Below are 57,671 nucleotides of genomic sequence, written 5' to 3' on the forward strand. Positions count from 1 at the left end.
TGATGTCGATGGTCCGGCTGCGTCCCGGTTCGACCGTCTCCAGCTCCTCCTTGGTGAGGATTACGTAGTCACCGTCGTCGACCTCCGCGCCCTTGGCGATGTCGCGGTACGGGACCTCCTCGCCGGTGCGCTGGTTGACCCGCTGGTAGCGGATCCGGTCGCTGGTGCCCTCCTCGAACTGGTGGAAGTGCACCTGGTGGTCGGAGGTGGCGGAGTAGAGCCCCACCGGGACGTTCACGAGCCCGAAGGAGACGGAGCCGGTCCAGATCGCGCGTGCCATGGGATGCCGGTACCCGCCCAGCTCGGTGGTCGAGCGCACCCCTCGGTGGTCGAGCGCACCCCATCGGTGGTCGAGCCTGTCGAGACCACGCACCCCCTCGGTGGTCGAGCCTGTCGAGACCACGCACCCCATTGGTGGTCGAGCGCACCCCATCGGTGGTCGAGCCTGTCGAGACCACACACCCATCGGTGGTCGAGCGCACCCCATCGGTGGTCGAGCCTGTCGAGACCACCCGTGCCGTACCGTGGAGAGCAACCAGCTGCCGAGCCGGGCTCGCCGAGCCCCCGAGGGCAGTGCGAAGGGTGGACGTCATGACGACGTCACCAAGTCCCGCTTCTCCCGTCCAGGCCCTGGACCCCGCCGAGCGGCCCCCGCTGCGCATCGAGCTGTGGGACCATCCGGGTCGTGACGGCTCCGACGGAGCCTGGTGGCCCCGCTCGCGCGCCCTCCTGGTCGAGGCCCCGGCCCTGGTCGACGAGTTCCCCGTCGCCGCGGGTCGGGTCAACCGCCTGCTGTTCTCCCGCCCCGACTGGGACGACGGGACGCACGACGGCCACGGCGTGCGCCGGGTCCGCGCTGCGCGTGGCCCGGTGAAGGTGGGATCGTTTCCGGGCGACGACACCGGCCACATGGTGGCGAGCATGGCGTCGGGGCAGCGGCTCCGGCTCCTCGTCGTGCCGTGCGACACCGACGAGGCGGAGGCGAGCCGGCTGCTGTCCGGCCGCGGCTGAGCGCGGGCAGCGTCAGCGGCCGAGGACGGTCGCGTCCGGCGCGTACCGCTCGATCGTGCGGGTCACCTCGTCGCCGTCGCGCGTGGGCACCGTGACCTCGAGCGTCCAGGCGGCGGCGCCGGCGTGCTGCGCGGCCTGCGCGTCGGCGTAGCCCTCGTCGGTCAGCATCCGCTGCAGCAGCTCCGCCTCGAGCTGGTCCATCACGTACCGCAGCCGCTGCGTGGTCTCGTCCATGACGAGACTGTGGCACACCGGTCCTTGCCGTCAGGCCGGTGCTGCCTCGACCTCGACCTCCACCTCGGCCTCGAGCCACCGCGCCTCGGCGCCGGCGGCTGCGGGCAGCGTGATGACGAAGGTCGAGCCGCTGCCGACCGGCGCCGGGGCCACGCTGATCCGGCCGCCGTGACGATCCACGATGAGCTTGCAGATGGCCAGCCCCATGCCGGTGCCGACGTACTCCGGCCGGTCGGTGTGGGCGCGGTGGAGCCGGCTGAAGACCGCGGTGCGCTGCTCCTCCGGGATCCCGATGCCGTTGTCGGTCACCTCGACCCGGACGTCCCCGTGGTGGAGCCCGCCGCGGATCCGGATCTGCGGCGTCACCCCCGGCGCGACGTACTTCACCGCGTTCCCGATCAGGTTCGAGAACAGCTGCCGCATCTGCGCCTCGTCGGCATGGACGGGCGGCACCGGTCCGACGACGACCTCGTCGGTGAGCCCGTGCAGGACCGACACGTCCGTCAGCACCGCTCGCAGGTCCAGGTCGGCGAGCTCCAACGCGTCACCCTGGCTCGTGGCATGGCTCAGGAGGTCGGCGATGAGCTCCCGCATCCGCGAGGCGGCGCTGCCGGCGCGCTCGAGCATGCGGGCGAGCGCGGGGTCGCCTGTGGGAGTCGTCTGGACGTGGGAGGTGGCCAGCTCCAGCCACCCGGTGAGCGCCGTCAAGGGCCCGCGCAGGTCGTGGGCGGCCGTGCCGGCGAACGAGGCGAGCTGGTCGGCGCGGTCCCGCTCGTCGGTGACGTCGCGGTAGACCACGACGGCGCCGCGACCCTGGCCGTACGGGGCGACGTCCTCGAGCGCCGTGGCCCCGATCGAGAGGACCGAGCGCGACCCGTCGGGCTTGATCGCGGTGACGTCCTGCGCGGGGACCTTGAGCTCGCGCAACGCGCGCTGGGACGGCAGCTCGTCCCAGGTGAGCGGGGTGCCGTCCGGGTGGCGCAGGCGCGTGGCGCGGGCGTCCAGATCACCCCAGTGCACCGGTGACGCCGGCGCCCGGGCTGCGTCGTTCACGGAGACGACGTCGCCGGCAGCCGTCACCAGCATCACGCCGTCGGTCATCGAGTCGGCGACCGCCTCCCAGAGGTCGGCTCGGGCCCTCGCCTCCCGCTGGGTGGTCCGCAGCTCCTGGAGGACCTCCTCACGCTCGGCGCGGCTGGTCGCCAGGACCATCGCGACGACGAGGACGAGGGCGCCGAAGAGCTGGACCACCGCGGCGTGCGCCTCGGGCGAGCCCGTCGCGCTGAACGGGCCGGCCCCCTGCAGGGTCAGCCCGATGCCGAGGACCCCTGCGGCGACCGAGTGGACGCAGGCCCAGCCGGGGCACAGCCGCAGGCCCGCCCAGACGCTGAAGGCGATGAGGAGGAAGGAGAGCGAGGGATCCGCCCAGCCGAAGACGAGGAGGTACGCCGCCGCCGAGGTGACGACGAGGGCCGCGGCCTCCCACCTACCGGCGACGCCACGGACGGCCGGACCCAGCGGGTCCTCCCGGTGCCGCCAACGGTGTGCCCACAGGTGCCCGAGCGCGGTGACAGCCAGCGACCCGGTGCTGTACCGGCCCCACGTCAGCAGGAGGACCTCGGCCGGGGTCTCGCCGCGCACCACCCACAGGCCCAGGGATCCTGCCGCCGCCCCGACGAGGGAGCCCACCGCGGCCGCGACGACCAGGGCGACGAGGTTCCGCGTCGACGTGAACGCCTCGGTGCCGCCGAAGCCCCAGAGCCGGGGTGCCAGCAGCCGCAGGATCGCGGCCACGGCCGCGGCCTGGGTGAGGTTGCCGACGGCGAAGACCGCACACAGGGCGGGTCCCGTGCCTGTCGAGGCGTTGACCACGACGGTGACGGCCACGAGGAGTCCGCCGTTCAGCAGCGTCCAACGCCGGCCGCGGGTGGTCATGAGCCACAGCACCCCCACCCCGGCCGCGGGCCAGGTGAGGCTGACGTCGGAGCCCTCGAGGACGGTCGTGCGCCCGATGCAGGCGGCGACGGCGTAGAGGATCACGAAGGCGCCTGCATGGATGGTCGGCCACGCTGCGGCGAGGGTCGCCGCGGGTGGTTGGCGGGGCCCGCCCTGAGGCGGGCCGCCGGTGCCTCTGCGTCCCATCACGCTCGGATCCTTGTCGTGCTGCGGTGCCGTCGTCGCGACGGAGCACATCGGCGACGACGACGGTGAGATGACCAGGATGAGCGAATCTCGGGGTGGCCGGTGCGGAACCGGGAAGGTACGGACGTTCGGACCAGCCGGGACGGTCCGGGATGGCCCGGACGGACTACGGCGACGTGGACCGTGGTGCCGCGTCGGGGTCGTGCAGCGCCGGCCCCTGCTCGATCCACCAGGCGGCGGCGCGACGTACCTCGTCGGACTCGTGGTCGGCGAGCTGCTTGAGCTCGGGCGAGCCCTGCATCCCGAGGGCGTAGAGCAAGGCGTGCCGGTCGGCCGGCCGGGCGCGGGTGTCGACCATGGCCGCGATCGCCCGCGCCTCCTCCGGCTCGATCGGGGTCCGGGCCATGCCGGCGTTGATGAGCGCGCGGGTGCGGATGGTGGGTCGCTCCTCGTTCATCACCCGCCGCATCACCTTCTCCTCCCGGTTGCCGTGGCCGATCCGCATCAGGACGGTCCACGCGCGGGCGGCGAGCAGGTCGTTGGGGTGCCCGGTCAGCCGGAGGCACTGGTCGGCCACGGCGGGTGCGTAGGGGCTGGCGCCGATGAGGAGGGCGGCGTGGTGCCGGCGCGGCTTGTGCACGTGGAGGAGGGCCTCGCGCAGCAGCCGGCGGAGCATGGGGTCCGGCTCCTTGGAGTGCTGCGCGGGAGTCTGCGACTGGGCGGTCGCCGCGAGCTCGGCCACGATTGCCACGGTCTGGCTGTGCGGAACGAGCTCGCCGTTGCCGCGGGCCTGGGTGACCAGCCCGAACGCCCGCCGGGTGCGCAGGCCGCCGCTGACCCGTTCCCACGACTGCTCGGGCAGGTGGACCGCCAGGTCGAAGAAGTCCAGTCGGCCGTCGAGCAGCTCGCTGCGCCGCAGGGCGCCGAGCACGGCCTTCTCGAGCTGGGGGAGCGCCTCGGGCGAGAGGTGGCCCCGGGCGACCTTGTACGCCGCGACGGAGGCGCCCGCGCGGCGCAGGTTGTTGTGCTCGCTGGCGAGCATCCGCATGACGAGCTCGCCGGCCGTGTGGTCGGGCAGCTCGGTGAGCAGGCTGACGACCGGGGCGACCACCTGCGTGTCGGGGTGCACCACGAAGCTGCCGACCGCCCGCATCACCGACCGCTGGGCACTGGGGTGGCGCAGCAGCGTGGCGGCGGCCTCGTAGCGGCGTACGTAGGAGGCGTGCACGGCGGTCGCGAGCTCGGCGACGAGCTGGCCGCAGAGCCGGGACCAGTCGTCCTTGCGGAGGAAGATGCGGTCGTGGCCGGTGAGCTCCTCGGCCAGCCGCAGCCACTGGGCGCCGGTGGCGTCGCCGCGCTGGGCGATGTCGAGGGCGTCCTCGAGCTGGCTGTCGGTCAGCTGGCCGTCGTGCAACCGGCCGTCCCGGCCCGCTGCGGCGCCGGTGAAGGTGCGCCGGAGCCCGGCCAGCACGGACACCAGGGCGCCGGACGGGAGGCCGAGCACGTCCTCGTACGTCGCGGCCACCCGCGCCGGCACGGCCTGCAGGCCCGACTCCCACCGGGAGACCCGGGTGCTGTCGACCGCGATGCCGCGGTCCTTCAGCGCCGCGAGGAAGCCGGAGCGCCGCGCCATCTCGGGGTCGGGGCCGAGCAGCCGGTTGGTGCTGAGCAGCCACGCGATGCGCTGGTCGCACCCCACCGTGAGCGCGTTGATCGGCGTGGGGTCGTTCGGCAGGCGCTGCGGCCGCCCGCGTCGGCGCGGGGTGTCGCCGGTGCCAGGCATACGACCTCGTGGGGGTGGGGGAGGGGGAAGGGTTCCCGAACCCGAATCGGTCACCGCGCATACGTTTATTGCAGAAGCAAAAGCGATCTGCAACAAGTTGGGGGTCGTGTCGCCCCGTTCCCTACTGTCACACCTGGCTCAGGAATCCGTGTCCGGGGCCACAGGGGCCTCATCGGTTGCCCCTGCCGGGTGAGCAGCAACGGCTCCCCGAACTCAACATTCCGGAAGGAACACGAATGAACAGCAGCGGCATCAAGCGCGGCCTGGCGGCAACCGCCGTCGGCGCGCTCGCGGTGACGGGCGTCCCCGCCCTCGCCACCTCGGCCTCCGCGGAGGTCGGCGACGTCCTCCAGGTCGTCTCCACCACCAACGCCCGCAACGCCGGTCAGGTCGGCGCCCTCGTCGTCCTCAACACCAGCGGCGTGAACGAGAACAACCTCGAGCTCGCGGCCACGAACCTCGACCCCAACGAGGACAGCGGCACCCAGTCCGTCGAGATCGTCGACGCCGTCCGCATCCTGAGCGGCGCGCCGGGCGACGCCACCCCGAACAACAACCTGGACCAGATCAACGTCCGGGTCACGGTCACCACGCCGAACGCCGGCGACACCGCCGAGTTCGTCATCTTCGAGGACGAGGGCGAGGACACCGACAACGACCCGGCGACGCCCGCCGTCTTCGATGGTCAGGTCGACGCCGCCGAGGCCCGTGCCCAGGCGTCGGTCCAGACCGCCGGCCCGGTGGCGAACCTGACCGTGACGCCGTCGAGCCAGTCCGCCCCGGCCGGCCAGACCAGCGCCCCGTACACGGTGACGCTCCGCGACGCCGGGGGCCGCCAGACGCAGCTCGGCTCGTCGGAGTTCATCGACCTGGCGATCGCCAACGGCACCGTGTCCGACCTCGAGGGTGACAACAACGACACCATCGGTGACCTCGAGGCCATCGACGGCGACGCTCGCTTCGTCGCGACCAGCTCGACCGTGGGTTCGCAGCGGATCACCGTCTCGACCGACGACTCGCCGAGCAACGCCTCGACCACGGCGACCCTCGTCGTGCAGTCCGCGGCGACGCTGGACCTGGCTGACCTCGACGTCGTCACCGGCGCGGACAGCGCCGACGGCGCACCCACCGACCCGACGTTCGTCCGTGTCGACCAGACCTCGGTCCGCCTGAACATCGACTCGGACGACGCCGCTGACGCCAACTCCGTGGTCACCTTCACCGTGGCCGGCAACGGGCTCACCTTCGGTGGCCAGACCTCCACCACGGTGACCACCACCCTCGACGGCAACGGTGTCGGCTCGGTCGTCATCACGCCCGACGCTGGCACGATCCAGGCTGGCGACTCGTTCGACGTCACCGGCAACGGCATCAACGCCCTCACCTTCGAGTTCCAGCGCGCCGAGATCTCGGCCGCCTCGGTCAACGCCCCCGACGTCGTCTACACGCAGGTCGACACCCCGACCAGCGTCACGGTGACCGTCGTCGACCAGTTCGGCAACCCGGTCGAGGGCGCCCAGGTGTCCGCGCGGAGCGCCGGCACCGGTGTCACCGACACCCGCCCGCGCCAGACCACCAACGCCAACGGTCAGGTCACCTTCACCTTCCCGGCGGGTGACACCCAGGCCGGTGACCAGGACACGATCACCTACACGGTGTACCGCGACGCGGCCACCCCGGACGCCAACGGAATCACCGCCAGCGAGACGACCGAGGTCAACTACACGGTCGACGGCCTGGGCCCGGACTACCAGCTCACGCTCGACGGTGAGAACACCGAGGGTGCGACCTACACGGCCGACGACGTCACCATCGAGCCGCTGACGGACGGTGTTGCCAACAACAACAGCGCCGACCAGGGCGACGAGGTCGTCGAGCTCACCATCGTTGGTGGCGACAACGGCCAGCCGGTCGAGGTCACCGTCGACAACGGTGCGATCATCCTCACCGGTGGCGACGTCAACCTCGAGGACGGCGAGTCCTCGGTGACCGGGACGGTCGGTCAGACCCTCCGCATCGCGGGCACCCAGTCGGGCCTCGTCACCGTCACGACGACGGCGGGCGGCCGCACCGAGACCGCGCAGTTCACGGTCGAGGCGCAGGACGACGCGACCACGGCGCGCAACGTCGGCGTCAGCGGTCCCGCGACCGTCGAGGCGGGCGCCTCGCAGGTCCCGTTCATCGCCGTGGTCACCGACGCGTTCGGCAACCCGGTCCCCGGCGTTCCGGTCAGCTCGCTCAACGTCCAGGTGTCCGGCCCCGGCCAGCTCCAGGACAGCGGCGCCGTGACCGACGCCCAGGGCCAGATCCCGCTGAACGTCCGCCTGGACGACGACGCCGAGGGCGCGCTCACCGTCACGGTGACCGGCATCCCTGGTGCGACCAACCAGTTCGGTGACGAGGCGACCGACGAGGGCCTGCCGGCCTCGGCGAACGTCGCCACGGCCACCACCACGGTCGAGGGCACCGACGAGCCGGAGGAGCCGACCGACCCGGTTCAGGAGCCCATCAACCCGGGCATCAAGCTGAAGAACGTGAACCGCAGCCAGCCCGGCATGGACTGGGTCAAGATCGGCGCTCGCAAGGCCGCCGGTGCCAAGGTTCGCCTCTTCGAGGTCCTGGACAACGGCAACCGCAAGCTCGTCGCGCGGGGCAACATCAGCGACAAGGGCCAGAAGATCTTCATCCGTCCCGACCGCAACCGTCGTGCCGAGAAGACCTTCGTCGCCGTCGTGGCGGAGACCGACCGCAACCGCCGCGGCGTGACCCGCCAGGCCTCGATCAACTGATCGAGCTCTACCACGGGTGAGCCCCGGGGCCTTCGGGTCCCGGGGCCACTCCCCGGGGGCACAGCTCCCGCAGCCCCCGTGCTGCACGACCACCGATAGTCGGGACACACAGACGCGGTCCGGGCCATTCTCTGTTTGCCGCTGCGCGAGAATGGTCCGGACCGCCTGTCCCACCCTAGGGCACCGGCACACGGGGACCTCGACAAGGACGCCGCGCGACGCGCGGCGTCTTTGCCATTTCCAGGCCATCCCAGGGGGTGCGCGCCGGTCTAGTCCGGCGCCGTCACCATCCGCGGGTGTGACCGTTGGGACAGCGGTGACGCTGAGCCCAGCTCGCGCCGCCGCACCGGGCGCCGGAGGGTGGCGCCGGTGCGCCCGTCGGGAGGCTCCTGGTGGGAAGCCACCGGAGGTACATCCCCAGATGCGAAGCAGCGGCCTCAAGCGCGGACTCGCCACCACCGCCGTCACCGCCCTGGCCGTCACCGGCGTCCCGACCCTCGCTTCGGCGACCCCCGTCGCCGATCAGGTCGGCTCGGGCACCGTGGTGCTCTACACCCAGTTCAACGCCGGGAACGAGGCCTCCGCCCGCAACGACGGCACCGACGCCACGATCCGCTTGGCCGCCGGCGCCGGCAGCGACGTGGGCGCCGTGACCTTCCAGTACGCCGAGGGCGATGGCCAGTTCCAGACCATCCGCACCGTGACCTCACGGAACGACGACGGCCTCTTCATCCACGAGTGGACCCCGCCGACCGCCCTGCGCGGCGCGACCGTGACGCTCCGGGCCGCCGCCACCGTGGGCGCCACGACCGTCGCCGACGACCAGGCCGGCGTGGAGATCGGCACGGCGACCGCCAGCGACCACGCCGTCAACCTGACCTCGCGCTCCCGCGTCGGGGTCTTCCGGCAGCCCGACTACAGCCCCGAGCAGAGCCGGGACCTCGTCCGGGCGACCGGCACGACGTCGGCCACCTCCGGCACCGTCACCGTCTCGCGCCTCGACGGCGCGGGTGTCTCCCAGGGCTCCGTGCAGGCCCCGGTCACCGTGGCCGACGGGGCGGCCACCGGCACGTTCGAGGGCCTGCTCGACATCACCGGCTATCCCTACGACCCGTCCGACAGCCCGGTCGACCAATTGGTCGTGGGTGCCGAGCGCGACACCGACGACGTCGAGGGCTACACGCTCTACCAGCAGGCCATCTCCACCGTCACGGCGACTGCGGACCGCACCCGCGTGCCGAGCGGTCAGGCCGCCGTCGTGACGGTCACCGTGACCGACGCCGAGGGCACTCCCATCCCTGGTGCCGAGGTCCGGTCGTCGGCAGGCGGGGACCCGCGGTACACCGACGTGCGGGGCGTCGCGACGTTCGAGCAGGCGGCCGGCGCCGCGCGGTACTACTACGCCAACGCGACGGCGTCGGACGCCTACGAGGCCTCGGCCGGTGACAAGCGCTCCTCCGACGTCACCGTGGAGCAGTACTCGCCAGCCCCGACGACGCTGCACGGCACCTCGGCCGACGGCGCGGTCTTCGACCGGGACGAGAGCGGCCTCGGCGACATCACCGTCCAGGTGAGGGACCAGGCTGGCCGCGACCTGGCCGTGCCGCTGCGGGCAGTGAGCTACTACTGGGTGATCACGCCGTTCGACGGCTCGCCCGCGACGGTCCGCGAGCCCTCGTCGGGGACGCGGCCGACCCTCACCAACGGCGACGGTGAGGCCGTCGTCCCGCTGCCCAGCAGCCAGGAGGCCGGCACCTACGAGCTCCACGCCGCCCTCGCCGGTGAGCTGCTCACCGGGAACGGGGCCATCCCGAGCCGCAAGGTGCTGACGCTCAAGACCGGCGAGGCGGTGCTGGGCTCGGAGCTGCTGAGCCCCGTGCAGACTCCGGCCGGGGGCTCGCGGACGATCCCCGCGACGTACACCCTCGAGGACGGCACCGGCCTGCCCGGCCGCCAGATCGCCCTCACCTTCGGGCGCGGCACCGAGTCGGGCGCCGGCGCGGACGACGCGGGCGACGCCGGCTTCGCCACCGGCACCGCCGCCCCCGTGACCACCCACAGCGTCACCACCGGTGCCGACGGGCGCTTCTCAGTCACCGTCACCGACCCCGCGGAGAGCCCCCAGCCGGAGGAGAAGGGGGGCAGCATCGCCGCCGCCCCCGCCGGCAACCGCGACGCCGCCGTGAGCGGCTACCGGGTCGACTTCCTGCGGTCCACCGCCGTCGGCCGGGTCGAGATCGCCGCGGAGACGCCGCTCAGCACGGCCGGGCAGACGCCGGGCCGCCCGGTCAGCTCGCGGGTCACCGTCAGCTCCACCGACGGCACGCCGCTGGCCAACCAGGTCGTCACGCTGCGGACCGGCCACGGCTTCTTCACGCCGTACGCCGAGTCCTTCGCCGACCTGCAGCCGGCCGCCCAGCCGGCCGCCGGCCAGGACGCCGGTGCCTACCGCAACAGCGGGCCGCAGCTCACCGTGACCACGGACGCCGAGGGCGTCGCGCGGTTCACGCTCGCGATCGAGCGCGACCGCGGGTTCGACGACGACGGGTCGGTCGCTGCCACGGTGACCGCCACCGTCGGCAGCCTGTTCGACACCGAGACGGTCGACTGGACGTCGGCCGACCCCTACAACGGCGGCGAGGTCCGGGTGGAGCTGGCCCGGGCGGCCCGGCAGGAGTCCGGCGTGCTGCCGAAGGCGCCGACCTCCGACACGGTGCTGCTCGACGTCTTCACCGAGGACCAGTTCGGCAACCTCGTCGGCGGGGAGACCGTCCGGGTCGGCGAGGCGTCGGAGACCGCCGCGCTCTCCACGGCGGAGGTGACCTCCGACTTCGACACCGACGGGGACGTCGTCCTGAGCGCCACCGGGGCCGGCAACGTCGAGTCGACCGGCACCTGGCAGACCGAGACCAACCGGTACGGCGCGGCCCCCGCGCTGGGCGTCACGCCGGGGACCGAGACGCTCACCGGCAAGCGGCAGGTCGAGTACTACGCCGTCGACCCCGCCCTGTCGACCTACAACCTCGACCACTCGGGCGCCAACACCCAGCGCGTCGGGTCGGCCGTCACCTCGACGTACACGGCCACGGACCAGCTCGGCGAGCCGATCGCCGACCTCTGGGTCCGACTGGATCGCAGCGGTCCCGACCGCAACGACGCGGACTCCGCCAGCGGGCTGCTGGGCCAGGACGGCGCGCTCAGCCACGCCTTCCGAGGCACCCGGGAGGGCGCCGCGACCATCACGGCCGTGGCTCGGGCGGGGAAGGCCGACGGTCCGGTCGTCGACCAGGCGGGGCGCTCCGACCGCGTGACGTTCGTGGCCGACGGGCAGACCAGCAGTCCGGTGCGCATCACCGCCCGGCTCAAGGGCTTCAACACCGGCGCCGGCCGCGACAAGCTCACCGTCACCGCGCCGAGGGCCGCCCAGGGCGCCAAGGCCCGGCTCTTCCGTGTCCAGCGGAGCGGCCGGCGGGTGCTGGTCCGGATCGGCAACCTCAACGCGCGCGGCAAGAAGTCGTGGGTCGTCGCCGACCGCAACGGCAAGCGGAGGACCACCTACGTCGTGGTCGTCGGCAAGACCGCGGCCACGCGCGGCGACCGCAGCAACGTCCGCAGGATCCGCTGATCGGCGAAAGCCGATCCGTCACCGTCGGAGGGAGACGATCCAGCGCCGCCGGGGGTGCTCCGTCACGGTCCACAGCCGGTCCGTGACGGGGGACCAGTCGAGGTCCTCGGGGCCCATCGGCAGGGCGAACCGCCGCTCGCGGAGGTCGCCGGGCCGGCCGCTCCAGAGCGACCCGGGCACCCACGGGCCGTGGGAGGCGGAGAGGTGGTGGTCGCCTGCGGCGACCACGACGCCCTGGGCGCGCACGACGCCGCTCTCGAGCACGGAGGGCCGCGCGACACCCTCGGCGTCGGTCGCGGGCAGCCCGGTCGCCGGGTCGAGCGCGACGTGGGCCAACCGCCGGGTCTGCCGGCGGCTGCCGTACTCGCCCACCACGAGGCGCTGTGGCGTGCTGGTCGAGTCGACGGACAGGAACGAGTAGCGCAGCCGCTCCACCCCGTCGTCGGCGGCGGCGCGGTAGCCGAACCGCACCGGGAGCACGAGGCCCTCCGGCGTGGCGATGATGTCGTCGGTGTGGCAGGTCCAGAAGCCCCGGCCGGTGGCGGCGACGTACACGTGCTTGCCGTGCCACGCGATGCCGCCGGCGTGCACCCGCAGCGGCGTCCAGCCGTCGTGGGTCGGCACTGCGAGGAGGACGTGGGCGTAGCGGCGGGCCGCCAGGTCGAGGAAGGAGAGCCGGGAGCCGCCGGCCTTGGCGTACCAGCTGACCACGAGCAGCCGGTCCCCGGCGCGACCCAGCTCGGCGGTGTCCGCACGGTCGGCGGTGGAGACGCCCTGCGGCCACCAGGCGGGGTCACGGCGGTCGGCTGCGTCCCACGTCCACGCGCGGTGCCGCGACAGGCACGGCGCCCAGGTACGGCGCAGCCGCCGGTCCAGCTGCGACACCACGCCGGCCAGCCCGACGCGACCGCCGTGGCGGCGGGCGAGGGCGTCGATCTGGTCGACGTTCTCGGCTGTCCGCGTCAGGTGCACTCCGGTCACGGCGTCGACCCTACGGTCCGCCTCGTCGGTCGCCGCGAGCATCAGCGGGCATTCGAACAGGAGTGTGGAAACAGTGCGCGACTGTCGGTGGCGGGTGCTTGAGTGGGGTCATGGCCAAGGACCTGCGACCCGGCGGAGACCACCCGGTCTCGCGTGCGGTCGCGCGGCTGCACGCCGAGCTCGACGACCTGAACGAGGCCCCGCTGTTCGCCCTCACGGCTGAGGAGAACGCCGCCACCCTCACCGCGGTCACCGCGCTCGCCGCGCGCGTCGCCGAGCTCGAGCTGCGGCTCGCCGCCCAGGCCGAGGGCAACGACGTCGCAGCCACCACCGGCGCCACCTCCACGGCGAGCTGGTGGGCTCACGCCACGCGGCAGGACCGGCGTGCCGCCGCCGGCCGGGTGCGGCTCGCCGACGCGCTGGGGCGGTTCCCCTCCGTCCGGGCGGCGCTCGCCGCCGGTGGGATGAACGCCGAGCAGGCCCGCGTCATCACCACCGCCCTCGACGCACTTCCGGAGGGGTTGGAGCCCGACCTCTACTCCAAGGCTGAGCGGCACCTCGTGGCCGAAGCGGCCCATCACGACCCGTCCGCGTTGCGGGTGATCGGCAAGCACCTGCTCACCGTCATCGCACCCGAGATCGGCGAGGCCCACGACGCCCGCGCCCTGGAACGCGAAGAGCAAGCGGCTGCGGCGCGTGCGTTCCTCACCATCTGTCCCGACGGCCGCGGGAGCATGGTGGGGAAGTTCAGCGTGCCCGAGGCGCAGGGGCAGATGCTCCACAAGGCCCTGTTGGCGCTGTCTGCGCCCAAGCACGTCACCGCCACCGACGGCGCCGGCGCCTACGAACGCCGCCCCTCACCCGAGCGGCTCGGGTCCGCGTTGGTCGAGCTCATCGAGCGGTTCCCCGTCGACCGGCTCCCCGACCTCGGCGGCACCAACGCCACCGTCGTGGTCACCATGGACCTCGACACCCTCCTCGGCGGCCTGCGCCACGCCTCCCTCGACACCGGCGGCGTCATCTCCGCCGCCCACGCCCGCCGCATCGCCTGCGAAGCAGGCATCATCCCCGCCGTCCTCGGCACCCACGGCGAGGTGCTCGACCTCGGCCGCACCACCCGCCTCTTCACCAAAGCCCAACGCACCGCCCTCAACCAGTCACAACCCACCTGCACCACCGTCGGCTGCGACTGGCCCGCATATCTCTGCCACGCCCACCACGACACCCCCTGGCACTCCGGCGGGCCTACCGACCTCGCCAACGCGCGCAACCTCTGCCCCCACCACCACGCCCGCATCCACGACCCCACCTACGCGACAGAGCGACATCCCGACGGACAGGTCACCTTCCACCGGAGGACGTAGTCCGCCGGCTGCGAACTAGGCTCCGCCCGGTGAAGACCAGGGTCGTCGGAGCCGCCATCGTCCGCGCCGGCCGGGTGCTGGCCGCGCGCCGTACCCGTCCTCCTGAGGCGGCCGGACGCTGGGAGCTGCCCGGCGGCAAGGTGGAGCCGGGGGAGCGGCCGGAGGTCGCGCTCGCGCGCGAGCTCGCGGAGGAGCTGGACATCGAGGTCGAGGTGGTCCGCTGGCTCGACGGGGCGGTCCCAGTCGGGGAGCGGCACGAGCTCACCGCGGCCGTGGTCCGGCTCCTGGGCGAGGCGGACGCGGTCGAGCCCGTCGACGGCACCCACGACCAGCTGCGCTGGCTGGGGCCCGAGGAGCTGGAGGACGTCGACTGGCTCGCAGCCGACCGGCCGTTCCTGGCGCAGGTCGCCGCGGAGCTGCGGTCGGCCGGTCCGACGTGGCGCGCGGTCTTCTTCGAGCAGGACGACGCGCTGCTGGTGGCGGCCCGGCTCCGCGGCGACGGCTACGACGCACAGGTCGAGCGCGAGCGGCTGGCCGGCGAGGACGACGACGAGGATCATCCGTGGGCGGTGGTCACCGACGCGCCGCAGGTCCGCCTCGAGCTGCTCGTCGACGACTTCGACGGGTGGCTGGACGCCGAGTAGCGCGGTCGGCTGGTCTGGACGGCTGGCCCGGCCCGGGCCGCGGCGCGGAGGCTGGAGGGCGCCCCTGCGTGAACGTCACGCATCGAAACCCCGCAATCGGCGGCGCCGCCTCCCCAGGAGGTGTGGAATGAAGCGCTGTCTCATCGCGCCGAACCAAGGACTCCCATGCCATCTCGTGTCTCCCGCTCCCGCATCGCCGGCGTTGCCGCCGCCGCACTCGCGCTCACCGCTGCCGTCGGCGGCGCCTACGCCTCCTCCGATGACTCCGACGAGGTCATCACCGCTTGCTACCGGCTGAAGACCGGCAACCTGCGACTCGAGACCAACGCCGCGCCGTGCTCCACCGGCGCCTCGAAGTGGGCGAAGCGTGAGCGTCGCATCAGCTGGAACCAGGAGGGCATCCCCGGTGCGCAGGGTCTTCCGGGGGTCGACGGCAAGGACGGCGCTGACGGCGCTGACGGCGCTGACGGCGAAAACGGTGCTCGTGGAGCAGTCGGGCCGATGGGACCGGCGGGGCCGGCGGGTCTCCAGGGCATCCCCGGCCTGCCGGGCATCCCCGGCCTCGACGGCGCCGCTGGCGCGAAGGGTGAGAAGGGCGAGCAGGGCGAGGCCGGCCCGCAGGGGCCGATGGGCCCGATGGGCGCCACCGGACTCCCGGGCGCCGCCGGTGAGGACGGCGCACCCGGCGCGACGGGCCCGGTCGGACCCCCAGGTCCCAAGGGCGACACGGGGGCGACGGGCGCACCCGGCCCGAAGGGCGACACCGGGGAGCAGGGGCCACGGGGTGAGGTCGGGCCGCAGGGACCGGCCGGCACCGGTGGCTACAAGGTGCTCGACGCGAACGGTGGACTCATCGGCACGGCGGTCTCCATCGCCGACGCGGGCCTGACGGTCATGACCTCGAGCAACTACCTCCTCAACGTGGGGTGGGACGGATCGCTCTACCCGGCGCAGGCCTACTACACCGGCGCCGGATGCACCGGAACGGCCTACCTGAACTCCGGCTGGTCGGAGGCGGGTCCCATCTACGCCAAGACGCTGGTCTACCTCGGTACGCCCAACACGCTCGCGGTGCCGGACACTGCTGTCGGGGCCATGTCGGCGCCGAACGTCGCCCTCACCGCCGCGACGATCGACAACCCCGAGTGCGGTGCGAGCGCAGGCACCCGGCACGGCTACCAGCTGAAGCACGTCAGCGCCGCCGCGGTGGGCCTTCCTGCGCTCTCGGGCGCCGGCCAGTTCGCGGTTCCGTTGTCGATCTCCTGAGCGACGGTCCAGCCTGGACCACACGAACGGGTGGTCCAGGCTGGACCGCGGTTCCTGCCGGCGGGGCGTGGTCACGCCAGCACGACCACCGCTGGGTCGGGCTCGCCCACCCGGGGACTGTCTCCGCTCGCGGGATGCCTGACGCGCCTGAGCACCGCCTGCTCCTCGTCCACGCCCATCCCGACGACGAGTCGATCGGGCAGGGCGCCACGATGGCGAAGTACGTCGCCGAGGGCCGCGGCGTCACCCTCGTCACCTGCACCGCGGGGGAGATGGGCGAGATCCTCGTCCCCGAGCTCGAGCACCTCGCGGCGGACAAGGAGGACCGCCTCGGCGAGCACCGCCGCGGGGAGATCGCCGAGGCGATGGCCGCGCTCGGGGTCACCGACCACCGCTGGCTCGGCGGCTTCGGCCGCTACCGCGACTCCGGCATGAAGTGGCACGAGGACGGTTACGCCATCCCGGCCGACACCATCCACGACAACGCCTTCTGGCACGCCGACCTGACCCAGGCGGCCGACCACCTCGTCGAGGTCATCCGCGAGGTCCGCCCGCAGGTCCTGGTCACCTACGACCAGTTCGGCGGCTACGGCCACCCCGACCACATCCAGGCGCACCGCGTCGCCATGTACGCCGCCCAGCTGGCCGCCGTGCCGTCGTACCGCCTCGACCTCGGCAAGCCGTGGGACATCGCGAAGATCTACTGGGGCGCGATGTCGGAGAGCCGGATGCGGCAGGGGCTGCGGATGCTGCGCGAGTCCGGTGACACCACGACGTTCGAGGGCATGGACCCCGACGGCCCGCTGCCGCCCATCGTCACCCCCGACGAGAACCTCTCCGCCGAGGTCGACGCCCAGGAGCACGTCGAGCAGAAGATGGCGGCCCTCAAGGCCTACGCCACCCAGATCACCACCGACGGGCCGTTCTTCGCGCTCAGCAACAACGTCGGCTCCACCGCCTGGGGCATCGAGTACTTCCGCATCGCGAAGGGGCGCCGCGGTCCGCTCAACGAGGCCGGCCTCGAGACCGACCTCTTCGCCGGCCTCGACTGAGGTGCGGGCCCTCGCTGCCCTGGGGTGCTTCCTGCTCGGCGCGGCCGTGGCCGTCGCCGCGGTCGCGCTCCACCAGCTGTGGTGGGGCCTCGCGCTGGCCGCCGCCGCGGCGCTCGCCGCGCTCGTGGCCCTGCCTGCAGGATGGTGGCGGGCGCCGTACGCCGCGGGCTTCGTCGGCGTCCTGGCGTGGACTATGCGGGCCCGGCCGGAGGGCGACTACCTGATCTCCGCGGACACCACCGGCTACACCCTGCTGGCGCTCGGGCTCCTCGTACTCCTCGTCGCCCTCGTAACGCTGCCGACCCGCCGGAACCGGTGATACTTTTACCCGGCCTGGTGAGCCGCTCGGGATCACCGCTTCCTGCTGCCGAGGTCCACATGCGCAGAACCCTGATCGGCGCCGCCGGCGCCGTCGTCCTGGCCGTCTCCACGCTCCCCGGCATGGCCTCCGCCGCCACACGCGTGGACGCCGACCAGTTCCAGCAGGCCGGTCTCCGCCTGGTCACCCAGTCGTGCACGGACGCTGCCACCGTGCCGTCGGCGGGTCCGGCGTTCGCCGTCGTCGACTCGCCGAAGCCCCCGCGGGGCGAGCGCGCGATCGGCTGGACGCCCCAGGTGGAGGGCTTCGGAACGGGTCCGGTGGCGCCGCTGCCGAGGCCGACGGCCTCCGCCACCGTCAGCGCCTCGGTCTACTTCCCGGACACCGAAGCCGCGGCCGTGGCCGTCGCCGTCTACAGGGCGCCCAACGACACCGGCACGTGGCGGGGCGTCGCCACCCTGGCACCCGGCAACGACACCGGCTGGCACACGGTCGAGTACACCGACCGGTACTACAGCTGGTACCACTACGCGGCCGACGGCACCTACGACCAGGCTGCGCCGTCCGCGACTCTGGCCGACTTCGCGAACGCTCGGGGCGGCGACGGGCAGGGCGCGTGGCTCGGCGTGCTCTACGGGTGCGACGGCAACCCGTTCGTCCTGGACAGCCTGACGGTCTCGACCGCACGGGGCGCCTCGACCTACGACTTCGGCGGCTACCGCAGCCGCACGACGATCCGTGTGGGTTCGAAGGCGTCGAAGACGGTCCGCATCACCTACGGCGAGCGGGTCAAGCTCGCCACGCGGCTCCAGCGGGTCGCCGACGACTCCGGCTTGCGCGGCCCGGTCAAGATCGACTCGCGCCCGCTGGCACGCAAGAAGTTCACCAAGCTGAAGAACATCCGCACCACCACGGCCGGCCAGCACCGGTTCACCGCGCGACCCGGCAAGTCGATGGCCTACCGCGCCACCTACCGCGGCACGGACCTCGTCGAGGGCAGCCGGTCGACGACGCTCAAGCTCCTCGTCGGCGCGAACGTCTCCGCGAAGCTCGCGAAGCGGACGGTCCGCGCCGACCGGACCTTCACCGTCACCGGCAGGATCTTCCCGCAGCGCGCCCGGACCTACGCCCTCCAGAAGTACGTCGGTGGCAAGTGGCGCACGGTCAAGAAGACCCGCTCGCGCAAGGACGGCCGCTACGCCATCTCGATGAAGGCGCCCCGCCCGGGCAAGAGCTACTGGCGGATCCGCGCTTCCGGAGGCGGCGGCGTCATCGCGGGCAACTCCGTGTGGCTGAAGCTGCGGACCGAGCCCAAGCCCGCTCCGCCGCCGCCGCCCAGCGGCGGTGGAGGGGGCGGCGGCTACACCCCGCCCCCGCCGCCGCCCCCCACGAACCCCACTCCGCCGCCGCCGGCCGAGCCGCCGCCGCCCCCGCCGCCGGGTCCGCTGCGCCCGGCCGTCGGCTGACGGGGGGTTTCGAGACAGGCGCTGCGCGCCTTCCTCAACCAGCGGGGGAGGCGCTGCGCGCCTTCCTCAACCAGCGGGGGAGGCGCTGCGCGCCTTCCTCAACCAGCGGGGACCGGCCGCATCCGCTGACCGTCAGGCTCCGTTCCTAGGATGGGGCGCGTGACTGAGCAGCAGACGGCACCTCCCCGCGACTCCGCCGGTGGACGCGTCGTCCTGATCGTCGTGCTCGCCCTGCTGGTCCTGGTCGGTGGCGCCTGGGTGGCGGCGTACGCCTTCTCCGGCGACCGGATCCCCCGGGGCACCACGGTCTCCGGCGTCGAGATCGGCGGCAAGACGTCCGACCAGGCCGTCCGCGCGCTCCGGGAGGGCCTGGCCGACCGCGACGCGGACCCGATCGTGCTCACGGCCGACGGCGAGGCGTGGGACTTCACGCCGGCGGAGCTGGGCCTCGCCATCGACCACGAGGAGTCGGTCGCCCGCGCGGGCGGTGAGCGCAGCTGGGACCCGCGCCGGCTCTGGGACCACTACACCGACGGCCACGAGCTCGACGCGGTCGTCACCGTCGACGAGGCCGCGGTCGCCGACGCGCTGGAGCAGGTCGAGGCCGAGGCCGGCACGCCGGCCCGCGACGGCGACGTCCGGTTCCGCCAGGGGCGGATCAAGACCATCGAGCCGCGCGTCGGCGAGGGCGTGGACGGCGAGGCCGCCCGGGAGGCCGTCGAGGCGGCGTACCTCTCGGAGGACCGGACGGTCGAGCTGCCGCTCGAGGAGCTCCAGCCGGAGATCGACGAGGCCGACGTGCAGGAGGCGCTCGACGAGTTCGCCAACCCCGCCGTCTCCGGGCCGGTCACCCTGGTCTTCGACGAGACGCCCGTCGAGCTGACGCCGGCCGAGTTCTCGCCGGTGCTGCGGATGCGCGCGGAGGACGGGGAGCTCGTGCCGGACCTCAAGCAGGACGCGCTCGCCGAGCTGGTCGGCGACGCCGTCGGTGACGACGGTGCCCCGGTCGACGCCACGGTCCGCCTGGTCGGCGGGAAGCCCGAGGTGGTGCCGGCGAAGCCCGGCGTCTCCTACGACCCCGAGCAGGTCCGCGACACCTTCCTCGACCTGGTCACCCGCACCGACGGCGAGCGGCGGCTCGAGGTGGAGGCGACCGTCGCACGCCCGGAGTTCACGACCAAGGAGGCGCGGGACCTGGGGATCGTCGAGCAGGTCTCGACGTTCACGACGTACTACCCCCACGCGGAGTACCGCAACGTCAACATCGGTCGCGCCGCGGAGATCATCGACGGCACCGTGCTGAAGCCGGGGGAGACCTTCTCGCTCAACGACACCGTCGGCGAGCGCACACGGGAGAACGGCTTCACCGAGGGCTTCGTCATCAGCGACGGCATCCTCAAGGAGGACCTCGGCGGGGGCGTCTCGCAGATGGCCACGACGCTCTTCAACGCGATGTTCTTCGCCGGGCTCGAGGACGTCGAGCACAAGCCGCACTCCTTCTACATCGACCGCTACCCGGTCGGTCGGGAGGCCACCGTCGCGTGGGGCGCCATCGACCTCCGCTTCCGCAACGACACCGACTACGGCGTGCTCATCGACACCAACGTCACGCCCAGCACCCCCTCCTCGCCCGGCGTGGTGACCGCGACCTTCTACTCCACCAAGGTGTGGGACATCGAGAGCACCACCTCCGACCGGTACGCCTACACGGAGCCGGAGACCCGCACCCTGCGCACCGAGGACTGCTACGCCTACGAGGGCTCGCCGGGCTTCCAGGTCGACGTGACTCGGATCTTCCGCCGCGCCGGCCAGCAGGAGGTGGAGCGGCGGGAGAAGTTCCACACCGTCTACACGCCCTCCGACGGCGTCGTGTGCCGGTGACCGGACGGAGTACTCGAAGGATCTTGCGCTTCTAAGTTAGAACCCTCATGCTGGTGGCGTGGCCGACTCCCTCACCTTCGACCTCCACCTGCTCACGGCGCGGCTGGACCGCGCTGCCGACCGGATCCTCCGCGCCGAGCACGACCTCCCCTACCGCCGCTTCCTCGCCCTCCTGCTGGTCGGCGAGGGGGCGCCCACGCAGCGGGTGCTGGCCGAGCGCCTCGGCATCACCGAGCCGTCGACCAGCCGGATGGTGGGCATCCTCGCCGAGGCGGGCCTGCTCGAGGTCAGCGCCGACCCCGGCGGCGGCAACCGACGCCGGTTGGCGCTCACCCCAGCAGGCCGCCAGAGCGTCGACGCCTGCCGCGAGCTGCTGGAGGAACGCTTCGCCGCCCTGGTCGCCCTCACCGGCGTGCCGTACGCCGACTACGCCGGGCACACCCGGCGCCTGCTCGCAGCCCTGGACGACTCCGAGCAGGCGGAGGGCCAGCCGTGACCGCATCGACGCTCCTCCTCGTGGTCCACGCGGCGACCGCGATGGTCTGCCTCGGGCTCGGTGGCTACGTGCTGCTGCGGCGCCGGAAGGGGGATGCTGCCCACCGTGCGGCCGGGTGGTGCTGGGTGGCGGGCATGGCCTTCGTCGCGGCGAGCTCCTTCGGCCTCCGAGACCTCCGTGACGGTCGGCTCAGCCTCTTGCACGTCCTCTCCGTGGTCACGCTCGTGAGCCTCCTGCTCGGGGTCCGCGCTGCCCGGCGTCACGACGTACCGGCCCACCGCGGGTGCATGTACGGCAGCTACCTGGGGCTGGTCGGTGCCTTCGCGGGCGCCGTCGCGGTCCCGGACCGGGCGATCCCCACCTTCGTCGTGACGGAGCCGCTGGGGGCGCTCGCCGCGGTGGCGGCCACCGCGGCCACCACGGTGGTCCTCATCGTCCTGGCTCACGCGGTCAGCCGGCGACGTCCGCGGCAGCCGCGGCTGGCCGTCTGAGGGGGTGCGGGCCCGGTAACCGCGGCCCGACCGCGTCGTTGGTCCACCATGCGTCGTCGTCTCGTGGTGGCCCTCGCCGGGCTGGCCCTCTCCCTCGTCGCGGCACTGCTGCTGCCCGCGCCGTCCAGCGCCTCGCCGATCCCGCTGCCGGGCGGCCCCGGCGACCCGATCGGCGCCAACGACTGGAGCTGCGAGCCGACGAAGCGGCGCCCCACCCCGGTGATCCTGGTCCACGGCACCATCGGCGACCGCCGCAGCCTGCTCGACCCGCTGTCCGCGGCGGTGAAGGGCGCCGGGTTCTGCGTCTACTCCCTCGACTACGGCAACCGCGCCACCGGTGACATCCCGACCTCCGCGCGTCAGCTGAAGCGGTTCACCAAGCGCGTGCTGCGCGCGACCGGCGCGCGGAAGGTGTCGATGGTCGGCCACTCGCAGGGCGGGATGATGCCGCGGTACCTCATCAAGTTCCTCGGCGGCGCCCGGCTCGTCGACGACCTGGTCGGTCTCGCGCCCTCGAACCACGGCACCGTCCTCTCCGGCGGCACCGCCCTGGCGCTGCTGACCAACCCCCTCCTCGAGACGCTCTGTGTCTCGTGCACCCAGCAGGGCTACGGCTCGGCGTTCCTGCGCCGGCTCAACCGCGGTGACGAGACACCCGGCCGGGTGAGCTACACCCAGGTGGTCACCCGGCTCGACGAGGTGGTCGTGCCCTACCTCTCCGGCTACCTCGAGCCCGGGCCACGCACCACGAACACCACCATCCAGGACAGCTGCCCGGTCGACCTCTCCGAGCACCTGCTCATCCCGATGAGCCCGACCGCCATCGCCTGGACCCTCGAAGCGCTCACCCGCAAGGGACCGGCGCGGAAGGGGTTCCAGCCGTCGTGCTGAGCCGTGCCGCCGGACCTCTCACGGGGGCAGCACTGCTGCTGCCGGCCGGTGCCACGGCCGTCGCCTGCTGAGTCGCGATCAGTCGGTGCTGGGGGCGAGGTAGCGGTAGCGGTGGTGCTCGGAGAAGCCGAGCCGCTCGTAGAGGCCCAGGGCGGCGGTGTTGTCGCCCAGCACCTGGAGGTACGCCGTGGTCGCGCCCTGCTCGGCGCCCCACTCCAGCAGCGCCGCCATCACGCGCAGGGCCAGCCCTTCCCGCCGGTAGGCCGGGTCGACGTGGATGCCGCGGAAGCCCACCCAGTCGCGGTCGTACGCCGCCACGCCGGTCGCCCGGCCCTCGAGGTCGGCCCGCACCACGCCGGGAGCCTCCTCCACCAGCACGACGCCGTCGGTGTCGCGGGTGTTGAGGCCCCGGAGCCTCCGGCGCACCGCCGCGACCCCGGCGACCTGGAAGACGGTGTCGGCGTCCCCGCTCTCCGGGCCCCAGCCGCGGTCGCGGAACAGCCGCTCCTCGTCGCTGTCCGGCAGCACCGCAGCGATCGGCCGGCCGGGACCCCCGGTGGTCGAGTCGGGACCTCCGGTGGTCGAGTCGGGGCCTCCGGTGGTCGAGTCGGGGCCTCCGGTGGTCGAGTCGGGCCCTCCGGTGGTCGAGCCTGTCGAGACCACCCCCGCGCCGGCGTAGAACTCGACCACGCGCTCGTACGCGTCCGGCACGCCCGCCGGGCCGAAGGCGAGGACCGAGTTGGCCCGCCGCGCGGTCGACGTGGCGGAGCGGCGCAACAGCCAGCGACCGACCTGCGCGGTCTCGAGATCGGGCCACAGCGCGAGCGCGCGGGTCTGGGCCTCGAGCGGCTCGACCCTCAGCCGGTGGCTGGGCCGCGGCGGCACCGGCTTGCCGGAGACGATGTCGCCCAGCGCGATCCGCACCGGCTCGGCCGCGGGGTCGTCGGGCTGCAGCAGGCAGGTGCCGCCCCCGGCACCGTCGCCGGGCGTCCAGGACAGGCAGGTGCCGAGCGAGTCGGTGAAGGCGGGGCCGCCACTCGGGCCGACCTCGCCGCGCAGGAGTCGTCGTACGACCACGCGCTGGCCGACGACGTGCGGACCGAGCCGGTGCCGCCCCGGCTCGAGCTCCCCGGCGGTCCCGCCCACATCGTGGGGTTCTGACGGCACGACCACGTCCGGATACTAGGCTGGGCCAGGAACATGCTCTCGTGCTCCACCCCCGTGCTCAGGAGGATCCGGTGACCTACGTCATCTCGCAGCCGTGTGTCGATGTCAAGGACCGCGCCTGCGTCGACGAATGCCCCGTCGACTGCATCTACGAGGGCAAGCGGATGCTCTACATCCACCCCGACGAGTGCGTCGACTGCGGTGCGTGCGAGCCGGTCTGCCCGGTCGAGGCGATCTTCTACGAGGACGACACGCCGGAGCAGTGGAAGGAGTACTACACCGCGAACGTCGGCTTCTTCGACGACCTCGGCTCGCCGGGCGGTGCCGCGAAGATGGGCGAGATCGACAAGGACCACCCGTTCATCGCCGCGCTCCCGCCGCAGAACCAGGACCACTGATCTCGGTGGTTGAGGAGGCGCGCCAGCGCCGTCTCGAAACCGTCTCCTCGCGGCTGCCCGACTTCCCCTGGGACTCGCTGGTCCGGTACGCCGAGCAGGCACGTTCGCACCCCGACGGGGTCGTCGACCTCTCGATCGGCACCCCCGTCGACCCGACCCCGGACGTCGTCCAGCAGGCGCTCCGAGACGCGGCCGACTCGCCGGGGTACCCGCTCACGATCGGCCGCGCCGAGACCCGCCAGGCCTGCCTGGACTGGATGGCCCGGCGCCTCGGGGTGACCGGGCTCGGCCTGGACCAGGTCCTGCCCGTGATCGGCTCCAAGGAGCTGATCGGTGCGATGGCGCTCCACCTCGGCATCGGGGCCGGCGACCTCGTCGGCTATCCGGCGCTCGCGTACCCGACGTACGAGGTCGGCGCCGCCCTCGCCGGGGCCCGGGCGGTCGCCACCGACTCGCTCACCGCGTTCGACCCCGAGGTGCCGAAGCTGCTCTGGCTCAACTCGCCGTCGAACCCCAGCGGCCGGGTGCTGCCGGTCGAGCACCTGCGCAAGGTGGTCGAGTGGTGCCGGGAGCGCGGCACGATCCTGGTCTCCGACGAGTGCTACGTCGAGTGCGCCTGGGACACCGAGCCGGTCTCCGTGCTTCACCCGGACGTCTGCGGCGGCTCCGCCGAGGGCATCCTCACCGTCCACTCGCTCTCCAAGCGGTCCAACCTCGCGGGCTACCGCTGCGCCTTCGTCGCGGGCGACCGGTCGCTGATCGGCGAGCTGCTCGCGGTCCGCAAGAACCTCGGCCTGATCATGCCCGGCCCGCAGCAGCGCGCCATGGCTGCCGCGCTCGACGACGACGACCACGCCGAGGAGCAGCACGCCCGGTACGCCGCGCGACGGCGGGTGCTGCGCGACGCCCTGGAGGGTGCGGGTTTCCGCATCGACCACTCCGAGGCGTCGCTCTACCTGTGGGCGCAGCGCCAGACCCCGGGCGGGCCCGAGGACTGCTGGGAGACCGTCGCGTTCCTCGCCGAGCGCGGCATCCTGGTCGCCCCTGGCTCGTTCTACGGCGCTGCCGGCGCGCAGCACGTGCGGGTGGCGTTCACCGCCACCGACGAGCGGATCGCCGCCGCGGCCGCCCGGCTCTCGGCGTGACCCGGTCGCCGCGGTCGTCGACGCCTCGTCGTTGGCGGCTGTGGACCGGCCTGGTCCTCGTGGCCGCGGGAGCGACGCTGCTCGGGTACGTCGGGTGGCAGCTGTACGGCACCACCTGGGTCTCCGAGCGCAAGCACACCGAGGCGATCCGTGAGCTCGAGCGCGGCTGGAGAGCCGGGCAGGAGCGGGTCGAGGTGGACGAGGGCACTGCGTCGGCGATCCTGCGCATCCCGCGCTTCGGGCGCGACCACGCCGTACCCGTCTTGGCGGGCACCTCCGACGACGTGCTGGCCGCCGGCGTCGGCCACTTCACCGGCTCCGCCGCCCCGGGTGAGCGTGGCAACGTCGCGCTCGCGGGTCACCGGATCACCCACGGCGAGCCGTTCAGCAAGATGCCGGACCTCCGGCCCGGTGACGAGGTCCTTCTCGAGACCGCCGACATGGTCTACACCTACCGGCTCGACACCGGCGGCGACGACCTCGTCGTGCCCTTCACCGAGACGTGGGTCGTCGACCCGCGGCCGGTGAACCCCGATCCCGGCGAGCCGCAGCCGGCCCGGTCGCCGCGCCTGATCACGCTGACCACGTGCGCCGAGCTGTTCCACACCGACGACCGGCTCGTCGCCTTCGGACACCTGGTCTCGGCCGAGCCGCGCGCCTCGGCCTGAGCCGGAGCCTTCGCGAGGCCGGCGACACCCCCACCCGATGGGAATGGCTCAGCCGCCGAGCGCGACCCGGTTGTCGGCCGGGTGCGGGTCCCGGTTCCGCTCGGCACCGATCGTCGCCTCCGCCACCACCGGACCGTCCACGACGACGTCGATGCCGAGCTCGCCGGTCGCCGCACCCACCCGGCACACGATCTCGTCGGGAGCCGCGCCGCCCGCGCAGCCGACGGCCAGGTACCGGCTCTCGTCGTGCACCGAGAAGGAGCGGAGGCCGGGCACCCGCACCACGAGCACCGCACCTGGCACGCCGGAGCGGACGTGGAGCTGCAGGTGGCGGTGAGCGCCGAAGTCGCTGTAGTGGCCGTAGACGACCAGGTCGTCGTCGGTCCAGCCGGGCGGCAGCGGCGGCTCGGCCGGGGGCGCGGGCGGGCTCTTCGGCGGGTTCTTCGGCGGGTTCTTCGGCGGTGCAGCATCCACGGGCGGCTGCGCCGGAGGCTCGGGCTGGTCGGACGGCGGCGCCACGGCCGGTGGAGGGACGGTCGGCGGATCGACGGCCGGTACGGCGGACGGGACCGGGAGCGGCGCCGGCAGCGGGGCCGACGGGGCGTCGGCCGGTGTCGACGGACGAGGCTGCGCAGGGCGTGCCGACGGCTGAGGGGACGGCTCGGTCGAGGGCTCGCCGGATGGCGGGGCCGACGGCTCGACCTCCGCCACCTCCGTGGGCGCCACCAGCACCTGCTGGTCGTCGCGGACGTCGGTGTCGAACAGACCCGACCGCGCTGCGGCCAACGAGCCGACCGTGACCAGCGCGGCCACCGCCGCTGCGATGCCGACCGTGGCGGCGCGGCCGGCCCGAGAGCGCAGGAGGCGGGTGGCGCCACCCTCCTCAGGACTGCCCGACTCGGCGGGAACAACTCCCGACTCGGCGGGAACAACCCCCGACTCGACGTACGCGTCGAGGACACCCGCACCGAGGAGCGCCGGGGCCAGCACCGCGCCGAGGCGCTCGTTGAGGGCGAGCACCTCGCGGTGCCCGCGCGCACACGCCTCGCACGTCTCGAGGTGGCGCTCGGCGGCCTGCCGCTGACGACGCCCCAGCTTCCCGCGGATGAGCGCCGGCAGCTGTTCGCGGGTCGCCCGGCACTCCGGGTCCCTGGCGGCGCCGAGGTGGGCCGCCAGGTAGCCGCGGCGGAGCCCCTCGCGAGCGCGGAAGGCGGTCGCGGCCACGGCGTTCGGCGAGATGCCGAGCAGTCGCCCGACCGTCGCGTGGTCCTCGCCCTCGACCGCGGTGTGCCACAGCACGGTCTGCCAGCGCTCGGGCAGTGACCGGTACGCCGTGGCGAGGAGCTGTGACTCGATCATCTCCTCCGGCGTCGTCCCTGCGTGCGGCCGGTCGAGCTGGTCGTGGTCGTCGACCCAGACGATCCGGCGCTCGCCGCGGACCCGGTCGACATAGGCGTTGCGGATGGCGCTGAAGAGGTAGGGCCGCAGGGCGCCGGCCGGCCCGCGCCCCTTCCGGAGGGCGGCGAACACCTTCGTGAACGCCTCCGCCACGACGTCCTCGGCGGTCGTCTCGTCGGTCATCGTCCGGGCGAAGCGCCAGGCTGCGGCCCGGTGCCGGTCGTAGAGCTCCGCGATCGCCGAGGGAGCACCGGCCCGGGCGCTCGACAGGAGCTCGGCGTCGCTCGCCGCTGCCTCCGGCCCGAGCGCATCGCCGGCGCTGGTCTGGTCGTCCACGGCACCAGGATGCCTCAGATCCGCGACGTTCCGCCAAGAATGAGAGTGTCGTTCAACGTCCGTCTCAGAAAGTCGGAGATGAGGCGTAAGGGGTGGTCCACCCCGTGCGTCCCCTCCTTGGGGGCTGCCCCTGCGCCGCCGGTCAACCACCGCCCGGCGCAGGGGCAGAGCGACATGTCGAGCACGCCGACCCGGCGGGCCCGCATCCCAGGACCGGCGAACGACGCCGGGCAGGACCAGGAAGAGGAAGCAGTGCGCGCAGCAGATCGTCGGGACGTCCACCCCGGTCCGTGGGGGAGCGGCCGACGCTTGACACCCACGTTCCCCCGAGCGCGCACGAGGCCTCGCGGCCGGTTGCAGGCCCTCCTCGCCCTCCTGATCGGCCTCGCCGTCCTGGTCGTCGTGCCGGTCGCGCCGGCGTACGCCGCGGAGAGCATGGTCGTGACGAAGACGGCCGATGACGACGTGCTCGTCGGCGGCGGCGGCGAGGTCCGGATCGAGGCGCGCAACAACGGCGACGTGCCGCTCTACAACCTCTCCTTCCGCGACCAGCTGCCCGCCGGCGTGACCTACGTCCCTGGCTCCACGCGCCCGGCTTCCCTCGGTGAGCCGCGGACCGTGACCGGCGGTGGTCGCCAGACCGTGATCTGGGAGAACGTCAGCGACCTGCCGCTCAACGCGGTCCAGGAGCTGACCTTCGAGGTGACGACCGATCCGGCCGTCCTCCCGGTGGGCTCCACCTTCGCCAACGAGGCGTCGGCGTACGCCAACGCCGAGGCCCGGACCGTGCCGGACTTCAACCCGGACGGCACCTACCAGAAGGATGCCTCGGTCCAGGGCTCGTCGGCCGCTGCCGCGACCACCGTCTCCGCGATCGAGGTCGAGAAGCTCGAGCCGAGCCCGGAGCACGAGCTGCTCCGGGGCATCCACCGACACGCCACCACCTACACCCTGCGGGTCACCAACAACAGCGCGCACGCGGACGACGACGTGGTGCTCGTCGACCACCTGCCGGCGCAGCTGGAGTTCCTGGGCTGCGGCACCGTCGACCACAGCAGCAGCGTCGAGTACGACGGTGCGCCCCGGCTCGACGTCTCCACGCCCGACATTGCGGCCTGCCGGGCGCCCGTCTCCGTGGACACCGTGACGGACCCGGCCGGCGTCCCCGCCGGGGTCTACACCCGCGTGGAGTGGAACCTGGGGAACCTGGCACCCGGTGACGTCGTGGAGGTCACCTACGCCGCCGGGATCCCGCAGCGCGCCAACGCCGACGCCTTCCCCGGCACCGAGCCGACCCCGGCGTCCCTCGAGCAGGCCGCGAACCTCGACAACAACACCGGCGCCCCCACCCGCGAGACCACCACCGAGCAGGGGCTGACCAACCGCGCCCGGGTGAGCGCGGACTACACCGGCCCGGTGGCAGCGGGCACGTCGACGCGGGTGAGCGACACCGACGAGCTGACGGTCACCGCCGAGGACGTCGCCATCCAGAAGTCGGTCTCCCCGGGCACCTTCGACCAGGGCGAGATCGCGACGTACACCCTCGAGCTCCAGGCCGGTGAGTACGCCGACGCCAGCGACGTCGTCATCACCGACGTCATCCCCAACGGGCTCTGCCCGCTCGGTGCAGCGGGCACCAACTACGCGGACGGCACGCCGGCCGAGTGCGCGGGCTCCGCGGGCACGGCGCCGAGCCTGGCGTTCGCGTCGGTCGTCGAGAACGGCGACGGCAGCTTCACCGTGCGCTTCGACCCCGTCGCGCTCGCGGCCAGCGGTGACCTGGCCGTCACCTACCGGGCCCGGATGCGCGAGAACTACCGGGCAGACCTCGCCGACACCGTCCCGACCGTCACCGGGGACGCCTATCTCAACACGGTCGGCCTGACCGCCACGACCACGACCCTGGCCGCTGTCGACGCGCCCGGCGGCGTGAGCACCGCGACCGTCCGCGACGCCTCGGAGGCTTGGATCGAGAGCGACACGGTCGTCCTCGACAAGCGGATCCAGGCCAACACCACCACGCCGTACGAGTGCGCGACCGACCCTGCCTCGTACGCGAACGCCTCGACGCTGACGGACGGCCAGACCACCTTCGCCGAGGGCTCGCGCGTCTGCTTCCTGCTGTCGATCGACTTCCCCGGCGGCAGTGAGACGAAGAACGCGATCCTCACCGACTTCCTGCCCGACGGCCTGGCCCTCGAGACCGTGGAGGCACTGCCCGCCAATGACGTGGCGGCCGTCGCCGACGGCACCGGCCTCCGGTTCGAGCTCGGCACGGTCGACGGCGACAACCGCTTCGTCCAGCCGGGCGGCCGGTTCCGGTACCGCCTCTCCGCGACCATCAAGACCTCCGCGGTCGCCACCGCCCCCGACGTCACCGGCAACCTCGCCAAGCTGCGGTGGACCAACACCGACGGCACGGTGAGCTTCCTGCGCGACCGCGAGGACTTCACCATCGCGCCCCCGCCGCCGGTCGTGGTCGACAAGACCGATGACGACAGCGACAACGTGGTGCGCGCCGGCGACGTCGTGACCTACACGGTCACCCTGCGGAACGCCGGCGACCGCGACGTCGTCGGGCCCGACACCTGGGACCGGCTGCCCGTCGGCGTCGAGTGCGCCGACGTGGTCGGCGGCTCGGTCACCGGCGGCGGGGTCTGCACAGACCCGGGCGACGCGAGCCACCCCACCTTCGCCGGCAACGGCAGCCGCTCCGCCATCCGGTGGGACCTGCCCGACACCGAGCGCATCGCGCCGGGCGCCACCGTCACGTTCAGCTACCGGGTGCGCTTCCCGTCGACCGTGGCCGCGGACCAGCCGTACCGCAACGACGTCGACGTCGCGTCGTACGCCTCCGAGAACAACCTCGGCACGCTGATGACCCACTACCCGGCCCAGAACGTCGACACCACGGTGACCAGCGGCCAGGTGGACGCCCCGCGCGCCCACGACGACCTCACCCTGCGGACGCCCCAGGTGCAGGTCGCCAAGAGCAACGTGACCGCGGTCGACGACGCCGACCAGGGCGCCGACCCCGCTGGGCGGAACTACGTCGCGGTCGGCGAGGGCATCACCTACACCGTCACGGCCACCCTCCCGGCGAACACCACCGTCTACGACGGAGTGGTCCGCGACGCTGCGCCGAGCGGCGTGCGCTTCGACTCGGTGTCCTACGAGTTCAGCCTCGACAACGGCGCGACGTGGGCGGGCACCGCGCCCGCCGGCTGGACGGCGAGCTCGTCGTCGGCGCGCGTGGAGACCGGGGGCATCCACGTCGTCGACGCCACCTCCGACCTGGTGCGGATGACGATCGAGGCCACCGCCATCGGCACGTCGACCGACCCCGCGCACGGCGCCCTGCTCACCAACATCGCGCACGCGAGCAGCAGCAGCGAGGCCGGCACCACCCCCACCGACCGCCGGGCGACCTCCTCGGTCACCGCGGTGCACCCGAACCCCACGCTGACCAAGACGGTCAGCGACGAGAACCCGGTCGCCGGGCAGACGGTCACCTACACGCTGACCGCCAGCAACCCCGCCACGCGGCCGACCCTCTTCGACGCCGCGGTGGTCGACTGCGTCCCTGGTGAGCTCACCGTGGTGCCCGGCTCCCTGCCGGCCGGGGTGACGATCACGACGCCGGCCACGTCCTGCGCCGCCGGGCAGACGCAGCTGGACTGGGCGGTCGGCGACCTGACCGACGACGAGCCGTGGCCCAGCATCGCCTACGACGCCACGGTGAGCCCGCGGGCCGCGGGAGGCGCGTCCTACACCAACACCGCCACGCTGGCCGGCACGTCGATGGACGGTGTGGACGCCGACGAGGCCGAGTACGACGACGGCGCCGACGCGACCGTCACCGTGCCCGGCAGCACGCTGACCAAGTCGGTGACCCCGGACCGCGCCCCCGTCGGCGCCGAGGCGACGTACGACGTGGACGTCGTGCTCCCCGCCGACGTCAACTTCTACGACGCGACCCTGGTCGACGAGCTGCCGGTCGGCATCGACCTCGCTTCCGTCGACCGGACCGGCTTCACGTGCACCTACGTCGGCTCCGCGGACGCCTGCGCCTCGCCCGGCTCGGTCACGGACCTCGCCCCCGTCGGCCGGCTGCACGGCTGGTTCCTCGGTGACGTGGTGGCCGACTCCCGCGAACGGCTGGTGACGATCACCTACACCGCCGACGTCGAGGACGTTCCGACCAGCACGGCCGGCACCCCCCTGACGAACACGGCCCGGCTCCGGTGGAACACGGTGGACGGCGCCGGCACGCCCGCGGTCGACGCGAGCTTCGGGCAGAGCACCTCCCCGGGCGCCGCCACGGTCACGGTGGTCGAGCCGTCGCTGAGCATCGCCAAGTCGGTCAGCGAGGGCAGGCCCGTGCCCGGCGAGACCTTCACCTACACCGTCGAGGTGACCAACGCGTCCGGCGCGATCGCCTCGACCGCCCACGACGTCGACGTCGTCGACACGCTGCCCGAGGGCGTCCAGGCCGTCGGCAGCCCGAGCGCCGGCGGGGTCGTCGGCACGGGCGACCCGGCCACGATCACCTGGTCCGACCTCGGCCCGATCGCGCCCGGCGCCTCGGTCCGGCTGACCTACACCGCGCGGCTCGCCACGCCGGCGCCGACCGCACCGCAGGTCAACACCGCCGACGTCACGGCGTACACCTCGCTCGACGGCGGAGGTCGCACCTACGACGGCCCGAGCGACACGGCCAGCGTCACGGCCGGCCTGCCGGACATCGAGGTCGTCAAGACGACCGCCGACCCCGTGTCGTACGTCGGTGAGCCCACGCGCTGGGAGATCGCCGTCACCAACACCGGGCCGGCGACGGCCTACGACGTCGACGCCGAGGACGTGCTCCCCGAGCACTGGACCTACGACGCCGGCACCGCCCGGGTGTCGGTCGCCGGGGCGCCCGCCACCGCGGTCGAGCCCACGGTCGACGGCGCGACGCGCACCCTCGGCTGGGCCGACCTCGGCGACCTCGCCCAGGGCGAGTCGCTGACGATCGCGTTCACCGCGACACCCGGCGCAGGCGTGGTGCCCGGCACCATCGGCAGCGCGGTCCCGCACGTCAACGGGGCCAGCGCCACCGCCCGTGACCTCGAGGAGGGCGGGTCGGTCGTGACCGACGACGCCGACGACGCGACGACCCGGATCGACCGGGCGGACCTGACGCTCGACAAGGCCGCCGTCGGGACGCCCGTCGCCGGCACCGACCACTCGTGGACGCTCACCGTCGGCAACGACGGGCCGGACACCGCGGTGGGACCGTTCGAGGTCACCGACACGCTGCCCACGCAGGTCACCGGCGCCACCGCGACCGGTGCCGGGTGGTCCTGCTCGCCGGCGGCCGGCACGGTCACCTGCGAGCGCACCGACGCGACCGACACCCTCGCGGCCGGCGCGACGTTCCCGCCGATCACCGTGACCGCGACGGTCCCAGCCGACATCGCGGCCGCCGTCGACCTGGTGAACTCCGCGCGCGTCGAGGCCGCCACCCACGAGGACGACCCCAGCGACAACGAGGACGACGCGACCTCCACGGTCACGGTCCGGTCGGACATGGGCATCGCCAAGGACCTGGTCGGCGAGCTCGTGCCGGGCGGCCAGGCGACGTACACCCTCGCCGTCCGCAACGACGGGCCGTCGCAGGCCCGCGGCGCCGTCGTCGTGACCGACACCCTGCCCACGGGGCTGACCTACGCGTCGCACACGGGCGCGGGCTGGACCCTCGACCGGACCGGGCAGGACCTGGCCTTCACCTGGTCCGGCGCCACCCCGGTGCCGCTGGGCGCGATGCCGGTCATCACCGTGCGCGTCGACGTGGCCAGCGACCTGACGGCCGCGGTCACGAACACCGGGTCCGTGACGGAGCCCACCGACCCGACGACGGGCCCGGAGGCGCCCGACTCCGACCCGGCCAGCGCCGCGCCGGTGCCCAGCGCGGACCTCGGGGTCACCAAGTCCAGCGTCGGAGCGTTCCGCGCCGGGACCCAGGGTGAGTACTCCTTCGAGGTCGTCAACAACGGCCCGTCGGACGCCGCCGGGCCGATCACGGTGACCGACACGCTGCCGGACGAGCTGACCTACGACTCGGCCGCGTCGACCGACGGGTGGACCTGCTCGGCCACCGGGCAGGACGTCACCTGCTCGCTGGCCGGAGGCTTGGCGAACGGCGGCACCAGCTCCTTCACGCTCACCGTCGACATCGCGGAGACGCTCGCCACCGACGTCGTCAACACCGCGACGGTCGACGGCCCGACCGCCGACCCCCACGCGCCGAACAACACCGACAAGGACGACACCGGCATCGACGTCGAGGCCGACCTCGGCATCGTCAAGACGTTGGTGACGACCCCGGTGGTCGCCGGTGAACGGGTGACCTACGAGCTCGCCGTGACCAACCACGGGCCGGCGACCTCGCCCGCCGCCATCGTCGTCTCCGACACGCTGCCGACCGGGCTGACGTTCGTCAGCGCCGCCGGGACCGGCTGGACGTGTGGCGCGACCGGCCAGGTCGTGACCTGCGAGCGTGGCGCACCGCTGGCGTCGGGCGACGCCGCCGACGTGATCACGCTCGTGGCGGCGGTCGGCTCGGGCGTCGGGGCGACCACGCTCACCAACGTCGCCAGCGTCGACGGGCCGGCCACCGACCCGGTGCCGGCCAACGACTCCGACGACGCCTCGACCGTGGTCACCGAGGACACGGAGGTCTCGGTGACGAAGACCGCCCTCGGCCCGGACCCGGTGGTCGCGGGGACGACCACGAGCTTCTCGGTCGTCGTCAGCAACAGTGGGCCGTCCGACGCGCGCTCCGTCACGGTCACCGACGTGCTCCCCGCCGGCATGAGCCTGGTCTCCGTGGCGGGTGACGGCTGGACCTGTGCCGCCGGCACCTGCTCGCGGGACCGGGTCGCCGCAGGCGGCTCCGCGCCCGCCCTCACCGTGGTCGCCCGGGTCGCCTCGGGCACCGCGTCCGGGTCCACGCTCACCAACCGGGTCACGGTCGCCACGACCACCCCGGGCGACACCCCGGCCGGCAACACCGATGACGCATCGGTGGGGGTCTCGGTCGCGGCCGACCTCGCGCTGGTCAAGTCGCACCCCACGGGCAGCGCCGTGGCCGGGTCGACCACGACGTACGGCATCGCGGTCCGCAACCTCGGGCCGTCCGACGCCGGTGGTCCGATCACGGTGGTCGACACGCTGCCGGCCGGCCTGAGCTACCTCTCGGCCAACGCTCCGTGGACCTGCGCGCCCACGGCCGGTCGGCAGGTCTCCTGCGTCGTCGCGACGGGGCTGACCGCCGGGGCCGACGCCCCGCCGTTGACCCTGCAGGTCGTGGTGTCCGCGGCCGCGGCCACCGGCACGGTCGTCAACTCGGCCGGCGTCTCGAGCCCCAGCCTTGACCCCGTGCCCGCGAACGACCAGGACACCGCCGACGTGGCCGTCCAGCAGCTCGCGGACGTCTCGATCGTGAAGTCGCACGTCGGCACCGCCCGGGTCGGCGCGACGCTCGAGTTCCAGCTCCGGGTGGCCAACGCCGGTCCCTCGGAGGCCCGCCAGGTCGTCGTCACCGACCGGTTGCCGGAGGGACTCGACCTGGTGTCGGCCACCGGCCCGGGGTGGACCTGCCAGGTCGCAGGTGACCGGATCAGCTGCACGCTCGGCGCCGCGCTGGCCCCGGGCGCGGCGGCGCCGGTCATCACCGTGGTCGCCGGCGTCACGCCGATGGCCTACCCGTCGGTGCTCAACACCGCGGACGTCCGTACGGGGACGCCCGAGGTCGACCTGGCCGACAACGAGGACAGCGACCGGGTCGACGTGCCCGCCCTCGTGGACCTCGTCGTGGACAAGTCCCACCGGGGTCGGCTCGCGGTCGGGAAGCAGGGCGTCTACGAGATCGTGGTGACCAACCGCGGCCCGACCGCCGCGCCCGGGCCGGTCACGGTCACCGACACGCTCCCGGCGGGCCTCGCGCACGTGTCGTCCACCGGTGAGGGCTGGGCGTGCTCCCTGCAGGCCGCGGCCGTCGGGTGTGCCCTGGCGGACGGCCTCGACGTCGGGGAGTCCTCGACGGTGCGGATCGTCGTGGACGTGCTGCCTGCGGCGTACCCGCAGGTCGTGAACACCGCGGTGGTCACCAGTCCGTCCGAGGAGGTCGGCGGCGGTGTGGACAACGGCACCGACACCGACAGCGGTGACGTGGTGCCGGACGTGCGGCTGGCGCTCGAGAAGTCCGTCGTCTCGGCCACGGCCGGCCGCATCGTCTACCGCCTCGCCGTCACGAACGCCGGCGCGAACGCCACCGTCGCGCCGGTCCGGCTCCGCGACGAGCTGCCGGACGGCCTGCGCCTGGAGTCGGTCCGTGGCGACGGATGGTCGTGCACCACGTCCAGCGGCCGTGCGGCCTGCGTCCATGCCGGGCAGATCGGACCGGGGGAGACCTCGGTGGTCCGGCTGGTCAGCCGGGTCGTCGCCGCGCCGGGCACGTCGATCGCGAACACCGCGACCGTCGTCGGGGGCGGTGCCACGAGCGGCGGTGCAGCGGCCGGCGACCGTGCCGACACCGTCACCGTCACCGTTCCGACGGCCGACGGGGACTCTGACTCCGGGTCCGACTCCGACGGGCCCGGCGACGGGCCGGACGGGTCCGGAGCGTTGCCGGGCGGCGCCCAGGACGACGGCCAGGACGACGGCGTGCTCGGCGTCCTGCCCGACACCGGCGGGCCCTCCCTGTGGCTGACCTTCGCCGGGCTCCTGCTCACGCTCCTCGGCGTGGCACTGGTCGTGCGGCACCGGCGGGCCTGACCGGCTGCGTGCCTCCTCGCCCTCACGGGCGGGCCTGACCGGCCGTCCCGGCTGCCGGGTGCGCTCAGCCGGCGAGCAGGTGGGCGCGCCCGTCAGGGGTGAGGTAGTGGCCGTCGTCGAAGAGGACGATGCCGTTGCAGAGACGGCACCAGCCCTGCTCGCTGTGGTCGGCCGTCACGTGGGCCGAGCAGCAGTTCGCGTCCGTGGTCTGGGGGCAAGCGGGCGAGTGGTCGCACATCGTCGGGTCACCTCGGGCAGGTCATGGTCAGGTGTGTGGGTGGCCGTCGGAGGACCCCACGGAGGGACCATCGGCCGCCGGGCGGCAGTTCTTCGCAGAACCAGCGTCAAAACGGCGCCGCTCGGGGTGTCGCTCCAGCCGGCGGCAGGCTCTTTACCGTTCTGGGGTGTGTTCCAGGCCACAGTGGTTTACCTTGGCAGCGGCCATTCGGGCAGCACCGCGACGAGGAGGGACGCGATGGGCGCCCCGGAACCGGCATGACGAGCCACGCCGTCGTGCCTGGACCACCCCTCGTCGGCGGCCCGACGGCCGACCGACACCTTCCACCGTCGCGCGATGACCGCGCGGCCCCCACTTTCCAGGAGAAGCGATGATCCGAACCCTCCTCCGGCCGGTGGCGGTGGCCGTCGTGGCCGCCGCCCTCGTGCTGGGGTTCACCAGCGGCGCCGGTGCCACGAGCAGGACCGTCTCCACGACCGCCGCAACGGCAGCCGCCGCCGATTGCTCCGCCGAGAGGTCGGAGCTCGCCAGGGCCACCAAGAAGGTCAACCAGAAGAAGGCGCAGCGCAAGGCCGCGGCGCAGCGTCTCCGCAGGGCGGAGGCGTCCGGCGACCAGCAGCAGGTCAGGCAGGCCAAGGCCAAGAAGCAGCAGCGCGCCAGGCAGCTGAAGCGGGCCAAGCAGCGCCGGGCACGTGCTCAGCAGGAGCTGCGCGAGTGCCGCGGCGGCGGCACGCCTGCCGGACCGACGCAGCCCCCGGCCCCCGCCAACCCGTTCCAGGCGTTGTGTGACGCGGGGCTTCCGCAGCAGGTCTGTGACGCCTTGGGCATGCTGCCGATCCCGGCCCCGGGCGAGGGTGGCGGCGGTGCTGACAACCCGTTCCAGGCGCTGTGCGACGCCGGGCTCCCGCAGCCGCTCTGCGACGCTCTCGGCATGCTGCCGATCCCGGCCCCCGGTGAGGGCGGTGGAGGCGAGAGCCCGATCCAGGCGCTGTGCGACGCCGGGCTGCCGCAGCAGATCTGCGACGCGCTCGGCATGCTGCCGATCCCGCCCGGCGGAGGGAGTAGCGGGAACCCGCTCGCGCCGCTCTGCGACGCGCTCCCCATCCCGCTGCCGCTCTGCGACCTGCCGCTCAGGGCGGCCGCCTGACCGACGCCGGCTCCACCAGATGGCACAGCGCCACCGTCCGCACGTCGCGGGCGGTGGCGCTGTCAGTGGAAGGGTCAGTCGAAGACGTCGACGTGGACGTGGTCGCGGTGCTCGAGGATCTTCCGGTCACCCGAGCGGGAGGGCGGGTCGTAGTCGCGCCAGCCCTCGCCGGAGCGCCAGCCGTTCTGCCAGATCCGGTCGTCGAAGATGACGGTCTGGACGTCCAGGCGGTCGGCCATCGCGACCAGGTAGTGCGCCACCGCCCAGCCGCGCGTCTTGTTGGCCGGGCTGATCGGCCGGAAGAAGACATCGACCGCCCGGCCCTCGTAGTGGGTGGATCCCTCCATGTGCCCCTCACGGACGCCGCCCGGCGCGAAGCCGCCCAGCGACTGCTCGCCGAAGACCGCCTCGACCTCGCGGCGCACCGCCTCCGCCCGGCGTACCAGCCCGGACTCGGTCAGCCGGTCCGGCGCCTCGTCGGCGTCGCCGTCGAGCTCGCAGGTGAACGCCGCTCGCGAGTTCCCGGTCAGCGCCGAGGCCAGCACCCGGGCGTCGGCCTCGTGGTCGGCGTAGGCGCCGGGGAAGGCCGAGCGCTGCACCGCCTGCGCCGCCTCGGTCACCTCCATCGACTCGTAGCCCTCGACCTCGGCCAGCTCGTCGTAGAACTTCCGGGCGGCGTAGGCGGGGTCGAGCACCTGCTCGGCGGTGCCCCAGCCCTGGGAGGGCCGCTGCTGGAACAGGCCGAGGGAGTCGCGGTCGCCGTAGTCGATGTTGTAGAGCTCCGACTCCTGGTACGCCGTGGCGAGCGCGATCGTCGCGGCGCGGGCGGGCATGCCGCGCCCGACCGCGATGCCGGTGATGAGGGCAGCGTTCTCCGCCTGCTCGACATCCAGCTCGACGGTGCGTCCGTCGACCTCCGCCACGCATCCGTCGTCACCGAGGAACGGTGCGGCGTCGCGCAGCACGTTCCAGCCCAGGACCGCGGTCGCCCCGAGCGCGAGCACGCCGAGCAGCGCGACGACCGACCCCCACCTCATGCAGCCAGTCTCCGGACCGGACGAAATACGTCCGTCGTGCGACCGCTCAGTTGGCGTGCAGGGCGGCGTTGAGCTCGACGCCCTCGCTCCTCCACGGCACGGCCTCGACCGCGCCGGTGACCGAGTTGCGGCGGAAGAGCACGTTGCTGGTGCCGGAGAGCTCGAGCGCCTTGACGACCTTCGGCTCGCCGTCCACGTCGACGGTCACCTTGGTGCCGGCGGTGACGTAGCACCCGGCCTCCACGACGCAGTCGTCGCCGAGGGAGATGCCCAGGCCCGCGTTGGCGCCGAGCAGGCAGCGCCGGCCGATCGAGATGACCTGCTTGCCGCCACCGGAGAGCGTGCCCATGATCGAGGCGCCGCCGCCGACGTCGGAGCCGTCCCCGACGAGCACGCCCGCCGAGATCCGGCCCTCGACCATGGAGGCGCCGAGCGTGCCTGCGTTGTAGTTGACGAAGCCCTCGTGCATCACGGTGGTGCCCTCGGCCAGGTGCGCACCGAGCCGGACGCGGTCCGCGTCGGCGATCCGCACGCCGCTGGGCACGACGTAGTCGACGAGCCGGGGGAACTTGTCCACGCCGAAGACGGTGACGTGCTGGCCGGCGGCCCGCAGACGGGTGCGGGCCAGCTCGAAGCCCTCGACCGCGCACGGCCCGGCCGAGGTCCACACGACGTTCGTGAGCAGCCCGAAGACGCCGTCCATCGAGATGGTGTGCGGCACGGCGAGGCGGCTGCTCAACAGGTGCAAGCGGAGCCACACGTCCTCGGTGGACGTCGGCGCGGCCTGCAGGTCGGCGATCTCGACGGTGCGCACCTCGCGAGTCACCCCGCGGACCTCGTCGCGCCCCTCCAGCGCGCGCAGCTCCGCCGGCACCTCGGCGCCGTCGCGGTCACCGAGCGCCGGGGCAGGGAACCACACGTCCAGCACCGTGCCGCCGTCGGTCACGGTGGCGAGGCCGTGGCCCCAGGCGGTCGTCGGGCGGTCGAGGTCCTGCGAAGCGTCGGTCACGGGGCAGCAGTCTAGGGAAGGCGTCATACGCCATCGCCCGCCGGTTCCGAGGACCAGCGTCAGGGTGCGCGTGCCACCGGCGGGCCGCCTGTGGAGAGCCGGGTGCGCGGACGCCGGCGCTCCGCCACGGTGGCGGGGTGGTGGAGTCGGTGGGGGAGGTCCTCGAGCGCCTGGGTGGCACGGCCACCCGTCGCGAGCTGGTCGCGGCGACCTCGCGCAGCGCCGTCGACCGGGCCACCACCTCCGGTGACCTGCTGCGCCTGGCCCGCGGCCGCTGGGCGCTGCCCGCGGTCGACGACGCGCTGAAGGCGGCCCACGCGCTCAGCGGCACGGTCTCCCACTCCAGCGCTGCTCTGCTGCACGGGTGGGCGGTGAAGGCGGTGCCGACCAAGCCGCACGTGACGGTGCCGCGCAACCGCAAGCTCGTCGATCCCGCCACGGACCTGTCGATCCACCGGGCAGACCTGCTCCCGGCCGACCGGGAGGGCCTTCTCACGTCGCCGGCGCGCACGCTGCTCGACTGCCTGCGCACCCTGCCCTTCGACGAGGCGCTCGCCGTGGCCGACTCGGCCCTCCGCGACGGCTTCGGCTCCGCGAACCTCACCTCGGTGACCGATGGCGCCCGCGGACCGGGCTCCGCTCGAGCCCGCCGGGTCGCGGGCTTCGCCGATGCTCGAGCGGCCAACCCGTTCGAGTCGGTGCTCCGCGCGATCGCGCTCGACGTGCCGGGACTCGACGTCGAGGCGCAGGTGGAGATCTGGGAGCCGGAGTTCCTGGGGCGGGTGGACCTCGCCGACCGGCGGCTGCGGATCGGGCTCGAGGCGGACTCCTTCGAGTGGCACGGCGGCCGCGACCAGCTGGCCAGCGACTGCCGTCGATACAACGGCTTGGTCGTGCACGGGTGGCTGGTGCTCCGCTTCTCGTGGGAGGACGTCATGTTCCACCCTGGCGAGGTCCGCCGCACCCTCGATGCAGCCGTCGCCGAACGTGCACAACGGACTTGCCGACGCTGCTCCGCCGCCTGAGCCGGCCCCCGCCGGGACCGTTATGTACGTCCGACAGCGAGCGCTACCCTTGCCGCACAGGCGTCTGAGCCGTCATCAGCGGCGAGCCTCCGGAAGAACGGCCCCTCGGGGCTCAGTAGAACCGGACGGGTAGGCCCGTCACAGCCGCGAACGAAGCGGTCGTGCTGCTCAGGAACCTGGGGCAGCGCGGCAAGCGAGGTGGTACCGCGGGCCCCGGCTCGTCCTCGTGGTCAAGCACAGCCCGACCACGACAGGACCCGCCATGACGTACCCGAAGGCCTCCACCGACGCGTCGACGGTGCCCTCCACGCCCCGGTTCCCCGAGATCGAGGAGCGGGTGCTCGCCTACTGGCACGCCGACGGGACCTTCCAGGCCAGCATCGAGCAGCGCGACCCGGGCGAGGACGCGGCGAACGAGTTCGTCTTCTACGACGGCCCGCCCTTCGCCAACGGCCTGCCGCACTACGGCCACCTGCTCACCGGCTACGTCAAGGACATCGTCCCGCGCTACCAGACCATGCGCGGCAAGCGCGTCGAGCGCCGGTTCGGCTGGGACACCCACGGGCTCCCCGCCGAGCTGGAGGCGATGCGGCTCAACGGCATCAAGACCACCGACGAGATCGTCGAGATGGGCATCGACCGGTTCAACGAGGCCTGCCGGGACTCGGTGATGAAGTACACCGGCGAGTGGCGCGACTACGTCACCCGCCAGGCGCGCTGGGTCGACTTCGACCACGACTACCGGACCATGAACCCCGAGTACATGGAGTCGGTCATCTGGGCCTTCAAGTCGCTGCACGACAAGGGGCTGGTCTACGAGGGCTTCCGGGTGCTGCCCTACTGCTGGAACGACGAGACCCCGCTGTCCAACCACGAGCTCCGGATGGACGACGACGTCTACCAGAACCGGCAGGACCCGGCCGTGACCGTCGGCCTGCGGCTGCACACCACCGGCGAGGACCCGGTCCTCGACGGCGCGCACCTGCTCGTGTGGACGACCACCCCGTGGACCCTGCCCTCGCACCTGGCCGTCATGGTCGGCTCCGAGATCGCCTACGTCGTCGTCGAGGCCCCCGTCCCGGGGACCGACCGGACGGCGCGGTACGTCATCGCCGAGGCCCGGCTCGCGGCGTACCAGCGTGAGCTCTACCCCGACGCCGACGAGCCCACCGTGCTGGGCCGCTACACCGGTGCCGAGCTCGTCGGCCGGACCTACGACCCGCCGTTCTCCTACTACGCCGGCCACGCCAACGCCTTCCGCGTCGTCGCCGCCGACGACGCGGTCACCACGACCGACGGTGTCGGCCTGGTCCACACCGCCGGCGCGTTCGGTGAGGTCGACAAGGAGGTCACCGACCGCGAGGGCATCGAGGCGGTGATGCCGGTCGGCAAGGACGGCCGGTTCACCCACCCGGTGACCGACTACGAGGGCCTCCAGGTCTTCGACGCCAACCTCCAGATCATCGAGCACCTCAAGGCGGCGACGCGCGGTGAGCAGGCCGGCTCGGTCACCGAGGGCACGATCCTGCTGCGGCGCGAGTCCTACGACCACTCCTACCCGCACTGCTGGCGCTGCCGCGAGCCGCTGATCTACAAGGGCGTCTCGTCGTGGTTCGTCGAGGTCACGGCGATCAAGGAGCGGATGCTCGAGCTGAACCAGCAGATCCGCTGGGTGCCCGAGCACATCAAGGACGGCCAGTTCGGCAAGTGGCTGGAGAACGCCCGCGACTGGTCGATCACCCGCAACCGGTTCTGGGGCTCCCCGGTGCCGGTGTGGAAGAGCGACGACCCGGCGTACCCGCGCATCGACGTCTACGGCTCGTTCGAGGAGCTCGAGCGCGACTTCGGGAGGCTCCCGCGCAACAAGGCCGGTGAGCCGGACCTGCACCGCCCGTACATCGACGACCTGGTGCGGCCGAACCCCGACGACCCGACGGGCCGCAGCACGATGCGGCGCGTGACCGACGTGCTCGACGTGTGGTTCGACTCCGGCTCGATGAGCTTCGCGCAGAACCACTACCCGTTCGAGAACGCCGAGTGGTTCGACGGGACGGCCGAGAAGAAGGGCCACTTCCCGGGCGACTTCATCGTCGAGTACATCGGGCAGACCCGCGGCTGGTTCTACACCCTGCACATCCTGGCGACGGCGCTCTTCGACAAGCCGGCGTTCCAGTCCTGCATCAGCCACGGCATCGTGCTGGGCAGCGACGGCAACAAGATGAGCAAGTCGCTGCGCAACTACCCCGACGTGCGTGAGGTCTTCGACCGCGACGGCGCCGACGCCATGCGCTGGTTCCTCATGTCGAGCCCGATCCTGCGCGGCGGCAACCTCGTCGTCACCGAGCAGGGCATCCGCGACGCGGTGCGCCAGGTGATGATCCCGCTGTGGAACAGCTGGTACTTCTTCCAGCTCTACGCCAACGCCGCGAACGACGGCCAGGGCCACGAGGCCCAGTGGTCGACCGGCTCCAAGGACCCGCTGGACCGGTACCTGCTGGCCAAGCTGCGCCAGTACGTCGCGACGGTCACCGGCCAGCTCGACGAGTACGCCGTGGCCGACGCCTGCGACGCGACGCGGTCCTTCCTCGACGTGCTGACCAACTGGTACATCCGACGCTCGCGCGACCGGTTCTGGGGTGACTCGACCGAGGCCTTCGACACCCTCTACACGGTGCTCGAGGTCGTGTGCCGGACGACGGCCCCGCTGATGCCGCTGACCACCGAGGAGGTGTGGCGCGGCCTGACCGGCGGCCGGTCGGTGCACCTGACCGACTGGCCCGACGTCGAGGCCCTGCCGGCCGGCCCCGAGGACCTGGCGCTCGTGGCCGCGATGGACCAGGTCCGCGAGGTCTGCTCGGCCACGTCGGCCCTCCGCAAGGCCGGCAACCTCCGCAACCGGCTCCCGCTCGCACGGCTGACGGTCGTCGTCGACGACCCGGCGGCGCTCGCCGGGTTCGAGGGCATCGTCCGCGACGAGGTCAACGTCAAGGACGTCCGGCTGGTGGCGGCGGACTCCGAGGAGGCGGCGTCGTACGGCGTGGAGCAGAAGCTCACCGTCAACGCCCGCGCCGCCGGGCCGCGCCTGGGCAAGGACGTGCAGACGGCGATCAAGGGCTCGAAGTCCGGCGACTGGTCGGTGGCCGAGGACGGCACCGTGACCGCGGGTGGACTGGCGCTGCAGGAGGGGGAGTACACCCTCGAGACGGTCGCGGGCTCCACCGACGAGGGAACGGCCGTGGGGATGCTGCCCCGCGGCGGCTTCGTCGTCCTCGACACGGTGGTCACCCCCGAGCTGGCCGCCGAGGGCCTCGCCCGCGACCTGGTCCGCCAGGTGCAGCAGGCCCGCCGCGACGCCGGCCTGGACGTCTCGGACCGGATCACGCTGACGGTCACCGCCCCGCAGGACGTCCTCGACGCCGCGCAGGCGCACCGGGCGCTGGTGACCGGCGAGACGCTGGCGACGTCGTTGGAGCTCGTGCTCGGTGGTGCCGAGCCCGAGGTGGCGGTCGCGCGAACGGCTGGCTGAGGAGCTCGGGGCCCGGCCGGGTGGGCGCTGCGCGCCTTCCTCAACCAGCCGGTGGGCGCTGCGCGGCTTCCTCAACCGGCCGGGTGGGCGCTGCGCGCCTTCCTCAACCAGCCGGGCTAAGGCCCAGCCGGCCCGCCATCCGGTCGAGCGAGGCGAGCACCTCGTCCTCGGTCTTGTCCGGCACCCCCCAGATCAGCTCGGTGCAGCCGGCCTCGCCCCAGGCGGCGAGGTCGGCCGGGTCGGGCTTGAAGGCGATGAGCACGCGGATGTCGGGCTGGCCGTCGCGGCCCGCGTCGGCCCACGCCTTCTTGAGGGCCTCGATGTTGCCGAGCACGTCCTGCTGGGTGGGCGTGGTCATCCAGCCGTCGGCGTTCTCCGCGATCCACCGGAACGTCTGGGGCCCGCCGCCGGCGCCGATGATGAGCGGCACGTGCGCCTGGACCGGCTTGGGGTAGGCCCACGAGGGGCCGAACGACACAAACTCCCCGTCGTACGCCGCCTCCTCCTGCGTCCACAGCGCACGCATCGCCTCGACGTACTCCCGCAGGACCGTGCGGCGCTTGCCGGGCGGGACGTGGTGGTCCTCGAGCTCGTCGGTGTTCCAGCCGAAGCCGGCGCCGACGGTGACCCGGCCGCCGGAGAGGTGGTCCAGCGTGGCGATCTGCTTGGCGAGCGTGATCGGGTCGGACTCGACCGGCAGGGCGACCGCGGTCGACAGCCGGATCCGCGTGGTCACGGCCGCGGCGGTGGCGAGCGAGATCCACGGGTCGAGGGTGCGCAGGTACCGGTCGTCGGGCAGCGACTCGTCGCCCGTCCCGGGGTGGGCGGCGGTGCGCCTGACCGGGATGTGCGTGTGCTCGGGGACGTAGAGGGTGTCGAAGCCCCGCTCCTCACCCGCCCTCGCGAGTGCCGCGGGGGTGATCCCGCGGTCGGAGGTGAAGAGGACCAGTCCGTGGCGCATCGGCTGCCTTCCGGTTGTCGGCGTGGGTGAAGCAAGCAGTCGAAACATAGAACGTGTTCCACTTCGACGGAAGGCGTTGCTGGACACCTGTCCGGAACCGGCGGCTGGTTGGATGGGCGCCATGGTTGCCCTCGACCTCACCCAGGACGTCGTGAGCCTGACCGCGGCGCTCGTCGACATCGAGTCCGTGAGCCGGGCGGAGGAGGAGATCGCCGACGCCGTGGAGGAGGCGCTTCGGCGGCTTCCCCACCTGCAGGTCTTCCGTCATGGCCACAACGTCGTGGCCCGCACGACGCTCGGCCGCGGCGAGCGGGTGGTCATCGCCGGCCACCTCGACACCGTGCCCGTCAACGACAACCTGCCCAGCCGGCTCGAGCGACGCCCTGACGGCGACGTGCTCCACGGGCTCGGCACCTGCGACATGAAGGGCGGCGACGCGGTCATCCTCAAGCTGGCCGCGTCGGTGACCGAGCCGGTGCGCGACGTGACCTACGTGCTCTACGAGGCCGAGGAGATCGACGCGGAGTTCAACGGCCTCAAGCTCCTCTCCGAGGCGCGGCCCGACCTGCTCGAGGCGGACTTCGCCATCCTGATGGAGCCCTCGAACGCCGGCGTCGAGGCGGGCTGCCAGGGGACGCTGCGGGTCCAGGTCCGGACCACCGGCGAGCGGGCCCACTCGGCGCGGTCCTGGCGCGGGGTCAACGCCATCCACGGAGCGGCGGACGTGCTGGCCCGGCTCGCGGCGTACGAGCCGCGGCGGCCGGTCATCGACGGGCTGGAGTACCACGAGGGGCTCAACGCCGTGCACATCTCCGGCGGGGTGGCCGGCAACGTCATCCCCGACGAGTGCGTCGTCGAGGTCAACTTCCGGTTCGCGCCGGACCGGTCCGAGACCGAGGCCGAGGCCTTCGTCCGTGAGTTCTTCGAGGGGTACGACGTGCGGCTCACCGACACCGCGCCGGGCGCGCTGCCCGGCCTGGACCGGCCGGCCGCCAAGGCGTTCGTCGAGGCCGTCGGCGGCCGGGTCGGTCCGAAGTTCGGCTGGACCGACGTCGCGCGGTTCACCGGGCTCGGCGTGCCGGCGGTCAACTACGGCCCCGGCGACCCGATGCTGGCCCACAAGCAGGACGAGCACGTGGCCGTCGCCGAGATCGAGGAGTGCGAGCGGCGGCTGCGCGCCTGGCTGACCGGAGCGGACGGGGCGTCGGAGTCGGTGTCGGAGTCGGTGTCGGAGTCGGCGGAGGGGAAGCGGTGAAGTCCAAGCAGAAGGGGCCGGTCGTGCAGCGGCGCAACCAGGTGGACGGCAGCACCACCGACCAGCGGCTGCTCGACTCCCGCGGGCCCTCGGACTGGGTGCACACCGACCCGTGGCGGGTGCTGAGGATCCAGGCCGAGTTCGTCGAGGGCTTCGGCGCGCTGGCCGAGCTGGGGCCGGCGATCGCGGTCTTCGGCTCCGCACGCACCCCCGTCGACCACCCGACGTACGCCGTGGGGGAGGAGGTCGGCCGCAAGCTCGTCGAGGCCGGCTTCGCGGTCATCACCGGCGGCGGGCCGGGCGCGATGGAGGCGGCCAACAAGGGCGCCAGCGAGGCGGGCGGCACGAGCGTGGGGCTCGGGATCGAGCTGCCCTTCGAGACCGGCCTGAACGACTGGGCTGACGTGGGCATCAACTTCCGCTACTTCTTCGCGCGCAAGACCATGTTCGTGAAGTACTCCCAGGGCTTCGTCGTCCTCCCCGGCGGCGTCGGCACGCTCGACGAGCTGTTCGAGGCGATGACCCTGGTGCAGACCCGGAAGGTCACCAGCTTCCCGATCGTCCTGGTCGGCACCGACTACTGGCGCGGGATGATCGACTGGCTCCGCGACACCGTCGCCGCCGAGGGGAAGATCGCGGCCGAGGACATCGACATGCTCACCCTCACCGACGACGTCGACGAGGCGGTCGAGCTGATGGTCCGCAGTAGGGAGACGTTCGGCTGATGCTGTGGTTCTTCGCGACCCTCGTGGTGCTGGCCATGGGTGGCATCGCCATGGTCGCCGCCGGCCGGGGCGAGCCGCTGCAGGACGTCGACCACGACCGGGTGCCGAGCCGACTGCCGACCGACCGGACGCTGGGGCCGGACGACCTGCGGCGGGTCCGCTTCCCGATGGCGCTGCGCGGCTACCGGATGGCCGACGTCGACGCGCTGCTCGACCGGCTCGCCCGTGAGCACGAGGCGGCTCGCGAGGCTCGTGGCGAGGGGCCGACGCCGTAGGGCAGACTGCGCCGCGTGTCGAGCGAGGAGGCGATCGTCTACGTCCTCACCGCCCTGGGGGCGGTGGTGGTCGTGCTGACCCGCCTGCGTCTGCGTGGGGAGCGGGGCGCCGGGCGCTTCGACGTCGGTCGCCGGCTGCTCGACCTGCACACCGGCGCCGGAGTGCTCGCGCTGGTGGTCTGGACCGCGTTCCTCCTCGCGCCGGCCGACAGCGTCCTGGGCGGCGACGCCGCCGGGATCGTCGGTCTCGCCTTCTGGTGGTTGCTGGCCGTCGCCGGCCTGCTCATCCTCGTCCGGTGGCTGCCCAGCAAGGGTCGGCACGCGTCGGAGGGGGCAGGAGACAGCTGGTCGGAGGGGCCGGGCCTCTCGATCCTCGCCCACGTCGGCACCCTGGTCGGCGTGCTCGTGCTGACCTCGGCCTACCTCGAGTCCGTGGTGTGAGGGGGTACGCCGTGCGCCGCGGGTGGTCGGTCCTGGTGGCGCTGGCCGTCCTGGTCGCGCTGCTCCCGGCCGGTCCGGCCTCCGCGGCCCGGCCGGCGGTCGTCGGCAAGCGGGTGATCGGCCAGTCGGTGGAGGGCCGCGACATCTGGGCGTGGCACCTCGGCGAGCCGGCCCGGAAGGGAGTGCCGACGGTCGTGCTGATCGCCACCATGCACGGCAACGAGCCGGCGAGCAGGCACGCCCTCCAGTCGCTGCGCGACGGCGCGCCCGTGGTGGGCGTCGACCTGTGGCTGGTCCCGACGTACAACCCCGACGGCCTGGCGAAGCGCAGCCGCCGCAACGCCCACGGCGTCGACCTCAACCGGAACTACCCCCAGGCGTGGGCCGACCTGGACGGCAACTACGAGTCCGGCCCGAAGCCCGCCTCCGAGCCGGAGACCACGGCGATGATGGCGTTCCTGCGCGACGTCCGGCCGGACTTCGTGCTGAGCTTCCACCAGCCGTTGCACGGCGTCGACACCGACAGCAAGCGGCCGCGCTTCGCCCGCCGCGTCGCCCGCCACCTCGAGCTGCCGCGTCAGTCCTTCGACTGCGGCGGCGTCTGCCACGGCACGATGACGAGCTGGTTCAACCGCCGGTTCGACGGCGTCGCCCTCACCGTCGAGTACGGCGCCCGGCCGTCGTTGCGGCGGATGCGCACGGTGGTCCCCGGCCAGGTGCTCGACATCTTCGGCGCCCGGCGCCTCCGCACCACCGCCGCCTGGCTCGACTGACCCTCCATCCACCGTCGAGGTGGGGCGCGCACAGGGTCGAGGTGGGGCGCGTCCAGGGCAGACGCCCCACCTCGAGGCTGCAGGCGCCCCACCTCGACGGGTGTCAGCGGCCCTCGAAGACCGGCTTCTCCTTGGCGACGAAGGCGCGGACGGCCGCGGAGTGGTCGGCCGTGGCGCCGGTGAGCTGCATCATCGAGCTCTCGAAGGCCGTGGCCTCCTCGAAGGTGTGGTCGGCGGCGTACGACACCGAGCGCCGGATCGCGCCGAGGGCGACGGTGGGGCCGGCGGCGAGGCGGGCCGCCAGCTCCTGCGCGGCGCCCTCCAGCTCGTCGGCGGGGTGCACGGAGGTGGCCAGCCCGAGCGCGAGCGCCTCGTCGGCGCGGATGGTGCGGGGCAGGTAGAGCAGCTCCAGCGCCTTCGCCCGGCCGACGAGCTGCGGGAGCGTGTAGCTGGCCCCGGTGTCGCAGGAGAGCCCCACGTTGGCGAAGGCGAGGTTGAAGCCGGCCGAGTCCGCCACGAGCCGCAGGTCGCAGGCGAAGGCCAGGCTGGCGCCGGCGCCGGCCGCGACGCCGTTGACCGCGGCGAGGACCGGCTTGGCCATGCCGGCCAGCGCGGTGACGATCGGGTTGTAGTGCTCGTCCACGGTGGAGAAGAGCGCGTCGCTGCCGTCGTTCTCGAGCAGCTCGACGTGCTCCTTGAGGTCCTGGCCGGTGCAGAAGGCGCGGCCGGTGCCGGTGAGCACGACGGCGCGGGCGGCGGGGTCGGCGGCGACCTGCTGGACCACCTCGCGCAGCAGCACCTTCGTGGCGATGTCGAGGCTGTTCATCGCGCCGGGACGGTTGAGGGTGATGGTGGCGACGCCCTCGGAGACGTCGAGCAGGACAGGTGCGGTCGTCATGGCCGCAGTCTGGCGGAGGACAGGGGGAGGGCGACAGCGGGCTCAGGACAGGCAGCGCGCCACGAACCGGTCGGCGCCCGGCCGCAGCCGCTCGGACTCGGCGGCGAAGAGGTCGGCCGCGGCGTCGCGCGGCCAGTCCGCCGGCAGCACCTCGGCGGGCAGGCCCGGGTCGGCGAAGAGGAACTTGCGCCACTCGTGCACGAGGTGGAACCGCGCGGCGAACGCCGCCTCGTCGGGGTCCTCGTGCGCGGCGAGGTGCTCGCCGACCAGCCCGCGAACCGAGGAGAGCCAGTGCTCGTACGACGTGCGCAGCGCCTCGAGGTCCCAGGCGTCCACCGGCGACGGCTCGACGTCGGAGGCCCGCGCGGTCCGTGCCGTGGCGCCGGCGCGCTCCAGCACGCCGGGCAGCTCGGGACTGGCGACGGGGCCCACCCAGACGTGGTCGGTGAGCTCGGCGTACCCGAGGAAGCCGAGGTCGGCCCGCAGCCGCGACCGGGCGCTCCGGCTGGCCGGCGGGTCGACGAGCACCAGGTGCCAGCAGCCGTCCCAGTGCTCGTGGCGGCGGTAGACCCGGTGGCTGGTGTCGGCGAGCCGCCGGGCGGCCCGCTCGGTGGTCCGGTAGCCCCGCCCTCCCGGCAGCGCCACCGGCTCGAGCCAGCCCTGGATGACCATCCGGGAGATCGCCGTCCGCACCGCCGGGGCCGCGATCCCGACCGGCGCGAGCAGGCGCACGAGCGCCGCCACGGGTGCCTGGGAGCCGCTGTCGCGCAGGTGGTCGCCGAACAGGTCGAAGAGGGCCGACCGGGCGTGCATGCCGCGAAGTCTGCCAGCCGTGCGTGGGGGACCGCTCACGGTCGGCTGACGGATGGGGGATAATGGAGCACCACACGGCCGGCCGGGCGATCGGGCCCTGCCTGTCCCAGGACTGCGACACGAGAAGAGGTGCCGGATGGCGGCAATGAAGCCGCGGACGGGTGACGGTCCGCTGGAGGTCACCAAGGAGGGGCGGGGCATCGTCATGCGCGTCCCCCTCGAGGGCGGCGGCCGCCTCGTGGTCGAGCTCAACGCCGAGGAGGCCGGCGCCCTGGGCGACGCCCTCAAGGACGTCGTCGGCTGACGCCGACGTACCCCGCGACGTGCCCCGCACCGGGACCGACAGCATCCTCCCCTCGCAGCCTTCGCCGCCCCGGCTGGCGCTGAGTGGTGCCCGACCCCTCGCCGTCGCCGGCGCGGAGGTCGTGGCCCTGCCGGTCCTGCCCGGCGAGGGCGACGGCGCCTCGCCGATCCTCGGGCCGGGCGCCGAGGAGGTCACCGAGCAGCTCGGGCTCGACCTGCTGGCGCTGCTGGAGTCCGAACGGGCCACCGGCCGCGCGGGTGAGGTCCTGGCCTGGCCGGTGCCGCTCGGGGCGGCCGACCAGCCGGCGCTGCGCCTGGTGCTGCTGGTCGGCGTGGGGGAGCAGCGCCCCACCGACTTCCGTCGGGCCGGCGCGGCGCTGGGACGTGCCGTCAAGGGGCGTGCGTCGCTCGCGACCTCGGTCCCGGCGCTCGACCCCGACACGGCGCTGGAGCCGTTCGTGGTCGGCCTGGTGCTGGGGTCCTTCGTCTTCTCCTGGCGGTCCACCGCGCCGGAGGGCGACCGCGACCACCCGCTCCCCGTGGAGCGGGCGGTGCTCGCCGCCCTCGACCCCGCGGCGTACGACGCAGGCATGCGGCGCGCGCTCGCCGTGGCCGGCGCCGGCTGGCGCTCGCGCGCCCTCGCGACCGTGCCCTCGAACCTGAAGAACCCCCCGTGGCTGGCCGAGCAGGCCCGCCAGGTCGCCGAGGAGTGTGGGCTGACCTACCGCGTCTGGGACGAGCAGCAGCTCGCCGACGAGGGCTTCGGCGGCATCCTCGCCGTCGGCCGGGCCTCGGCCACCCCGCCCCGGCTGGTCCGCCTCGACTACACGCCGAGGAAGGCGAACCGCCGGACCCCGACCGTGGCGCTCGTCGGCAAGGGCATCACCTTCGACACCGGCGGCCTGTCGATCAAGCCGGCCCAGGCGATGACGAACATGAAGCGCGACATGACCGGCGGCGCCGTCGTCCTCGCCACCATGGCGGCGCTCGCCGCCGTGGACTGCCCGGTCAAGGTGGTGGGTCTCGTGCCGATGGCCGAGAACGCCGTCTCCGGCGACAGCCTGCGCCCCGGCGACGTGGTCCGGCACTGGGGCGGGCGCACCTCCGAGATCACCAACACCGACGCCGAGGGACGGGTGGTCATGGCCGACGCCCTCGCCTACGCCGTGGCCGAGCTCGCCCCGGCCGCCGTCGTGGACGTCGCCACCCTCACCGGCGCCATGAAGGTCGCGCTGGGCCAGCAGGTCGGTGGCTTCTTCGCCAACCGTGAGCCGCTCGCGGCCGCCATCTCGGCGGCCGGCGAGCAGTCCGGCGAGCTGTTGTGGCGGATGCCCCTCGCTGCGGCCTACGAGGAGAAGCTCGCCTCGAAGGTCGCCGACGCCGACAACGGCGCCGGCGGACCGGGCGCGATCACCGCAGCGCTCTTCCTGCAGCACTTCGTCGGCGACGTGCCGTGGGCGCACCTCGACGTCGCCTCCGTCGGCGATGCCCCGGAGGGCCTCGACGAGTGGACCGCCGGCCCGACCGGCTTCGGTGCCCGCGCCCTGCTGGCGTGGCTCGGCGGGGACCCGCTCGCGGGTCTGGCCTGAGGCCGCCGGCATGAGGGGGCTCACCGTCCGCTGGTCGTTGACCGACGCCGCCGAGGGCGTCGAGGACGAGCTGGCGGCGTACGTCGCGGAGACCTCGCACGCCCGCTTCACCGGCATGGCCGGCCTGCGCTGGAAGACCTGGCGGATGCGTCGCGGCGAGTGGTTCGAGGGCACCTACGTCTTCGCCACCGACGCGGCCCGGGAGGCCTTCCAGGAGCAGTTCGTGGCCGGGGCCGCGGACGCACCGGGCTCTCGGATCGTCGGCAGCCCGCCGGTCCTGGTCGAGCCGTGGGACGTCGTGGCCGTCGCCGAGGGCTGGGACGGCTTCGAGGCCGGCCCGCGCGGCTGAGCCCGACCGGGCCTCGGGCCGGTCCGCTCGACCGCGTCTGATCAGGCCCGTCCGCGCGCCTCGTCCGCGACGGCCTGGAGAGCGGTGGCGGCGCCGCGCAGGTACCGCTCCACCACCGCCCGCTCGTCCTCGTCGAAGTCCTCCTCGAGCGCCCGCAGCCGGCGCAGCATCGGCGCCAGGTGGCCCAGCACCTCCGCCCGCCCCGAGTCGGTGAGGTGGACCTCCGTGCGTCGGCGGTCCGCGGCGTGCGGGCGGCGCACGGCGTGACCGCGGGCGACCAGCCGGTCGACGATGCCGGTCGAGGCCGCGGTCGAGACCTCGAGCAGCCGGGCGAGCTCCGCGGGGCCGATCGGCTGGCGGCCGAGGTGCTGGAGCGCGACCATCTCGTGCTCGCTCAGGCGGGCGGAACGCGCGATGGCATGGCGCATCCGCACGCCCGCCTCGACGAGGTCGCGCAGCGCCTCGAGGAGCGATCGGTCGTCGGCCACTTGTCTCACCTGCTTAGCATCTAGGCGACTGAGATAATCGTACGGCGAGGAGTCAGCGTGCCGGACCACCGCGACCCCCGGGCCCACCGCGTCACGTCCACCATCGCCGGTCGGCGGGCGGCGTGGGCCTTCGCGCTCGTCCCGCTGCTGCTGGGCGTGCTCGCGATCGCGCTCCTGGGCGAGGGCGAGCGGGAGTCGCGGGCGACCGACCAGCTCCCGCGCGGGTACGGCTCCACCGCGGCCGCCCAGCTCGAGCAGCGGTTGCCCGACGACGGCGCCAGCACGGCCCTGGTGCTGTGGACCGCGGAGCAGGGCGGGCTCGGCGAGGAGCAGTTGGGCGCGCTCCGGGCGACCGCCGGGGAGGTGGGCGCAGTACCCAGCGGGCCGTCCGGCCCGGTGAGCGTGGCCGAGGACGGCAGCGCGGCGATCGCCGTGGTCCCGGTCGAGGCCGGCTCGGCCAGCGAGGTCGCCGAGCAGGTGGCGGACCTGCGTGACCGGCTCGACGAGGCCGTGCCCGGAGGGGTGCAGGCGCAGGTCACCGGGCCCGCAGCGGTCCAGGCGGACCTCGCGGCCGTCTTCGACGGCGCGAACCTCCGCCTGCTCGCCGCCACCGCCACCGTCGTGGCGTTCCTGCTGGTCATCACCTACCGCAGCCCGGTGCTCTGGCTGATCCCCCTGACCGTCGTCGGGGTGGCCGACCGGCTCTCCGCCGTCCTCGCCACCCAGGCGATGGCGCTGCTCGACGTGGCGTGGGACGAGTCCACGATCGGCATCCTCTCGGTCCTGGTGTTCGGCGCGGGCACCGACTACGCGCTGCTGCTGATCTCCCGCTACCGCGACGAGCTGCGCCTCGTCGAGAGCCGGTACGACGCGATGGCGACCGCGCTCGCGCGGACCGCGGAGGCCGTCGTCGCGAGCGCGACCACGGTCGTGCTGGGCGTGCTCACGCTCCTGCTCTCCCTCGTCCCGACGACCCGCGGCCTCGGCCTCGCCTGCGCGATCGGCATCGTGGTCGCCGCCGGCTTCGCGCTGGTCGTGCTCCCGGCCGCGCTCGTGCTGCCCGGGCGGTGGATCTTCTGGCCGAAGGTCCCGCGGACCGGCCAGCCGCCGCTGGTCGAGACCGACTCCGTCTGGCACCGAATCGGGGCGCGGGTCGCCCGCCGGCCCGCTGCCTTCGTGACCGGCACCCTCGCGCTCCTCGCCGCGCTCGCGGTGGGTGCCGCCGGCATCAGCACCGGCCTCGACCGCGACGAGCAGTTCCTCGCCGAGCCGGAGGCGATCACCGCCTCGCAGCGCCTCGCCGAGTCGTTCCCCGCCGGCCTCACCGATCCCGTCCGCATCCTCACCACCGCCGACCCCGCCGACGTCACCCGGGCGGTCGAGGGCGTCGAGGGCGTCGGCTCGGTGGCGCCGGGGCCGCAGGGCGAGGAGGTCGCGCAGGTGGACGCCGTCCTGGCCGCCGCCCCGGGCACGGCGGCTGCCGAGGAGGCGGTCCGCGCCGTCCGGGACGCCGTCGAGGGCGTGGGGGCCGCGGGGGCGGAGACGTACGTGACCGGGAGCGAGGCGCTGGCCGTCGACGCCCGCGCCGCCGCGGACCGGGACCGACGGGTGATCTTCCCGCTGATCCTCGGCCTGGTGCTGGGTGCGCTGCTGCTGCTCCTGCGCTCGGTGGTCGCGCCGCTCGTCCTCGTCGCGACCGTGGTGGCGACCTACGTCGCGTCGCTGGGTGCGGCGTGGTGGCTGTTCACCGGGCCGCTCGGCTTCTCCGCCCTGGACGAGTCGGTGCCGCTGCTGGCGTTCCTCTTCCTCGTCGCGCTGGGCGTCGACTACAACATCTTCCTGGTCAGCCGCGCTCGCGAGGAGGCAGCGGAGCACGGGCCGCGCCGGGGGATGCTCCGTGCGCTGGGCGCCACCGGCGGGGTGATCACCAGCGCCGGGGTCCTGCTCGCGGCCGTCTTCGCCGTCCTTGGCGTGCTCCCGCTGGTCGTGCTCGCGCAGCTCGGGACGATCATCTGCTTCGGCGTCCTGCTCGACACGCTGCTCGTGCGGACCGTGCTCGTCCCGGCCGTCGCCCTGCTGCTGGGGGAGCGGTTCTGGTGGCCGCGCCGGGTGGGCGGCTGAGGCGCTTGTCGGCGCAGACTTCCCCTGAGAAGCGACGGAACGCCCTGGGAAGTGGTGCCGGTGGGGCTCCAGGGATCAGTCCGACTCGGGGTCCCAGGTCTTCTTCGCCACCAGCAGCCCGTCCCCGACGGGAAGCAGCACCGACACGAGGTCCGGGTGCTCGGCGACCGTGCGACCGAGCTCGCGGATCGCCACGGTCTCCTCGTCGCGCTGGGCGGGGTCGGCCACCCGGTCGTGCCACAGGGCGTTGTCGAAGGCCACGACGCCACCGGGGCGGAGCAGCCGGAGCGCCTCCTGCAGGTACGCGGCGTACTCCCGCTTGTCGCCGTCGCAGAAGACGAGGTCGTAGTGGCCGTCGGTGAGCCGCGGCAGCACGTCGAGCGCCGCGCCGGAGATGGTGCGGGCCCGCTGGTTCGCGATGCCCGCGTCGGTGAAGGACTGGCGGGCCAGGCGCTGGTGCTCGGTCTCGATGTCCACCGTGGTCAGGACGCCGTCACCGCGCATGCCGCGCAGCAGCCAGAGGCCGGAGACGCCGGTGCCGGTGCCGATCTCCACCACGGCGCGCGCGTCGAGCACGGAGGCCAGGAACCGCAGCGCGGCGCCGCCACCGGGCCCGATGGCGACGACGCCCACCTCCTGCGCCCGGGCTCGGGCCGCGGCCAGGACGTCGTCCTCGGCCACGAACTGCTCGGCGTAGCTCCAGCTCGCGGGGTTCACCGGCGTCGTCGTCACGCGGTCGAACCTATCGCGAGCCGGTGTCCGTGCCGCGGAACACCACCGGGGTGCCGCACGTTGGACCCGACGTGGGCACCCGCCCACGAGCAGCTCACAGGGTCCTCTCAGCGAGGGCCCCTACGGTGAGGGAGGCCGGACCGGATGAAGGTGCGGACGACGAGGACCACGACGTCGGAAGGCGCCGACATGGACGAGCAGGTGGCGGACCCGGGGGGTACGCCGGGCGTGCCGACGTGGGACGAGGTCGTCGAGCAGCACTCCGACCGGGTCTACCGGCTGGCCTACCGGCTGACCGGCAACCGGCACGACGCCGAGGACCTCACCCAGGAGGTCTTCGTCCGCGTCTTCCGCTCGCTGTCGACCTACAGCCCCGGCACCTTCGAGGGCTGGCTGCACCGCATCACCACCAACCTCTTCCTCGACCAGGCCCGCCGCAAGCAGCGGATCCGTTTCGACGCCCTGTCCGACGAGCGCGCCGACCGGTTGACCAGCAACGCCCCGACGCCGGACGCGGCCTACTCCGACCAGCGCTTCGACGACGACGTGGAGCGTGCCCTCGCGACGCTGCCGCCCGACTTCCGTGCCGCGGTCGTCCTCTGCGACGTGGAGGGGCTGTCCTACGAGGAGATCGCCGCCATCCTGGGCGCCAAGCTCGGCACGGTCCGCTCGCGCATCCACCGCGGTCGCGCGATGCTCCGCAAGGCCCTCGCGCACCGTGCGCCGGCGGACGGCCGGGAGCGCTACTCCGGGCCGGCCGGCCACTCGCTCGTCCCGGGACGGGACTTGTGAGGGGCCACCTCGGCGCCAAGGTGAGCGCCCTCCTCGACGGCCAGCTGGACCCGGTCGAGACCGAACGTGCCTGGGCCCACGTCCACACCTGCCACTCCTGCCGCGACCTCGTCGAGCGCGAGGGGTGGGTCAAGACCCGGCTCGCGGGTCTCTCGTTCGCCAGCTCCGAGGAGGCGCCCGCGTCCCTGAAGGGCGCGCTGCGCGGTGGCGCGGTCGACGGGGCGGGTGCGGGCCTCCCGCCCGGCGACGCCTACCTGGTGGCGGCTCAGGCCGCCGAGCACCGCGGACGTCGTACGGCGGGCGTGGTCGCCCTCGGCGGCGGCGCCGTCGGTGCTGCGGTCCTGGGTGTCATCGCGCTGGGCGCGGCGCCGGCCGACGTGCCGCAGATCGACCGTCGCAGCCCGATCACCCAGATCGGCTCGCCGTCCTCGGGGCCGACCCCCAGCCCGACCCCGACCCCGACGCCGACGCCCGCCCGCGCCCCGACGTCCACGGCCACCCCGGTCTCGACCCCCATGCTGCACCGCCCCCAGGTCCCCGCGCCCAGCCGCCCGTGACCACGGCCGCGGCATGATGGTGCCGTGAGCACAGAGCAGTCGGGGGTCGAGGGCGTCGAGGACACCCAGCCACTGGGACGCCACCCGGACCCCGCCTGGGCCCACGACACCCGTCAGCACCAGGAGCAGGGCCCCGGCCCTGAGCACGACCAGGGCTCGTGGGTGCCGCCCGTGGCCCAGCGGCCGCCCGGCCAGTGGGCTCCGGCCCAGCCGACCCAGCAGCCGTGGAACCACCCGACGCACCCGTCCG

General features: G+C 73.5%; 47 protein-coding genes (1 of these 47 running past the window's edge). 32 read left to right on the forward strand and 15 right to left on the reverse strand.

Going from position 1 to position 57,671, the window contains the following annotated elements; genetic code table 11:
• The coding region (locus ACSMHG_RS13460; RefSeq protein WP_435745879.1) for a Ku protein at positions 1-280 on the reverse strand (280 nt) is incomplete at its 3' end.
• 311 nt (positions 281-591) lie between these two features.
• Here ACSMHG_RS13460 and ACSMHG_RS13465 point away from each other — a divergent pair.
• Positions 592-1,011 carry a DUF5994 family protein gene (locus ACSMHG_RS13465; RefSeq protein WP_435745881.1) on the forward strand — a complete coding sequence of 140 codons (420 nt, stop codon included), beginning with the start codon at positions 592-594 and terminating at the stop codon, positions 1,009-1,011.
• Positions 1,012-1,023: 12 nt separating this feature from the next.
• Here the strand turns inward: ACSMHG_RS13465 and ACSMHG_RS13470 are convergent, their stop codons facing one another.
• The 3 genes from ACSMHG_RS13470 to ACSMHG_RS13480 all read right to left on the reverse strand — a co-directional run bounded on the left by ACSMHG_RS13470 (position 1,024) and on the right by ACSMHG_RS13480 (position 5,170).
• Positions 1,024-1,245 carry a hypothetical protein gene (locus ACSMHG_RS13470; protein WP_435745883.1) on the reverse strand — a complete coding sequence of 74 codons (222 nt, stop codon included), beginning with the start codon at positions 1,243-1,245 and terminating at the stop codon, positions 1,024-1,026.
• A gap of 30 nt (positions 1,246-1,275) precedes the next feature.
• Positions 1,276-3,387, reverse strand: a complete 2,112-nt coding sequence (locus tag ACSMHG_RS13475; protein WP_435745998.1) for an ATP-binding protein — start codon at positions 3,385-3,387, stop codon at positions 1,276-1,278.
• A 166-nt stretch (positions 3,388-3,553) separates the two neighbouring features.
• Entirely contained in the window at positions 3,554-5,170 is a 1,617-nt protein-coding gene (locus tag ACSMHG_RS13480) for a hypothetical protein (RefSeq protein ID WP_435745886.1), read from the reverse strand.
• 236 nt (positions 5,171-5,406) lie between these two features.
• Between ACSMHG_RS13480 and ACSMHG_RS13485 the strand changes: the two genes are divergently transcribed.
• Positions 5,407-7,959: a hypothetical protein gene (locus tag ACSMHG_RS13485; protein ID WP_435745888.1), complete on the forward strand. Its 2,553-nt coding sequence runs from the start codon at positions 5,407-5,409 to the stop codon at positions 7,957-7,959.
• A gap of 421 nt (positions 7,960-8,380) precedes the next feature.
• Positions 8,381-11,584, forward strand: coding sequence for a hypothetical protein (locus ACSMHG_RS13490; protein ID WP_435745891.1), 3,204 nt, complete (start codon positions 8,381-8,383; stop codon positions 11,582-11,584).
• 18 nt (positions 11,585-11,602) lie between these two features.
• Here the strand turns inward: ACSMHG_RS13490 and ACSMHG_RS13495 are convergent, their stop codons facing one another.
• On the reverse strand, positions 11,603-12,565 hold the full coding sequence (locus tag ACSMHG_RS13495; RefSeq protein ID WP_435745893.1) for a hypothetical protein: 963 nt from the start codon (positions 12,563-12,565) through the stop codon (positions 11,603-11,605).
• A gap of 110 nt (positions 12,566-12,675) precedes the next feature.
• Between ACSMHG_RS13495 and ACSMHG_RS13500 the strand changes: the two genes are divergently transcribed.
• The 10 genes from ACSMHG_RS13500 to ACSMHG_RS13545 all read left to right on the forward strand — a co-directional run bounded on the left by ACSMHG_RS13500 (position 12,676) and on the right by ACSMHG_RS13545 (position 22,435).
• On the forward strand, positions 12,676-13,929 hold the full coding sequence (locus ACSMHG_RS13500; RefSeq protein ID WP_435745895.1) for an HNH endonuclease signature motif containing protein: 1,254 nt from the start codon (positions 12,676-12,678) through the stop codon (positions 13,927-13,929).
• A gap of 29 nt (positions 13,930-13,958) precedes the next feature.
• A complete protein-coding gene (locus ACSMHG_RS13505) occupies positions 13,959-14,573 on the forward strand; it encodes a (deoxy)nucleoside triphosphate pyrophosphohydrolase (protein WP_435745899.1) in 615 nt (204 codons plus the stop codon).
• Positions 14,574-14,738: 165 nt separating this feature from the next.
• Positions 14,739-15,839, forward strand: a complete 1,101-nt coding sequence (locus ACSMHG_RS13510) for a collagen-like domain-containing protein (RefSeq protein ID WP_435745901.1) — start codon at positions 14,739-14,741, stop codon at positions 15,837-15,839.
• Between the two features lie 134 nt (positions 15,840-15,973).
• On the forward strand, positions 15,974-16,891 hold the full coding sequence (mshB, locus tag ACSMHG_RS13515) for an N-acetyl-1-D-myo-inositol-2-amino-2-deoxy-alpha-D-glucopyranoside deacetylase (protein WP_435745903.1): 918 nt from the start codon (positions 15,974-15,976) through the stop codon (positions 16,889-16,891).
• Between the two features lies 1 nt (position 16,892).
• A complete protein-coding gene (locus tag ACSMHG_RS13520) occupies positions 16,893-17,210 on the forward strand; it encodes a hypothetical protein (protein ID WP_435745905.1) in 318 nt (105 codons plus the stop codon).
• Positions 17,211-17,269: 59 nt separating this feature from the next.
• A complete protein-coding gene (locus ACSMHG_RS13525; RefSeq protein ID WP_435745908.1) occupies positions 17,270-18,676 on the forward strand; it encodes a hypothetical protein in 1,407 nt (468 codons plus the stop codon).
• Positions 18,677-18,835: 159 nt separating this feature from the next.
• Positions 18,836-20,557 (forward strand): VanW family protein, encoded by a 1,722-nt coding sequence (locus ACSMHG_RS13530; RefSeq protein WP_435745911.1) that lies wholly within the window; start codon positions 18,836-18,838, stop codon positions 20,555-20,557.
• A 58-nt stretch (positions 20,558-20,615) separates the two neighbouring features.
• Positions 20,616-21,053, forward strand: a complete 438-nt coding sequence (locus ACSMHG_RS13535) for a MarR family winged helix-turn-helix transcriptional regulator (protein ID WP_435745914.1) — start codon at positions 20,616-20,618, stop codon at positions 21,051-21,053.
• Positions 21,050-21,544 (forward strand): DUF2306 domain-containing protein, encoded by a 495-nt coding sequence (locus tag ACSMHG_RS13540; protein WP_435745916.1) that lies wholly within the window; start codon positions 21,050-21,052, stop codon positions 21,542-21,544. Before ACSMHG_RS13535 ends, ACSMHG_RS13540 begins: the two co-directional genes overlap by 4 nt.
• A gap of 48 nt (positions 21,545-21,592) precedes the next feature.
• Complete coding sequence (locus ACSMHG_RS13545; protein WP_435745918.1) at positions 21,593-22,435, forward strand: esterase/lipase family protein; 843 nt, start codon at positions 21,593-21,595, stop codon at positions 22,433-22,435.
• A gap of 78 nt (positions 22,436-22,513) precedes the next feature.
• Here the strand turns inward: ACSMHG_RS13545 and ACSMHG_RS13550 are convergent, their stop codons facing one another.
• On the reverse strand, positions 22,514-23,608 hold the full coding sequence (locus ACSMHG_RS13550) for a GNAT family N-acetyltransferase (RefSeq protein WP_435745921.1): 1,095 nt from the start codon (positions 23,606-23,608) through the stop codon (positions 22,514-22,516).
• 65 nt (positions 23,609-23,673) lie between these two features.
• Between ACSMHG_RS13550 and fdxA the strand changes: the two genes are divergently transcribed.
• The 3 genes from fdxA to ACSMHG_RS13565 are packed head-to-tail and all read left to right on the forward strand — an operon-like array spanning position 23,674 to position 25,813.
• Positions 23,674-24,000 carry a ferredoxin gene (gene fdxA, locus ACSMHG_RS13555; RefSeq protein WP_435745924.1) on the forward strand — a complete coding sequence of 109 codons (327 nt, stop codon included), beginning with the start codon at positions 23,674-23,676 and terminating at the stop codon, positions 23,998-24,000.
• A 5-nt stretch (positions 24,001-24,005) separates the two neighbouring features.
• Positions 24,006-25,145 carry a succinyldiaminopimelate transaminase gene (gene dapC / locus ACSMHG_RS13560; RefSeq protein WP_435745927.1) on the forward strand — a complete coding sequence of 380 codons (1,140 nt, stop codon included), beginning with the start codon at positions 24,006-24,008 and terminating at the stop codon, positions 25,143-25,145.
• Positions 25,142-25,813, forward strand: coding sequence for a class E sortase (locus ACSMHG_RS13565; RefSeq protein ID WP_435745930.1), 672 nt, complete (start codon positions 25,142-25,144; stop codon positions 25,811-25,813). The genes dapC and ACSMHG_RS13565 overlap by 4 nt, the downstream gene beginning before the upstream one ends.
• A 48-nt stretch (positions 25,814-25,861) precedes the next feature.
• On the opposite strand, the gene ACSMHG_RS13570 is transcribed toward ACSMHG_RS13565, so the two are convergent.
• Complete coding sequence (locus ACSMHG_RS13570) at positions 25,862-27,547, reverse strand: sigma-70 family RNA polymerase sigma factor (RefSeq protein WP_435745932.1); 1,686 nt, start codon at positions 27,545-27,547, stop codon at positions 25,862-25,864.
• Positions 27,548-27,901: 354 nt separating this feature from the next.
• Here ACSMHG_RS13570 and ACSMHG_RS13575 point away from each other — a divergent pair, with 354 nt between their 5' ends.
• A complete protein-coding gene (locus tag ACSMHG_RS13575; protein ID WP_435745934.1) occupies positions 27,902-36,367 on the forward strand; it encodes an LPXTG cell wall anchor domain-containing protein in 8,466 nt (2,821 codons plus the stop codon).
• 64 nt (positions 36,368-36,431) lie between these two features.
• Here ACSMHG_RS13575 and ACSMHG_RS13580 read toward each other — a convergent pair whose 3' ends face one another.
• Entirely contained in the window at positions 36,432-36,605 is a 174-nt protein-coding gene (locus tag ACSMHG_RS13580) for a DUF5999 family protein (protein WP_435745936.1), read from the reverse strand.
• A 370-nt stretch (positions 36,606-36,975) separates the two neighbouring features.
• Between ACSMHG_RS13580 and ACSMHG_RS13585 the strand changes: the two genes are divergently transcribed.
• Complete coding sequence (locus tag ACSMHG_RS13585; RefSeq protein ID WP_435745939.1) at positions 36,976-37,752, forward strand: hypothetical protein; 777 nt, start codon at positions 36,976-36,978, stop codon at positions 37,750-37,752.
• 74 nt (positions 37,753-37,826) lie between these two features.
• Here the strand turns inward: ACSMHG_RS13585 and ACSMHG_RS13590 are convergent, their stop codons facing one another.
• Positions 37,827-38,789, reverse strand: coding sequence for a VldE C-terminal domain-containing protein (locus ACSMHG_RS13590; RefSeq protein ID WP_435745941.1), 963 nt, complete (start codon positions 38,787-38,789; stop codon positions 37,827-37,829).
• A 46-nt stretch (positions 38,790-38,835) separates the two neighbouring features.
• Complete coding sequence (gene dapD / locus ACSMHG_RS13595) at positions 38,836-39,798, reverse strand: 2,3,4,5-tetrahydropyridine-2,6-dicarboxylate N-succinyltransferase (RefSeq protein ID WP_435745942.1); 963 nt, start codon at positions 39,796-39,798, stop codon at positions 38,836-38,838.
• A 137-nt stretch (positions 39,799-39,935) separates the two neighbouring features.
• On the opposite strand from dapD, the gene ACSMHG_RS13600 reads away from it, so the two are divergent.
• Both ACSMHG_RS13600 and ileS read left to right on the forward strand, forming a co-directional pair.
• Entirely contained in the window at positions 39,936-40,823 is an 888-nt protein-coding gene (locus ACSMHG_RS13600) for a DUF559 domain-containing protein (RefSeq protein ID WP_435745944.1), read from the forward strand.
• 262 nt (positions 40,824-41,085) lie between these two features.
• Entirely contained in the window at positions 41,086-44,349 is a 3,264-nt protein-coding gene (gene ileS, locus ACSMHG_RS13605) for an isoleucine--tRNA ligase (RefSeq protein WP_435745947.1), read from the forward strand.
• A 103-nt stretch (positions 44,350-44,452) separates the two neighbouring features.
• On the opposite strand, the gene ACSMHG_RS13610 is transcribed toward ileS, so the two are convergent.
• Positions 44,453-45,310 carry an LLM class F420-dependent oxidoreductase gene (locus ACSMHG_RS13610; protein WP_435745950.1) on the reverse strand — a complete coding sequence of 286 codons (858 nt, stop codon included), beginning with the start codon at positions 45,308-45,310 and terminating at the stop codon, positions 44,453-44,455.
• A gap of 121 nt (positions 45,311-45,431) precedes the next feature.
• Here ACSMHG_RS13610 and dapE point away from each other — a divergent pair, with 121 nt between their 5' ends.
• From dapE to ACSMHG_RS13635, 5 genes are read left to right on the forward strand one after another with little or no spacing between them, the layout of a single operon-like run.
• Positions 45,432-46,565: a succinyl-diaminopimelate desuccinylase gene (dapE, locus tag ACSMHG_RS13615; RefSeq protein ID WP_435745952.1), complete on the forward strand. Its 1,134-nt coding sequence runs from the start codon at positions 45,432-45,434 to the stop codon at positions 46,563-46,565.
• A complete protein-coding gene (locus tag ACSMHG_RS13620) occupies positions 46,562-47,290 on the forward strand; it encodes an LOG family protein (protein ID WP_435745954.1) in 729 nt (242 codons plus the stop codon). Before dapE ends, ACSMHG_RS13620 begins: the two co-directional genes overlap by 4 nt.
• Complete coding sequence (locus tag ACSMHG_RS13625) at positions 47,290-47,565, forward strand: DivIVA domain-containing protein (protein WP_435745956.1); 276 nt, start codon at positions 47,290-47,292, stop codon at positions 47,563-47,565. The genes ACSMHG_RS13620 and ACSMHG_RS13625 overlap by 1 nt, the downstream gene beginning before the upstream one ends.
• A gap of 15 nt (positions 47,566-47,580) precedes the next feature.
• The gene (locus ACSMHG_RS13630) at positions 47,581-48,006 is read left to right on the forward strand and encodes a hypothetical protein (protein WP_435745958.1); all 426 of its coding nucleotides are present in this window, start codon (positions 47,581-47,583) and stop codon (positions 48,004-48,006) included.
• Positions 48,003-48,779 carry a M14 family zinc carboxypeptidase gene (locus ACSMHG_RS13635; RefSeq protein ID WP_435745960.1) on the forward strand — a complete coding sequence of 259 codons (777 nt, stop codon included), beginning with the start codon at positions 48,003-48,005 and terminating at the stop codon, positions 48,777-48,779. The genes ACSMHG_RS13630 and ACSMHG_RS13635 overlap by 4 nt, the downstream gene beginning before the upstream one ends.
• A gap of 103 nt (positions 48,780-48,882) precedes the next feature.
• On the opposite strand, the gene ACSMHG_RS13640 is transcribed toward ACSMHG_RS13635, so the two are convergent.
• Entirely contained in the window at positions 48,883-49,677 is a 795-nt protein-coding gene (locus tag ACSMHG_RS13640) for an enoyl-CoA hydratase/isomerase family protein (protein ID WP_435745962.1), read from the reverse strand.
• 42 nt (positions 49,678-49,719) lie between these two features.
• Positions 49,720-50,490: a PaaX family transcriptional regulator gene (locus ACSMHG_RS13645; protein ID WP_435745964.1), complete on the reverse strand. Its 771-nt coding sequence runs from the start codon at positions 50,488-50,490 to the stop codon at positions 49,720-49,722.
• Positions 50,491-50,626: 136 nt separating this feature from the next.
• Between ACSMHG_RS13645 and ACSMHG_RS13650 the strand changes: the two genes are divergently transcribed.
• The 3 genes from ACSMHG_RS13650 to ACSMHG_RS13660 are packed head-to-tail and all read left to right on the forward strand — an operon-like array spanning position 50,627 to position 52,731.
• Positions 50,627-50,794 (forward strand): DUF3117 domain-containing protein, encoded by a 168-nt coding sequence (locus ACSMHG_RS13650; RefSeq protein ID WP_082574674.1) that lies wholly within the window; start codon positions 50,627-50,629, stop codon positions 50,792-50,794.
• A 19-nt stretch (positions 50,795-50,813) separates the two neighbouring features.
• Complete coding sequence (locus ACSMHG_RS13655; RefSeq protein WP_435745966.1) at positions 50,814-52,382, forward strand: leucyl aminopeptidase family protein; 1,569 nt, start codon at positions 50,814-50,816, stop codon at positions 52,380-52,382.
• A 10-nt stretch (positions 52,383-52,392) separates the two neighbouring features.
• Positions 52,393-52,731 carry a hypothetical protein gene (locus tag ACSMHG_RS13660; RefSeq protein WP_435745968.1) on the forward strand — a complete coding sequence of 113 codons (339 nt, stop codon included), beginning with the start codon at positions 52,393-52,395 and terminating at the stop codon, positions 52,729-52,731.
• 41 nt (positions 52,732-52,772) lie between these two features.
• Here ACSMHG_RS13660 and ACSMHG_RS13665 read toward each other — a convergent pair whose 3' ends face one another.
• Positions 52,773-53,219: a MarR family winged helix-turn-helix transcriptional regulator gene (locus ACSMHG_RS13665; RefSeq protein WP_435745970.1), complete on the reverse strand. Its 447-nt coding sequence runs from the start codon at positions 53,217-53,219 to the stop codon at positions 52,773-52,775.
• 57 nt (positions 53,220-53,276) lie between these two features.
• Between ACSMHG_RS13665 and ACSMHG_RS13670 the strand changes: the two genes are divergently transcribed.
• Entirely contained in the window at positions 53,277-55,340 is a 2,064-nt protein-coding gene (locus ACSMHG_RS13670) for an MMPL family transporter (protein ID WP_435745972.1), read from the forward strand.
• A gap of 75 nt (positions 55,341-55,415) precedes the next feature.
• Here ACSMHG_RS13670 and ACSMHG_RS13675 read toward each other — a convergent pair whose 3' ends face one another.
• Entirely contained in the window at positions 55,416-56,072 is a 657-nt protein-coding gene (locus ACSMHG_RS13675) for an O-methyltransferase (protein WP_435745974.1), read from the reverse strand.
• A gap of 189 nt (positions 56,073-56,261) precedes the next feature.
• Here ACSMHG_RS13675 and sigE point away from each other — a divergent pair, with 189 nt between their 5' ends.
• The 3 genes in view from sigE to ACSMHG_RS13690 are tightly spaced (at most 24 nt apart) and all read left to right on the forward strand, a layout consistent with a single transcriptional unit that may run on beyond the window.
• Positions 56,262-56,864, forward strand: a complete 603-nt coding sequence (gene sigE, locus ACSMHG_RS13680; protein ID WP_435745976.1) for an RNA polymerase sigma factor SigE — start codon at positions 56,262-56,264, stop codon at positions 56,862-56,864.
• 20 nt (positions 56,865-56,884) lie between these two features.
• Positions 56,885-57,421, forward strand: coding sequence for an anti-sigma factor (locus ACSMHG_RS13685; protein WP_435745978.1), 537 nt, complete (start codon positions 56,885-56,887; stop codon positions 57,419-57,421).
• A gap of 24 nt (positions 57,422-57,445) precedes the next feature.
• Positions 57,446-57,671, forward strand: the start of a protein-coding gene (locus ACSMHG_RS13690; RefSeq protein WP_435745981.1) for a S1C family serine protease. The gene runs 1,163 nt beyond the window's last position; 226 of the gene's 1,389 nt are visible here — the first part of the coding sequence; it begins with the start codon at positions 57,446-57,448; its stop codon lies beyond the right edge, outside the window.

This window comes from Nocardioides ureilyticus, assembly GCF_051280745.1.
Lineage (GTDB): Bacteria > Actinomycetota > Actinomycetes > Propionibacteriales > Nocardioidaceae > Nocardioides.

What these genes read in the sequence shown, in the direction of transcription:
- ACSMHG_RS13465 (WP_435745881.1), top strand. Translation starts at nt 592, where the DNA reads ATGACGACGTCACCAAGTCCCGCTTCTCCCGTCCAGGCCCTGGACCCC.
- ACSMHG_RS13470 (WP_435745883.1), bottom strand. Translation starts at nt 1,245, where the DNA reads ATGGACGAGACCACGCAGCGGCTGCGGTACGTGATGGACCAGCTCGAG.
- ACSMHG_RS13475 (WP_435745998.1), bottom strand. Translation starts at nt 3,387, where the DNA reads ATGGGACGCAGAGGCACCGGCGGCCCGCCTCAGGGCGGGCCCCGCCAA.
- ACSMHG_RS13480 (WP_435745886.1), bottom strand. Translation starts at nt 5,170, where the DNA reads ATGCCTGGCACCGGCGACACCCCGCGCCGACGCGGGCGGCCGCAGCGC.
- ACSMHG_RS13485 (WP_435745888.1), top strand. Translation starts at nt 5,407, where the DNA reads ATGAACAGCAGCGGCATCAAGCGCGGCCTGGCGGCAACCGCCGTCGGC.
- ACSMHG_RS13490 (WP_435745891.1), top strand. Translation starts at nt 8,381, where the DNA reads ATGCGAAGCAGCGGCCTCAAGCGCGGACTCGCCACCACCGCCGTCACC.
- ACSMHG_RS13500 (WP_435745895.1), top strand. Translation starts at nt 12,676, where the DNA reads ATGGCCAAGGACCTGCGACCCGGCGGAGACCACCCGGTCTCGCGTGCG.
- ACSMHG_RS13510 (WP_435745901.1), top strand. Translation starts at nt 14,739, where the DNA reads ATGCCATCTCGTGTCTCCCGCTCCCGCATCGCCGGCGTTGCCGCCGCC.
- mshB (WP_435745903.1), top strand. Translation starts at nt 15,974, where the DNA reads ATGCCTGACGCGCCTGAGCACCGCCTGCTCCTCGTCCACGCCCATCCC.
- ACSMHG_RS13525 (WP_435745908.1), top strand. Translation starts at nt 17,270, where the DNA reads ATGCGCAGAACCCTGATCGGCGCCGCCGGCGCCGTCGTCCTGGCCGTC.
- ACSMHG_RS13545 (WP_435745918.1), top strand. Translation starts at nt 21,593, where the DNA reads ATGCGTCGTCGTCTCGTGGTGGCCCTCGCCGGGCTGGCCCTCTCCCTC.
- ACSMHG_RS13580 (WP_435745936.1), bottom strand. Translation starts at nt 36,605, where the DNA reads ATGTGCGACCACTCGCCCGCTTGCCCCCAGACCACGGACGCGAACTGC.
- ACSMHG_RS13585 (WP_435745939.1), top strand. Translation starts at nt 36,976, where the DNA reads ATGATCCGAACCCTCCTCCGGCCGGTGGCGGTGGCCGTCGTGGCCGCC.
- ACSMHG_RS13590 (WP_435745941.1), bottom strand. Translation starts at nt 38,789, where the DNA reads ATGAGGTGGGGGTCGGTCGTCGCGCTGCTCGGCGTGCTCGCGCTCGGG.
- ileS (WP_435745947.1), top strand. Translation starts at nt 41,086, where the DNA reads ATGACGTACCCGAAGGCCTCCACCGACGCGTCGACGGTGCCCTCCACG.
- ACSMHG_RS13610 (WP_435745950.1), bottom strand. Translation starts at nt 45,310, where the DNA reads ATGCGCCACGGACTGGTCCTCTTCACCTCCGACCGCGGGATCACCCCC.
- dapE (WP_435745952.1), top strand. Translation starts at nt 45,432, where the DNA reads ATGGTTGCCCTCGACCTCACCCAGGACGTCGTGAGCCTGACCGCGGCG.
- ACSMHG_RS13625 (WP_435745956.1), top strand. Translation starts at nt 47,290, where the DNA reads ATGCTGTGGTTCTTCGCGACCCTCGTGGTGCTGGCCATGGGTGGCATC.
- ACSMHG_RS13640 (WP_435745962.1), bottom strand. Translation starts at nt 49,677, where the DNA reads ATGACGACCGCACCTGTCCTGCTCGACGTCTCCGAGGGCGTCGCCACC.
- ACSMHG_RS13645 (WP_435745964.1), bottom strand. Translation starts at nt 50,490, where the DNA reads ATGCACGCCCGGTCGGCCCTCTTCGACCTGTTCGGCGACCACCTGCGC.
- ACSMHG_RS13650 (WP_082574674.1), top strand. Translation starts at nt 50,627, where the DNA reads ATGGCGGCAATGAAGCCGCGGACGGGTGACGGTCCGCTGGAGGTCACC.
- ACSMHG_RS13660 (WP_435745968.1), top strand. Translation starts at nt 52,393, where the DNA reads ATGAGGGGGCTCACCGTCCGCTGGTCGTTGACCGACGCCGCCGAGGGC.
- sigE (WP_435745976.1), top strand. Translation starts at nt 56,262, where the DNA reads ATGGACGAGCAGGTGGCGGACCCGGGGGGTACGCCGGGCGTGCCGACG.